At 70.8% G+C, this 56,852-nt stretch carries 46 protein-coding genes and 1 tRNA gene (2 of these 47 cut by a window edge); 20 read left to right on the top strand and 27 right to left on the bottom strand.

Translation table 11 applies throughout. The features are described from left to right. Together ALIDE2_RS14575 and ALIDE2_RS14570 are read right to left on the bottom strand one after the other, a co-directional pair. Positions 1–54: transfer RNA gene (locus ALIDE2_RS14575), tRNA-Asn, on the bottom strand (it extends 22 nt beyond the left edge of the window). A gap of 61 nt (positions 55–115) precedes the next feature. Beyond that, positions 116–535 (bottom strand): YbaN family protein, encoded by a 420-nt coding sequence (locus ALIDE2_RS14570; protein WP_013722426.1) that lies wholly within the window; start codon positions 533–535, stop codon positions 116–118. Positions 536–628: 93 nt separating this feature from the next. Between ALIDE2_RS14570 and def the strand changes: the two genes are divergently transcribed. Next, positions 629–1,168: a peptide deformylase gene (gene def, locus ALIDE2_RS14565; protein WP_013519437.1), complete on the top strand. Its 540-nt coding sequence runs from the start codon at positions 629–631 to the stop codon at positions 1,166–1,168. 231 nt (positions 1,169–1,399) lie between these two features. Continuing rightward, a complete protein-coding gene (locus ALIDE2_RS14560) occupies positions 1,400–2,878 on the top strand; it encodes a nucleobase:cation symporter-2 family protein (protein WP_013519436.1) in 1,479 nt (492 codons plus the stop codon). A gap of 9 nt (positions 2,879–2,887) precedes the next feature. Here the strand turns inward: ALIDE2_RS14560 and ALIDE2_RS14555 are convergent, their stop codons facing one another. Both ALIDE2_RS14555 and map read right to left on the bottom strand, forming a co-directional pair. Continuing rightward, the gene (locus ALIDE2_RS14555; protein ID WP_013722425.1) at positions 2,888–5,512 is read right to left on the bottom strand and encodes a [protein-PII] uridylyltransferase; all 2,625 of its coding nucleotides are present in this window, start codon (positions 5,510–5,512) and stop codon (positions 2,888–2,890) included. Positions 5,513–5,559: 47 nt separating this feature from the next. Then, the gene (gene map / locus ALIDE2_RS14550) at positions 5,560–6,378 is read right to left on the bottom strand and encodes a type I methionyl aminopeptidase (protein WP_013519434.1); all 819 of its coding nucleotides are present in this window, start codon (positions 6,376–6,378) and stop codon (positions 5,560–5,562) included. 180 nt (positions 6,379–6,558) lie between these two features. On the opposite strand from map, the gene purL reads away from it, so the two are divergent. The 5 genes from purL (at position 6,559) to egtB (ending at position 14,942) form a co-directional block, all read left to right on the top strand. After that, positions 6,559–10,578: a phosphoribosylformylglycinamidine synthase gene (gene purL, locus ALIDE2_RS14545; RefSeq protein WP_013722424.1), complete on the top strand. Its 4,020-nt coding sequence runs from the start codon at positions 6,559–6,561 to the stop codon at positions 10,576–10,578. A 103-nt stretch (positions 10,579–10,681) separates the two neighbouring features. Further along, the gene (locus ALIDE2_RS14540; RefSeq protein ID WP_013722423.1) at positions 10,682–11,674 is read left to right on the top strand and encodes a DUF808 domain-containing protein; all 993 of its coding nucleotides are present in this window, start codon (positions 10,682–10,684) and stop codon (positions 11,672–11,674) included. Between the two features lie 144 nt (positions 11,675–11,818). Continuing rightward, positions 11,819–12,409, top strand: coding sequence for an OmpW/AlkL family protein (locus ALIDE2_RS14535; protein WP_013519431.1), 591 nt, complete (start codon positions 11,819–11,821; stop codon positions 12,407–12,409). Between the two features lie 249 nt (positions 12,410–12,658). Next, a complete protein-coding gene (gene egtD, locus ALIDE2_RS14530; protein ID WP_013519430.1) occupies positions 12,659–13,633 on the top strand; it encodes an L-histidine N(alpha)-methyltransferase in 975 nt (324 codons plus the stop codon). Positions 13,634–13,646: 13 nt separating this feature from the next. Beyond that, the gene (gene egtB, locus ALIDE2_RS14525) at positions 13,647–14,942 is read left to right on the top strand and encodes an ergothioneine biosynthesis protein EgtB (protein WP_013722422.1); all 1,296 of its coding nucleotides are present in this window, start codon (positions 13,647–13,649) and stop codon (positions 14,940–14,942) included. A gap of 49 nt (positions 14,943–14,991) precedes the next feature. Here egtB and ALIDE2_RS14520 read toward each other — a convergent pair whose 3' ends face one another. Beyond that, positions 14,992–16,269 (bottom strand): O-acetylhomoserine aminocarboxypropyltransferase/cysteine synthase family protein, encoded by a 1,278-nt coding sequence (locus ALIDE2_RS14520; protein WP_013519428.1) that lies wholly within the window; start codon positions 16,267–16,269, stop codon positions 14,992–14,994. 85 nt (positions 16,270–16,354) lie between these two features. Next, the gene (locus tag ALIDE2_RS14515; protein ID WP_013722421.1) at positions 16,355–18,328 is read right to left on the bottom strand and encodes a peptidase U32 family protein; all 1,974 of its coding nucleotides are present in this window, start codon (positions 18,326–18,328) and stop codon (positions 16,355–16,357) included. A gap of 52 nt (positions 18,329–18,380) precedes the next feature. On the opposite strand from ALIDE2_RS14515, the gene ALIDE2_RS14510 reads away from it, so the two are divergent. The 4 genes from ALIDE2_RS14510 to ALIDE2_RS14495 all read left to right on the top strand — a co-directional run bounded on the left by ALIDE2_RS14510 (position 18,381) and on the right by ALIDE2_RS14495 (position 22,260). After that, positions 18,381–19,013 (top strand): FMN-binding negative transcriptional regulator, encoded by a 633-nt coding sequence (locus ALIDE2_RS14510; RefSeq protein WP_013722420.1) that lies wholly within the window; start codon positions 18,381–18,383, stop codon positions 19,011–19,013. Between the two features lie 47 nt (positions 19,014–19,060). Beyond that, positions 19,061–20,137 carry a tRNA adenosine(34) deaminase TadA gene (tadA, locus tag ALIDE2_RS14505; RefSeq protein ID WP_013722419.1) on the top strand — a complete coding sequence of 359 codons (1,077 nt, stop codon included), beginning with the start codon at positions 19,061–19,063 and terminating at the stop codon, positions 20,135–20,137. Next, positions 20,121–21,092 carry an LD-carboxypeptidase gene (locus ALIDE2_RS14500; protein WP_013519424.1) on the top strand — a complete coding sequence of 324 codons (972 nt, stop codon included), beginning with the start codon at positions 20,121–20,123 and terminating at the stop codon, positions 21,090–21,092. The genes tadA and ALIDE2_RS14500 overlap by 17 nt, the downstream gene beginning before the upstream one ends. Positions 21,093–21,297: 205 nt before the next feature. Next, positions 21,298–22,260, top strand: a complete 963-nt coding sequence (locus ALIDE2_RS14495; protein ID WP_013519423.1) for an adenylate/guanylate cyclase domain-containing protein — start codon at positions 21,298–21,300, stop codon at positions 22,258–22,260. Between the two features lie 19 nt (positions 22,261–22,279). Here ALIDE2_RS14495 and ALIDE2_RS14490 read toward each other — a convergent pair whose 3' ends face one another. The 4 genes from ALIDE2_RS14490 to ALIDE2_RS14475 form a co-directional block, all read right to left on the bottom strand. Next, positions 22,280–23,203 carry a DMT family transporter gene (locus ALIDE2_RS14490; RefSeq protein ID WP_013722418.1) on the bottom strand — a complete coding sequence of 308 codons (924 nt, stop codon included), beginning with the start codon at positions 23,201–23,203 and terminating at the stop codon, positions 22,280–22,282. Then, a complete protein-coding gene (locus ALIDE2_RS14485; RefSeq protein ID WP_013519421.1) occupies positions 23,200–23,727 on the bottom strand; it encodes a methylated-DNA--[protein]-cysteine S-methyltransferase in 528 nt (175 codons plus the stop codon). The genes ALIDE2_RS14490 and ALIDE2_RS14485 overlap by 4 nt, the downstream gene beginning before the upstream one ends. A 58-nt stretch (positions 23,728–23,785) precedes the next feature. Beyond that, entirely contained in the window at positions 23,786–25,285 is a 1,500-nt protein-coding gene (locus tag ALIDE2_RS14480) for an AlkA N-terminal domain-containing protein (RefSeq protein WP_013722417.1), read from the bottom strand. Between the two features lie 61 nt (positions 25,286–25,346). After that, the gene (locus ALIDE2_RS14475) at positions 25,347–26,219 is read right to left on the bottom strand and encodes a MurR/RpiR family transcriptional regulator (protein ID WP_013519419.1); all 873 of its coding nucleotides are present in this window, start codon (positions 26,217–26,219) and stop codon (positions 25,347–25,349) included. A gap of 94 nt (positions 26,220–26,313) precedes the next feature. Between ALIDE2_RS14475 and ALIDE2_RS14470 the strand changes: the two genes are divergently transcribed. The 7 genes from ALIDE2_RS14470 (at position 26,314) to ALIDE2_RS14440 (ending at position 36,698) form a co-directional block, all read left to right on the top strand. Next, positions 26,314–28,269, top strand: a complete 1,956-nt coding sequence (locus tag ALIDE2_RS14470; protein ID WP_013722416.1) for a bifunctional 5-dehydro-2-deoxygluconokinase/5-dehydro-2-deoxyphosphogluconate aldolase — start codon at positions 26,314–26,316, stop codon at positions 28,267–28,269. Next, on the top strand, positions 28,266–29,072 hold the full coding sequence (gene iolB, locus ALIDE2_RS14465; RefSeq protein ID WP_013519417.1) for a 5-deoxy-glucuronate isomerase: 807 nt from the start codon (positions 28,266–28,268) through the stop codon (positions 29,070–29,072). Before ALIDE2_RS14470 ends, iolB begins: the two co-directional genes overlap by 4 nt. A gap of 94 nt (positions 29,073–29,166) precedes the next feature. Then, positions 29,167–30,141: a Bug family tripartite tricarboxylate transporter substrate binding protein gene (locus tag ALIDE2_RS14460; protein WP_013519416.1), complete on the top strand. Its 975-nt coding sequence runs from the start codon at positions 29,167–29,169 to the stop codon at positions 30,139–30,141. Positions 30,142–30,153: 12 nt separating this feature from the next. Next, positions 30,154–31,125, top strand: coding sequence for a tripartite tricarboxylate transporter substrate binding protein (locus ALIDE2_RS14455; RefSeq protein ID WP_013722415.1), 972 nt, complete (start codon positions 30,154–30,156; stop codon positions 31,123–31,125). Between the two features lie 68 nt (positions 31,126–31,193). Further along, on the top strand, positions 31,194–32,582 hold the full coding sequence (locus ALIDE2_RS14450) for a phosphomannomutase/phosphoglucomutase (protein WP_013722414.1): 1,389 nt from the start codon (positions 31,194–31,196) through the stop codon (positions 32,580–32,582). Between the two features lie 20 nt (positions 32,583–32,602). Next, positions 32,603–33,946: a 3-deoxy-D-manno-octulosonic acid transferase gene (locus tag ALIDE2_RS14445; protein WP_013519413.1), complete on the top strand. Its 1,344-nt coding sequence runs from the start codon at positions 32,603–32,605 to the stop codon at positions 33,944–33,946. A gap of 46 nt (positions 33,947–33,992) precedes the next feature. Further along, a complete protein-coding gene (locus tag ALIDE2_RS14440) occupies positions 33,993–36,698 on the top strand; it encodes a bifunctional acetate--CoA ligase family protein/GNAT family N-acetyltransferase (RefSeq protein WP_013519412.1) in 2,706 nt (901 codons plus the stop codon). Here the strand turns inward: ALIDE2_RS14440 and ALIDE2_RS14435 are convergent. From ALIDE2_RS14435 to ALIDE2_RS14405, 7 genes are all read right to left on the bottom strand, one after another. Beyond that, on the bottom strand, positions 36,673–37,623 hold the full coding sequence (locus ALIDE2_RS14435) for a pseudouridine synthase (protein WP_013722413.1): 951 nt from the start codon (positions 37,621–37,623) through the stop codon (positions 36,673–36,675). The two genes, ALIDE2_RS14440 and ALIDE2_RS14435, sit on opposite strands and share 26 nt — an antisense overlap. Before the next feature lie 23 nt (positions 37,624–37,646). After that, positions 37,647–38,321: a GntR family transcriptional regulator gene (locus tag ALIDE2_RS14430; RefSeq protein ID WP_013519410.1), complete on the bottom strand. Its 675-nt coding sequence runs from the start codon at positions 38,319–38,321 to the stop codon at positions 37,647–37,649. Between the two features lie 74 nt (positions 38,322–38,395). Further along, positions 38,396–39,430 carry an Ldh family oxidoreductase gene (locus ALIDE2_RS14425; protein WP_013519409.1) on the bottom strand — a complete coding sequence of 345 codons (1,035 nt, stop codon included), beginning with the start codon at positions 39,428–39,430 and terminating at the stop codon, positions 38,396–38,398. A gap of 58 nt (positions 39,431–39,488) precedes the next feature. Further along, entirely contained in the window at positions 39,489–40,475 is a 987-nt protein-coding gene (locus tag ALIDE2_RS14420) for a TRAP transporter substrate-binding protein (RefSeq protein ID WP_013722412.1), read from the bottom strand. Between the two features lie 25 nt (positions 40,476–40,500). Then, positions 40,501–41,766 (bottom strand): TRAP transporter large permease, encoded by a 1,266-nt coding sequence (locus ALIDE2_RS14415; RefSeq protein ID WP_013722411.1) that lies wholly within the window; start codon positions 41,764–41,766, stop codon positions 40,501–40,503. A gap of 17 nt (positions 41,767–41,783) precedes the next feature. Beyond that, positions 41,784–42,419, bottom strand: coding sequence for a TRAP transporter small permease (locus ALIDE2_RS14410; protein ID WP_013722410.1), 636 nt, complete (start codon positions 42,417–42,419; stop codon positions 41,784–41,786). A gap of 20 nt (positions 42,420–42,439) precedes the next feature. Then, positions 42,440–43,354: a dihydrodipicolinate synthase family protein gene (locus ALIDE2_RS14405; RefSeq protein ID WP_013722409.1), complete on the bottom strand. Its 915-nt coding sequence runs from the start codon at positions 43,352–43,354 to the stop codon at positions 42,440–42,442. Positions 43,355–43,573: 219 nt separating this feature from the next. Between ALIDE2_RS14405 and alaS the strand changes: the two genes are divergently transcribed. Further along, on the top strand, positions 43,574–46,195 hold the full coding sequence (alaS, locus tag ALIDE2_RS14400) for an alanine--tRNA ligase (protein WP_013722408.1): 2,622 nt from the start codon (positions 43,574–43,576) through the stop codon (positions 46,193–46,195). Positions 46,196–46,245: 50 nt separating this feature from the next. Here the strand turns inward: alaS and ALIDE2_RS14395 are convergent, their stop codons facing one another. The 5 genes from ALIDE2_RS14395 to ALIDE2_RS14375 form a co-directional block, all read right to left on the bottom strand. After that, positions 46,246–47,250 (bottom strand): GGDEF domain-containing protein, encoded by a 1,005-nt coding sequence (locus ALIDE2_RS14395; protein WP_013722407.1) that lies wholly within the window; start codon positions 47,248–47,250, stop codon positions 46,246–46,248. Between the two features lie 28 nt (positions 47,251–47,278). Continuing rightward, positions 47,279–48,052, bottom strand: a complete 774-nt coding sequence (gene trmB / locus ALIDE2_RS14390) for a tRNA (guanosine(46)-N7)-methyltransferase TrmB (RefSeq protein ID WP_013722406.1) — start codon at positions 48,050–48,052, stop codon at positions 47,279–47,281. After that, on the bottom strand, positions 48,010–48,975 hold the full coding sequence (gluQRS, locus tag ALIDE2_RS14385) for a tRNA glutamyl-Q(34) synthetase GluQRS (protein ID WP_013722405.1): 966 nt from the start codon (positions 48,973–48,975) through the stop codon (positions 48,010–48,012). The genes trmB and gluQRS overlap by 43 nt, the downstream gene beginning before the upstream one ends. Beyond that, the gene (locus ALIDE2_RS14380; RefSeq protein WP_013519400.1) at positions 48,972–50,066 is read right to left on the bottom strand and encodes an NAD(P)/FAD-dependent oxidoreductase; all 1,095 of its coding nucleotides are present in this window, start codon (positions 50,064–50,066) and stop codon (positions 48,972–48,974) included. Before ALIDE2_RS14380 ends, gluQRS begins: the two co-directional genes overlap by 4 nt. Positions 50,067–50,140: 74 nt before the next feature. After that, positions 50,141–51,076 carry a LysR family transcriptional regulator gene (locus ALIDE2_RS14375; RefSeq protein ID WP_013519399.1) on the bottom strand — a complete coding sequence of 312 codons (936 nt, stop codon included), beginning with the start codon at positions 51,074–51,076 and terminating at the stop codon, positions 50,141–50,143. Between the two features lie 111 nt (positions 51,077–51,187). Here ALIDE2_RS14375 and ALIDE2_RS14370 point away from each other — a divergent pair, with 111 nt between their 5' ends. Continuing rightward, a complete protein-coding gene (locus tag ALIDE2_RS14370; RefSeq protein WP_013519398.1) occupies positions 51,188–51,889 on the top strand; it encodes a pirin family protein in 702 nt (233 codons plus the stop codon). Between the two features lie 72 nt (positions 51,890–51,961). On the opposite strand, the gene ALIDE2_RS14365 is transcribed toward ALIDE2_RS14370, so the two are convergent. The 5 genes from ALIDE2_RS14365 to ALIDE2_RS14345 all read right to left on the bottom strand — a co-directional run. Next, the gene (locus ALIDE2_RS14365; RefSeq protein ID WP_013519397.1) at positions 51,962–52,705 is read right to left on the bottom strand and encodes an arginyltransferase; all 744 of its coding nucleotides are present in this window, start codon (positions 52,703–52,705) and stop codon (positions 51,962–51,964) included. Then, a complete protein-coding gene (gene aat, locus ALIDE2_RS14360) occupies positions 52,702–53,454 on the bottom strand; it encodes a leucyl/phenylalanyl-tRNA--protein transferase (protein ID WP_013722404.1) in 753 nt (250 codons plus the stop codon). The genes ALIDE2_RS14365 and aat overlap by 4 nt, the downstream gene beginning before the upstream one ends. A gap of 69 nt (positions 53,455–53,523) precedes the next feature. Next, positions 53,524–54,972: an aldehyde dehydrogenase family protein gene (locus tag ALIDE2_RS14355; protein ID WP_013722403.1), complete on the bottom strand. Its 1,449-nt coding sequence runs from the start codon at positions 54,970–54,972 to the stop codon at positions 53,524–53,526. A gap of 71 nt (positions 54,973–55,043) precedes the next feature. After that, on the bottom strand, positions 55,044–56,381 hold the full coding sequence (locus ALIDE2_RS14350; RefSeq protein ID WP_013722402.1) for an enolase C-terminal domain-like protein: 1,338 nt from the start codon (positions 56,379–56,381) through the stop codon (positions 55,044–55,046). A 31-nt stretch (positions 56,382–56,412) separates the two neighbouring features. Further along, positions 56,413–56,852, bottom strand: the 3' portion of a protein-coding gene (locus ALIDE2_RS14345; protein WP_013722401.1) for a 2-hydroxyacid dehydrogenase. 553 nt of this gene lie beyond the right edge of the window; the window shows 440 of its 993 coding nt (coding positions 554–993); its start codon lies off the right edge, out of view; it ends in the stop codon at positions 56,413–56,415.

Genomic DNA, 56,852 nt, shown 5'->3' with positions numbered 1-56,852 from the left:
ACCAGGGACCTGCGGATTAACAGTCCGTCGCTCTACCGACTGAGCTATCGGGGAACAAGCCTTAAATTATATACACAAAACCAGCCCGGTCCGGACACATTCTGGCTGTCCCCGGTCAGCGCTGCGGCTCGGGGCGCAGCCACAGCCAGGTGAGCACGCAGGCCATGCTCACGCATCCGCTGGTGGCGGCCCAGAGCGGAATGTTGATCCAGAGCAGGATGAGGGCGCACAGCACCATCAGGCAGGTGGCGCTCCACTTGGCATGGCGGCTCACGCGCCCGCCGTTGTGCCAGTTGCGCAGCATGGAGCCGAAGAGCGGGTGGTGCCAGAGCCAGCGGTACAGGCGCGGCGAGCTGCGGGCCGCGGCCCAGGCGGCCATGAGGATGAACACCGTGCTGGGCAGGCCGGGCACGACGACGCCGATCACCCCCAGGGCCAGGCACAGGCCGGCGAACAGCAGCAGCAGCCAGCGCGCCACTGCCGGCAGGGGCACCTGCTCGGGTACGGGAGGCACTTCCTCGGAGGGCTGCGGCATGGCTTGTATTGTGCAGGCATTGCGCGGGGGTATGCTCCATGGCCCGGGCAGCATCATGCCCTTTGGCCGTTACCCCGCTTGCATACATCCCAGATGACCCAGCGCACCATTCTGAAGATGGGCGACCCGCGCCTGCTGCGCGTGGCCCGGCCCGTCACCCGCTTCGACACCGATGAACTGCATGGGCTGCTGGCCGACCTGCTCGACACCATGCATGCCGCCAACGGCGCCGGCCTGGCGGCGCCACAGATCGGCGTGGACCTGCAGGTGGTGGTGTTCGGCTCGGGTGCGCCCAATCCGCGCTACCCCGATGCGCCCGTCGTGCCGCGTACCGTGCTGATCAATCCGGTGGTCACGCCCATCGGCGACGAGGAGTCGCTCGATTGGGAGGGGTGTCTGTCGGTGCCCGGAATGCGCGGCATGGTGCCGCGTTGGCAGACGGTGCGCTACACCGGCTTCGACGTCCGCGGCGAGCCGATAGACCGCACGGTCAGCGGCTTTCATGCGCGCGTGGTGCAGCACGAATGCGACCACCTGTGGGGCAAGCTCTACCCCATGCGTATGCGCGACTTCAGCCAGTTCGGCTTCACCGAGGTGTTGTTCCCGGACATCGGCACGGTCGAGGACGAGTGAGGCGGCCGCGGCCCGTTCGCGGGCCGCGAATGGTGGGAAGAAGGGTCAAAGACTGTATACATAACAGTATGCAATTTTTCCCGTAGCTGCTCGTAAAGTGCCACGCATGCCGTGGTCGAAGAGGCTGGGTGCGATGGCGAAAACGACGCGTATCCCGCAAAAAAAGAGGACGGCGCAGCGAACCAAGAGGCCGCGAAGAGCCCTGTTCCAAGGACCCATCAGGAGACGACGATGAACACGCATTCCCTCAACTCCGCCCATGCGACCCCACGGCCGGAGGACGAAAACCTGGGCCTGGGTGCCAACCTAGCCTATGGGTTGCAGCATGTGCTGACCATGTACGGCGGCATCGTCGCCGTGCCGCTGATCGTGGCCGAGGCGGCCGGCATGCCGGCCTCTGACACCGGCCTGCTCATCACCGCCTGCCTGTTCATGGGCGGCGTGGCCACGCTGCTGCAGACCCTGGGCATCCCGTTCTTCGGCAGCCGTCTGCCGCTGGTGCAGGGCGTGTCGTTCGCCGGCGTGGCCACCATGGTCAGCATCCTGCAGACCGGCGGCGGCATGCAGGGCATCCTGGGTGCGGTGATGGCTTCGGCCGTTCTGGGCCTGCTGATCGCTCCGGTGTTCTCCAAGGTCACGCGCTTTTTCCCGCCGCTGGTCAATGGCTGCGTCATCACGGTGATCGGCCTGTCGCTGATCCCCGTGGCGGCGCACTGGGCCATGGGGGGCAACGCCCGCGCGGCCGACTACGGCAGCATGGGCAACATCGCGCTGGCGGGCATTGCGCTGGTGACCGTGCTGGTGCTCTCCAAGCTGGGCAATGCCGCGATTTCGCGCCTGTCGATCCTGCTGTCCATTGTCATCGGCACGCTGGTGGCGGCCCTGCTGGGTAAGGCGGATTTCTCGCAGGTGGCGCAGGGCGCGTGGTTCGCCATTCCCGCGCCGCTGCACTTCGGCTGGCCGGTGTTCAACGCCGCGGCCATCCTGTCGATGTTCATCGTCATCCTGGTCATCCTGGTCGAGACTTCCGCCGACGTGCTGGCGGTGGGCGACATCGTGGGCACGCGCGTCGATTCGCGCCGCCTGGGCGACGGCCTGCGCGCCGACATGCTGTCGAGCATCGTCGCGCCGCTGTTCGGCTCGTTCACGCAAAGTGCCTTTGCGCAGAATGTGGGCCTGGTGGCCGTCACGGGCGTCAAGAGCCGCTTCGTCGTGGCCTACAGCGGCCTGATCCTGATTGCGCTGGGCGTGCTGCCCGTCATGGGCCGCGTGGTGGCCTGCGTGCCGCCGTCGGTGCTGGGCGGCGCCGGGCTGGTGCTGTTCGGCACGGTGGCGGCCAGCGGCATACGCACCCTGTCCAAGGTGGACTACCAGAACAACATGAACCTGATCGTGGTCGCCACCTCGGTGGGCGCGGGCCTGATTCCCGTCGTCGCGCCCAAGTTCTACGCGCAGTTCCCCGACTGGTTCGCGACCATTTTCCACTCCGGCATCAGCGCCACGGCCCTGGTCGCCATCGTGCTCAACCTGCTGTTCAACCACTTCAAGCGGGGCAACTCGGACCAGCAGTCGGTGTTCGTCGCGGCCTCCGACCGCACGCTGAGCGCGCATGTGCTGGCCAGCCTGTACGACGGCGACGTGGTGGTCGACGGCAAGCTCTACGACAAGAACGGCAGGCTGGTGCCCGTGGCGGGCGCGCACGCGCACTGACGCGCCGATCTACTGATCCGCCAGCGCCTGCAGCAGTTCGGTCTCGATGCGGATCTGCTGTGCGTTGCTCTGCAGCTCCGGGCCCTGCACCAGGAAGGTGTCCTCTACGCGCTCGCCCAGAGTGCTGACCTTGGCCAGCTGCACGTTCAGGCCATGGCGCGAGAGTACGCGCGCCACCATGTACAGCAGGCCGGCGCGGTCGCTGGCGGAGATGCTGATGAGCCAGCGCTGGGCCTGCTCGTCGGGGCGCAGCGTCACGCGCGGCGCGATGGGGAAGCTCTTGACGCGGCGCGACACGCGCCTGCGCGCGGGCTCGGGCAGCGCGCCCTGGTCCTCGATGGCGCGCTGCAGGTCGCTCTCGACCATGTGGATGAGCTCGCGGTAGGCGCCGGGCTGGCTGGAGGCCACGACCTGGAACGTGTCCAGCGCGTGGCCGTTGCGCGCCGTGTGCACGCGCGCGTCCAGGATGGAGAAGCCCGCCCGGTCGAAGTAGCCGCAGATGCGGGCGAACAGGTCGGCCCGGTCGGGCGCGTAGACCAGCACCTCCAGCCCCTCGCCGGCCAGGGACAGGCGGGCGCGCACGATGGCCCGCGTGCTGCCCACGTGGCGCGAGAGGTGGCGCGTGTGCCAGGCGATGTCGGGCGCCTCGTGGCGCATGAAGTAGCTCACGTCCAGCGTCCCCCACAGGCGCTTGTGCGCCTCGTGGGGCAGGGCGCTCAGGGCCAGCAGGATCAGCGCCTCGCGTTTGCGCGCCTCGATCTCGGCGGCGGCGTCGGGCGCGCGCCCGCCCAGCATGCGCAGCGTGGCGCGGTACAGGTCTTCGAGCAGCTTGCCCTTCCAGGCGTTCCAGACCTTCGGGGACGTGCCGCGGATGTCGGCCACGGTGAGCAGGTACAGGGCGGTGAGGTAGCGCTCGTTGCCCACGCGCCGCGCGAACGCCGCGATCACGCCGGGGTCGGACAGGTCCTGCTTCTGCGCCACCTGGCTCATGGTGAGGTGCTCGGCCACGAGGAATTCGATGAGCCGCGCGTCCTCGCGCTCCACGCCGTGCTGGCGGCAAAAGTGCCGAGCCTCCTGCGCGCCGATCTGCGAATGGTCGCCGCCGCGGCCCTTGCCGATGTCGTGGAACAGCGCCGCGACGTACAGGATCCAGGGCTTGTCCCAGCCCGCAGCCAGCTGCGAGCAGAACGGGTACTCGTGCGCATGTTCGGCCATGAAGAAGCGCCGCATGTTGCGCAGCACCATGAGGATGTGCTGGTCCACCGTGTAGACGTGGAACAGGTCGTGCTGCATCTGGCCCACGATGCGGCGGAACGGCCACAGGTAGCGCCCCAGCACCGAGGTCTGGTTCATGAGCCGCATGGCGTGCGTGATGCCGCGCGGCTGGCGCAGTATCTGCATGAACAGCGCGCGGTTGGCCGGGTCGTGGCGAAAGCGCCTGTCCATCACGGCGCGCGCGTTGTAGAGCGCGCGCAGCGTGCGCGCAGACAGGTCCTTCAGGCCCAGCGTGCTCTCATAGAGCAGGAAGGTCTCCAGGATGGCGTGCGGGTGCTTCTCGTACAGGTCGTCGCTGGCCACCTCGATGAGCCCGGCCTTCTCGAAGAAGCGCGGGTTGATGGGGCGCAGCTCGTGCGTGGAGGGGTTGAGCCGCTCTTCTATGCCCAGCAGCAGGATCTGGCTGAGCTGCGACACGGCCTTGGCGGCCCAGTAGTAGCGGCGCATCAGCGTTTCGCTGGCGCGCATGGCCAGCCCCCGGCCGTCCGGCGCGGTGGAGCGGTAGCCGAAGGCCTCGGCCACGGCGGTCTGCAGGTCGAACACCAGGCGGTCCTCGCGCCGCTCCGCGAGCACGTGCAGGCGCGCGCGGATGAGGAACAGCAGCGCCTCGTTGCGCTCGATCTGGCGCACCTCGAAGGGCGTGGCCAGGCCGCTGGCCTCCAGCTCGCGCCAGGTGCGGCCCAGCCCCGCCGCGCGGGCCGCCCACAGGATGATCTGCAGGTCGCGCAGGCCGCCGGGCGATTCCTTGCAGTTGGGCTCCAGCGCGTAGGGCGTGTCCTCGTACTTGGTGTGGCGCTGGCGCATCTCCAGCGTCTTGGCGACCAGGAAGGCGCGCGGGTCCATCTGCGCGTCGTAGCGCCGGCGGAAGTCCTCGAACAGCGCCGCGCTGCCGCACACCAGGCGCGATTCCAGCAGCGCGGTCTGCACCGTCACGTCGGCGGCGGACTCCGCCAGGCACTCGGCCGTGGTGCGCACGCTGGAGCCGATCTCCAGGCCCGCGTCCCAGCAGCTGCCGATGAAGGCCTCGATGGGCTTGCGCGCCTCGTCGGCGCACGCCTGCGTGCCGTCGGGCAGCAGCAGCAGCACGTCCACGTCGGAATGCGGGAACAGCTGGGCACGCCCGTAGCCGCCCACTGCCACCAGGGCCCAGCTCTGCGGCAGCTGCGCGTGCGTCCACAGCCGGCACAGCACCGTGTCGGCCAGCGCGGAAAGCCTGCGCAGCAGGCTGCGGATGCCGCGCGTGGAGGCGTCGGGCACGTGCAGCCTGGCCAGCAGGGCGGCCTTGTCCTGGCGGTAGCCGTCGCGCAGCGCGTGCAGAGAGGCGGAGTCGGAAGGGGGCAGAGGATGGCGTGATGACATGAGATGGACTTAGCAAGAACCGTGCGCGCCGGCTCCGTGCCAGGCCCTCAGGTGGTGGTGGCCTTCACGAACGGGGGCAGAGGGGGCGAGCCCGCCGACAGCGTGAGCACGTCGTAGCCCGTGGGCGTGACCAGCACCGTGTGCTCCCACTGGGCCGACAGGCTGCGGTCCTTGGTGATGATGGTCCAGCCGTCCTGGCCCAGTTCCTTGATGTCGCGCTTGCCCTGGTTGAGCATGGGCTCGATGGTGAAAGTCATGCCGGGCACCAGTTCCTGGCCGGTGCCGGGGCGGCCGTAGTGCAGCACCTGGGGGTCTTCGTGGAATTTCTGGCCTATGCCGTGGCCGCAGAACTCGCGCACCACCGACAGGCCGTGGCCCTCGGCGAACTTCTGGATGGCGTGGCCGATGTCGCCCAGGCGCGCGCCGGGCCTGACCTGCTGTATGCCCAGCCACATGGCCTCGTAGGTCAGGGCCGAGAGGCGCTTGGCGGCGATCGAGCATTCGCCGATCATGTACATACGGCTGTTGTCGCCGTACCAGCCGTCCTTGGTGATCACGGTGACGTCCACGTTGACGATGTCGCCCTTCTTGAGCGGCTTGTCGTTCGGTATGCCGTGGCACACCACGTGGTTGACCGAGGTGCACAGGTGGCCCGGGTAGGGCGGATAGCCCGGCGGCTGGTAGCCGATGGTGGCGGACACCGTTCCCTGGCTGACCATGCACTCGGCGCCCAGGCGGTCGATTTCGGCGGTGGTGATGCCGGGCTTGATGTGGGGGGTGATGTAGTCCAGCACTTCGGAGGCCAGGCGGCAGGCCTCGCGCATGCCGGCAATGCCTTGGGCGTCTTTGATGGTGATGCTGCTCATGGCGGAAATTATCCCATTCGCATTCATCCCCTGCAGGCGCCCGGCCGGGGCGCAGGTGGCCGCCGTTAAAATGCCGGGTTGCCACGAATACGCGCCACGGGGCGCGGCGGCCCCATTCAGCGGCCGCCGGCGCCCGGCGGCGGCAAGCCTTTTCCTCCCATCACTCCAGGCCGCTACACCGTGACCTTGCACATCACCACGCTGGAGGGCGGCAATGCCCTCAGTACCTTCCGCGCCCAGCAACTGCTGCCCCAGCTGCAGGCCATCCATCCCAAGATCGAAGGCATTGCCGCGCGCCACGTGCACCTGGTCGCGCAGGACGCCGCCCCCACGCCGGCCGGGCAGGAGCGCCTGGCAGCGCTGCTGTGCTATGGCGATCCCTACGGCGGCCCGGCCGACGGCGTGGCGCTTCTCGTCACGCCGCGCCTGGGCACGGTCTCGCCCTGGGCGTCCAAGGCCACCGACATCGCCCGCAACTGCGGCCTGGCCGTGCGCCGCGTCGAGCGCATCACCGAATACCGCATCAGCCTCAAGGGCGGGCTGCTCGGCGGCAGGCCCGAGCTGAGCGACGGACAGCTGCAGCAGGTCGCCGCGCTGCTGCACGACCGCATGACTGAATCGGTGGTGGCCAGCCGCGCCGAGGCCGGGCGCCTGTTCACCGAGCTGCAGGCCGAGCCCATGGCCTTCGTCGACGTGCTGCAGGGAGGCCGCGTCGCCCTGGAGGCCGCCAACAAGGCCTGGGGCCTGGCGCTGGCCGACGACGAGATCGACTACCTCGTGAACGCCTTCACGGGCCTGGCGCGCAACCCCACGGACGTGGAGCTGATGATGTTCGCCCAGGCCAACAGCGAGCATTGCCGCCACAAGATCTTCAACGCCCAGTTCACCATCGACGGCGTGGCGCAGGACAAGAGCCTGTTCGGCATGATCCGCAACACCGAGGCCGTCTCGCCCCGGCACACCATCGTGGCCTATGCCGACAACGCCTCCATCATGGAGGGCAGCGAGATCGAGCAATTCTTTGCCAGATTCGACTCCGGCGCAGATAGGGTAAGCGCTCCTAGCTATCAAAAGAGAAGCGGAACGCACCACGTGCTGATGAAGGTGGAAACGCACAACCACCCCACGGCCATCTCGCCCTTCCCCGGCGCCGCGACCGGCGCGGGCGGCGAGATCCGCGACGAGGGCGCCACGGGCCGCGGCTCCGAGCCCAAGGCCGGCCTGACAGGCTTCACCGTCTCCAAACTGTGGGGCAGCGAGGTGGGCCGGCCCGGGCACATCGCCAGCCCGCTGCAGATCATGACCGAGGGCCCGCTGGGCGGCGCGGCCTTCAACAACGAATTCGGCCGTCCCAACCTGTGCGGCTACTTCCGCGAGTACGAGCAGCAGGTGGGAGACGTCACGCGCGGCTACCACAAGCCCATCATGATCGCGGGCGGCCTGGGCACCATCGACGCGCGGCATACCAAGAAGATCGAATTCCCCGCCGGCACGCTGCTGATCCAGCTGGGCGGGCCCGGCATGCGCATCGGCATGGGCGGCGGCGCCGCCAGCTCCATGGCCACGGGCACGAACGCGGCCGAGCTGGACTTCGATTCCGTGCAGCGCGGCAACCCCGAGATCGAGCGCCGCGCGCAGGAGGTCATCAACCACTGCTGGGCTCAAGGAGAGCAGAACCCCATCCTCGCCATCCACGACGTGGGCGCGGGCGGCCTCTCGAACGCCTTCCCCGAGCTGACGAACGACGCCGGCCGCGGCGCGCGCTTCGACCTGCGCGCCGTGCCGCTGGAGGAGTCGGGCCTGGCGCCCAAGGAGATCTGGTCCAACGAGAGCCAGGAGCGCTACGTGCTCGCCATCGCGCCCGAGTCGCTGGCCCGGTTCACGGCCTTCTGCGAGCGCGAGCGCTGCCCGTTCGCCGTGATCGGCGTGGCGACCGAGGAGCGCCGGCTGGTGCTGGAGGACACGGCCGTGGCCGAAGGCGCGCAGAAGTACCCCGTGGACATGCCCATGGACGTGCTGCTGGGCAAGCCCCCCCGCATGCACCGCGACGTCGCGAGCGTGCGGCGCAGCTTCGCCCCGCTGAACGTGGACGGCCTGCCGCTGGAGAAGGCCGTGATCGAGGTGCTGGCCCACCCCACGGTGGCCTCCAAGCGCTTCCTCATCAACATCGGCGACCGGGCCGTGGGCGGCCTCACGCACCGCGACCAGATGGTCGGCCCCTGGCAGGTGCCCGTGGCCGACGCGGCCGTGACCCTGGCCGACTACCGGGGCTTCGCCGGCGAGGCCATGGCCATGGGCGAGCGCACGCCGCTGGCCGCCATCGACGCGCCGGCATCCGGCCGCATGGCCGTGGCCGAGGCCATCACCAACCTGCTGGCCGCGCCCATCGAGCTGCCGCGCGTGAAGCTGTCGGCCAACTGGATGGCCGCCTGCGGCGAGCCCGGCGAGGACGCCGCCCTGTACGAGACCGTGAAGGCCGTGGGCATGGAGCTGTGCCCGCGGCTGGGCATCTCCATCCCCGTGGGCAAGGACAGCCTGTCCATGCGCACGCAGTGGACCGAGGGCGGCGAGGTGAAGAAGGTCACCTCGCCCGTGAGCCTGATCGTCACCGCCTTCGCCACGCTGGCCGACGTGCGCGGCACGCTCACGCCGCAACTCGATGCCAGGGAGGAAGACAGCACCTTGGTGCTCATCGACCTGGGCCGCGGCAGGAATCGCATGGGCGGCTCCATCCTGGGCCAAGTGCTGGGCCAGAGCGGCCACGAGACGCCCGACCTGGACGATCCCAAGGACCTCGTCGCGCTCGTCGATGCCGTGAACGCGCTGCGTGCCAAGGGGCAGATCCTGGCCTACCACGACAGGAGCGACGGCGGCCTGCTGGCCACCGTGGCCGAGATGGCCTTCGCGGGCCAGGTGGGCGTGGCGCTGAACGTGGACATGCTGATCACCGAGGGCGACGGCATCAGCGACAGCCGCATGGACAGCGGCGAGGGCAAGAACTGGGGCGCGCAGGTCAGCGGCCGGCGCGAGGCCCAGACCCTGGCCGCGCTGTTCAACGAAGAGCCCGGCGTGGTGCTGCAGATCCGCACGGCCGACCGCGCCGCCGTCATGCAGACCCTGCGCGAACACGGCCTGATCCAGTGCAGCCACGCCATCGGCAAGACGCGCCCCATGGCGTCGCCGGTGGACGCCGGCAAGGGCGAGCTGCAGGTCTGGCGCGACGCGAAGAAGGTGTTCGGCGCCAGCCTGTCCGACCTGCACCAGGTCTGGGACGCCGTGAGCTGGAAGATCTGCCAGCAGCGCGACAACCCCGCATGCGCCGACAGCGAGCATGCCGCCGCCGGCGATCCGGCCGACCCTGGCCTGTACGTGCGCCTCACGTTCGACCCGCTGGATGACGTGGCCGCGCCCTATCTTCAGCTTGCCCGGCCCAGGGTGGCCGTGCTGCGCGAGCAGGGCGTGAACTCGCACGTGGAGATGGCCTACGCCTTCACCGAGGCCGGCTTCGAGGCTTTCGACGTGCACATGACCGACCTGCAGGCCGGCCGCGCCCGCCTGGAGGACTTCGCCGGCGTGGTCGCCTGCGGGGGCTTCAGCTACGGCGACACGCTGGGCGCGGGCATAGGCTGGGCGCGCTCCATCACCTTCAACGAGCGCCTGTCCGAGCAGTTCCAGCGCTTCTTCGGCCGCGGCGACACCTTCGCCCTGGGCGTGTGCAACGGCTGCCAGATGTTCGCTGAGCTGGCCGACATCATCCCCGGTGCCGAGGACTGGCCGCGCTTCACCACCAACCAGAGCCACCGCTTCGAGGCGCGCCTGTCCATGGTCGAGGTGCTCGACTCGCCCAGCCTGTTCCTGCAGGGCATGGCCGGCAGCCGCCTGCCCATCGTGGTCTCGCACGGCGAGGGCTATGCCAACTTCGAGCGCCGCGGCAACGCCGGTCGGGCAGTGGCGGCCATGCGCTTCGTGGACAACCACGGCCAGCCCACCGAGCGCTACCCGTTCAACCCCAATGGCTCGCCCGGGGGCCTGACGGCCGTGACCACCCGGGACGGCCGCTTCACGGCCATGATGCCGCACCCCGAGCGGGCGTTCCGCAACATCCAGATGAGCTGGACCGACCTGGCCGCCACCGGAGGCCCGGAGGCCCTGAGCCCCTGGATGCGCATCTGGCGCAACGCGCGTAAATGGGTCGGCTGACACACCCCTTGGCACTACCAAAACGATAGCCCCTGGCGCTTGGCACACAAGCGCCAGGGGCTTTTCTGTTCATAATGCCGGCTCCCTTTTCCTGGAGTGATTCATGGCCGGTGCCAGCCTTCTGACCCTGCTCGACGACATTGCCACCATCCTGGACGACGTGGCGCTCATGTCCAAGCTCGCTGCCAAGAAGAGCGCCGCCATGGCTGACGACGTGTCGGCCATGACCAAGGTCGCGGCGCAGAAGACGGCCGGCGTGCTGGGCGACGACCTGGCGCTCAACGCGCAGCAGGTCACGGGCGTGCGAGCCGAGCGTGAGGTGCCCGTGGTCCTGGCCGTGGCCAAGGGCTCGCTGGGCAACAAGGCGATCCTGGTGCCGGCGGCGCTGCTCATCAGTGCCTTCGCGCCATGGGCCGTGACGCCGCTGCTCATGCTGGGCGGGGCCTTCCTGTGCTTCGAGGGCTGCGAGAAGCTGGCGCACAGGTTCCTGCATACGCCCCAGGAGGATGCGGCCGCCCATGCGCGCCACGCCCAGGCCAACGCCGACCCGGCCGTGGACCTGGCGGCGCTGGAGAAGGACAAGATCAAGGCCGCGGTGCGCACCGACTTCATCCTCTCGGCCGAGATCATCGCCATCACCCTGGGCGCGGTGGCCGCCGCGCCGCTGGTGCAGCAGGTCGCCGTGCTGGCCGGCATTGCCGCCCTGATGACCGTGGGCGTCTACGGCCTGGTGGCGGGCATCGTGAAGCTCGACGACCTGGGCCTGTGGCTCAGCCGCCGGCCCGGCGCCGCCGCGCAGGCGCTGGGGCGAGGCATCCTGGCGGCGGCGCCGTGGCTCATGAAGGCGCTGTCGGTGCTGGGCACGGCGGCCATGTTCCTCGTGGGGGGCGGCATTCTGGTGCACGGCGTGCCGGCGCTGCACCATGCCGTGGCAGCCGCGGGCGCGGCGGCGGGCGGCTGGCCCCTGGGCGGCCTGTGGGCCCTGCTGGCCAGCAGCCTGCTCAACGCCCTGGTGGGGGTCGTGGCCGGCGCCATCGTCCTGGCCGGATGGACGCTGCTCGGGCGCCTGCGCGGCACGGCTGCGTCGCACGGATAGGCTGTCACTTTTTTGTGACACGCTGGCAAATGCCTATGGACAAAGACATTTGGAAATTGATCTATAGCAAAGTTGACCATTTTGCTGGTAGGCCTAATGGGTGTACGGGGGCCGTCCCCGTTCAACCGTATAGAGATGCCTGAAATGAAAAAGAACCTGCTGGCCTTGGCTGTCCTGTGTGCGATGACTTCCGGTGCTGCGTACGCACAGCAGCAGGACGGACAATGGATGGTGCGCGCCCGTGCCGTGCACCTTGACAGCTCCAACGGCGGCGCCGCGGGTGCGGCTGGCGTGAGCATCAACGACAAGTGGATCCCGGAAGTGGATGTGTCGTACTTCTTCACGCCCAACTTCGCGGCCGAACTGATCCTGACCTACCCGCAAAAGCACGACGTGCGCCTGAACGGCGGCAAGATCGGCACGCTCAAGCACCTGCCGCCCACGCTGCTGGGCCAGTACCACTTCACCGGCATGGGCGCGTTCAAGCCCTATGTGGGCGCGGGCGTTAACTACACGCGCTTCTCCAGCGTGGACATCGCTGGCGGCGCGCTGACCGTGAAGAAGAACAGCTGGGGCCCGGCGCTGCAGGTGGGCTTCGACTACGCGCTGGACAAGAACTGGTCGCTCAACTTCGACGTGAAGAAGGTCTACATCGACACCACGGTCAGCGGCGGCATCGGCAAGTTCAAGGTCGATCCCGTGCTGGTGGGCCTGGGCGTGGGCTACCGCTTCTGATTCCGGGGTTTTCGTCCTCTGCTGGGGAAGGGCTGGTGCATGTGGGGCGCCAGCCCTTTTTACTTTTGATAGCTGGTGGCGCTTGCCGGGCGTGCCTTCCAGCGCTTTTTCTTGGATAAACGGCAGGGCGGCCTGCCACGCGCGGCGCGCCGGCGCAAGGGGGCGCGCGCAATTTGCGCGGCCGTCCTACCCGCAATGCATGCCTTGGCCTGCGCCGCGCCGGGGACTTGCGCCCTACGCTGCGGCGTTATGCCCGCCATCGCCCCCTCCCTTGCGTTGTCGCGCCAGGCGCAGCCCGTGGGGCAGGCGTATGCGGCGTGCCGGCGCGAGATCACGGACGCCCTGCTGGCGCCGCGGGCGAGCATCTCGCCCAAGTATTTCTACGACCGGCGCGGCTCCGAGCTGTTCGAGGCCATCACGCGCCTGCCCGAGTACTACCTCACGCGCACCGAGCGCGCCCTCATGCGCCGCCACGGCCGCGCCATTGCCGAGGCGGTGGGCGCGGGCCGCGTGGTGATAGAACCCGGCGCGGGCAGCTGCGACAAGGCACGCGACCTGTGCCGCCGGCTGGCGGCCACGCATTTCGTGGGCGTGGACATCTCGGCGGACTACCTGCAGGGCGCCGTCGCGCGCCTGCGCGCGGCGCTGCCAGGGCTGGACGCGCGCGCGGTGGGCGGCGACATCACGGCCGGCCTGCGGCTGCCGCCGGACATTCCGGGGCAGCGGCGCCTGGTGTTCTACCCGGGCTCGTCCATCGGCAACTTCGACCCGCCGCAGGCCGTGGCGCTGCTGGCGCAGATGCGCGCGCTGGCGCAGGGCGGCGGGGCTTTGCTGATCGGCGTCGACCTGCCCAAGCCCAGGGCCGTGCTGGAGGCGGCCTACGACGACGCCGCGGGCGTGACCGCCGCCTTCAACCGCAACGTCCTGGCGCACGTCAACAGTCTGATCGGCAGCGACTTCGACCCGCGCCAATGGCGGCACCGGGCGTTCTTCAACCCGGTCGCCTCGCGTATCGAGATGCACCTGGAGGCCCTGGGCCCGCAACGCGTGCGCTGGCCCGGCGGCGGGCGCGACTTCGCGGCGGGCGAGCGCATCCATACCGAGAACAGCTACAAGCACCCCCTGCCGGCATTCACCGCGCTGCTGCGCCAGGCGGGTTTTGCCGGCACCCAGAGCTGGACGGACGCGCGCGGCTGGTATGCCGTGGTGCATGCGCGCGCATGAAAGGACCCGTGCCATGAACGCTCCAGGCCCTCCACCCGCGTCCCTCGTCGGGGACGTCGATGCCGCGCACCGCTATGCGGCCGTGCGCGTCGCCACCGAGGCGCTGGCGCAGCCGCTGTCGGCCGAGGACTGCTGCGTGCAATCCATGCCCGACGCCAGCCCCGCCAAGTGGCACCTGGCGCACACCACCTGGTTCTTCGAGACCTTCATCCTGGAGGCGCACGAGCAGGGCTTCCGCCCCTTCGACCCCGCCTACCGCGTGCTGTTCAACTCCTACTACCAGGGCGTGGGGCGCCAGCATCCGCGCCCGCAGCGTGGCCTGCTGACCCGCCCGCCGCTGGCCACGGTGCTGGCCTATCGCGCCGACGTGGACGCGCGCATGCGGCGCCTGCTGGAGCGGGGCGCCCCGCCGGCCGGGCTGGGTGCGTTGCTGGAGCTGGGCCTGCAGCACGAGCAGCAGCACCAGGAACTACTCGTCACCGACATCAAGCACCTGCTGTGGTGCAACCCCCTGTGGCCCGCGTACCGCGATGCGCCGGCGCCGCCGCCGCCCGGGCGCGCTGGCGCGGCGCAGGCCGGCTGGCGGCGGTTCGATGGCGGGCTGGTCGAGATCGGCCACGCGGGCGAGGGCTTCGCGTTCGACAACGAGCTGCCGCGCCACGCCGTCTACCTGCGGCCCTACGAGCTGGCGACGCGCCTGGTCACGAACGCGGACTACCTGGCCTTCATGGCCGATGGCGGCTACCGCGACCCCGCGCACTGGCTGGCCGAGGGCTGGGACTGGTGCTGCGCCCAGCAGATCGCCCATCCCCTGTACTGGCGCAGGGACGAGAGCGGCTGGAGCGAATTCACGCTGGCCGGCGGTCGGCCGCTGGCGCCGCTGCAGCCCGTGGCGCATCTGTCGTACTACGAGGCCGACGCCTACGCCCGCTGGGCCGGCGCGCGCCTTCCCACCGAGGCCGAGTGGGAGGCCGCCGCGGCCCGGGCCGCCGGCGTGGACCAGGGCCACTTCGCCGACAGCGGCGCGCTGCACCCGCGCCCCGCGCAGCCGGCGCAGGGCGGGGCGCTGCGGCAGATGTTCGGCGACGTGTGGGAGTGGACCCGGTCCAGCTACGCGCCGTACCCCGGCTTCAGCCCCGCGCCGGGGGCCGTGGGCGAATACAACGGCAAGTTCATGGTGAACCAGTACGTGCTGCGCGGCGGCTCCTGCGCCACGCCGGCGGGCCATGCGCGCGCGAGCTACCGCAACTTCTTCCCGACCGGCGCTCGCTGGCAGTTCACGGGGCTGCGGCTGGCGCGGGACTCCTGAAACGATAGCTGCCAGCGCTTGTCCATCAAGTGCTGGAGGCTAAAAACGCTCAAACCGCGTCCAGTGCCTGGTGCAGGTCTTCAAGCAGGTCGTCGATGTGCTCGATGCCGATGGACAGGCGCACCATGCCCTCGGTCACGCCGGCCTTGGCCAGTTCGTCGGCGTTGAGCTGGCGGTGCGTGGTCGATGCCGGGTGCGTGGCGAGCGACTTGGCGTCGCCGATGTTCACCAGGCGCGTGAACAGCCCGAGCGCGTCGAGGAAGCGGGCGCCCGCCGCGCGCGCGTCGTCGGCCTTCAGGCTGAACGACAGGATGCCCGACGCCCGGCCGCCGAGCTGGCGCTGCACCAGCGCGTGGTCGGGGTGCTCCGGCAGGCCCGCGTAGCGCACCCATTCCACCTTTGGATGGCGTTGCAGCGCCTCGGCGATTTTTTGCGAGTTCTCGCAGATGCGGTCCATGCGCAGCGCCAGCGTCTCTATGCCCTGCAGGATCAGGAAGGCGTTGTGCGGCGAGATGGCCGCGCCCGTGTTGCGCAGCGGCACCACGCGCACGCGGCCGATGTAGGCGGCCGGGCCCAGGGCCTCGGTGTAGACCACGCCGTGGTAGCTCACGTCGGGCTCGTTCAGGCGCTTGAAGCGCGCCTTGTGCTCTGCCCAGGGGAACTTGCCGCTGTCGACGATGGCGCCGCCCATGCTGTTGCCGTGGCCGGCCAGGTATTTGGTGAGCGCGTGCACCACGATGTCGGCGCCATGCTCGATGGGGCGCAGCAGGTAGGGGCTGGGCACGGTGTTGTCCACGATCAGCGGCACGCCGTGGGCATGGGCCACGTCGGCCAGCGCGCGGATGTCGGTCACGTTGCCCAGCGGGTTGCCGATGGATTCGCAGAACACCGCTTTCGTGCGCTCGTCGATCAGCTTGCCGAAGCTGGCCGGGTCGCGCGGGTCGGCGAAGCGCACCTCCAGGCCCTGCTGCGGGAAGGTGTGGGCGAACAGGTTGTAGGTGCCGCCGTAGAGCGTGCTGGCGCTCACGATGTTGTCGCCTGCCTCGGCAATCGCCTGGATGGCATAGGTGATGGCCGACATGCCCGAGGCCACGGCCACGGCGGCGATGCCGCCCTCCAGCGCTGCGACCCGCTTTTCCAGCACGTCGGTCGTGGGGTTCATGATGCGCGTGTAGATGTTGCCCGGCACCTTCAGGTCGAACAGGTCGGCGCCGTGCTGCGCGCTGTCGAAGGCGTACGCCACCGTCTGGTAGATGGGCACGGCCACGGACTTGGTGGTCGGATCGGGCGAGTAGCCGGCATGGACGGCCAGGGTTTCGATGCGCATCGGTGTCTTCCTTGGGTTGGGTTGTTGACAGCCGGACATTGTCGGCCAAGCCGCGGCGCGCCCGAACGATGGCCTGGCTATGTGCTTATGCGGCGGGCCGCGTGCGGTAGAAGCGCAGGGGCTTTTCCTGCATGTCCCTGAGGTGCTGGTTCATGACCGACTTCTTCATGCGTCCCACCACGTGCATCTCGCAGGGCTTGCAGTCGAAGCGCAGCGTGAGCTTTTCCTTGCCGTTGATCAGCTGCAGCGGCTCGGCGCGGATGGTGCCCTTCACGCCGATCACGCCCTTGGCCTGCTTGGGGCACAGGCTCATGCTGTAGCGCACGCAGTGCTTGGTGATCATGAGGCTCACCTCGCCTTCCTCCTCCTTGCTTTCGTAGGCGGCGGCGATCACCTTCACGCCGTGGCGCGCGTAGAAGTCGCGCGCCTTGTGGTTGTAAACGTTGGCGAGGTAGGTCAGCGTGTCCTCGGGGAAGGGCACGGGCGGCTCCACAGGCTTGGCGCGTGGCAGGCGCACGAGGCCCTCGGCGCGCGCGTGCTCCAGCGCCGCCACGGCGTCGCGGCGCAGCTGGTTGAGCGCGGATGCGGGCACGAACCAGGGCTGCGAGAGCTGCAGCGCGATGTCATGCACCTGGAAGATGGTCGCGCCGAAGCGGCCGAGCTGCTCGCGCAGCGTGCTTTCCGCCTTGGCGGCGTCGGTCGCGGGCTGATGTTCCTGGACGGCATGGGCGCTGCCGGTGAAACCGTCCTCGTCGGTGAGCGTGAGCGCGAAGCCGTCAGGTGTTTCCGACAGCTGCGCCCACACGCCGATGCGCCGCTCGCTGGACTTCTTCTCCAGCGCGCGCACCCAGTCCATGTCGCGGTTGCGGTTGATCTCCAGGCCCTTGCGCAGGTCCTTGAAGCCCGCGATGGCATCCTTGGGGAACACGCGCCACACGCCGCTTCTCACGCTCTCGGCGCGGTTGACGTGCACGCCCACCAGGTCCTTTTGCAGGTCGTAGTAGCACAGGCCGTCGCCGTTGTGCAGCTGGGTGGCATGGTCGCTCGTCTCCAGCTCGAACCACTTGTCGCCGACTTGCGTGACCCAGCCGATGGCGCGGCCCGGCGTCTTGGGCGTGTCGAACGCGCCGATGTCCTGCTGGCGGCCGTTGACGAAGTAGTCGGTGAACTCGCGGTTGAAGTTCTGGTCGGGGTCGGGCGTGAAACTGAACGCGGTGCGCCCGCTGGACGAGCGCGCGAAGCCCCCTTCCTCGACGATTTCGTCGAGCAGCCGGCGGTAGTGCGCCGTGATGTTCTTCACGTAGCCCATGTCCTTGTAGCGGCCCTCGATCTTGAAGCTGCGCACGCCCGCGTCGATCAGGGTGCGCAGGTTGTCCGACTGGTTGTTGTCCTTCATCGAGAGCACGTGCTTCTCGTGCGCGATGATGCGGCCCTGGCCGTCCAGCACCTCGTAGGGCAGGCGGCAGGCCTGGTTGCAGTCGCCCCGGTTGGCGCTGCGGCCCGTGTGGGCGTGGCTGATGAAGCACTGGCCCGAATAGGCCACGCACAGCGCGCCGTGCACGAAGAACTCGATGGTGGTTCTGGCCGGATCGGTGGCGGCGCGGATGGCGGCGATCTGGGCCAGGTCCAGCTCACGCGCCAGCACGATCTGCGACAGGCCCGCGTCCTGCAGGAAGCGAGCCTTCTCGGGCGTGCGGATGTCGGTCTGCGTGCTCGCGTGCAGCTGGATGGGCGGCAGGTCGATCTCCAGCAGGCCCATGTCCTGGATGATGAGCGCGTCGGCCCCGGCCTCGTACACCTGCCAGGCCATGCGGCGCGCGTCCTCCAGCTCGTCGTCGCGCAGGATGGTGTTGAGCGTGACGAAGATGCGGCTGTGGAAGCGGTGCGCGTGGCGGATCAGCCGCTCCAGGTCGCGCAGCCCGTTGCCCGCCGTGGCGCGCGCGCCGAACGCGGGGCCGCCGATGTAGACGGCGTCGGCGCCGTGGTTCACGGCCTCGATGCCGATGTCGGCGTCGCGCGCGGGGGAGAGCAGTTCGAGCTGGTGGGGAGCAAGGGACATAGGGCCGCGATTATCCCAGCGCGGCTACATTCCTGCCTCTGGAGCACACGCCATGTACCTGCCGCCGCAATTCCGGTCCAAGGACCCCGCCCACGCCGCCGCGCTGATGCGCGCGCACCCGTTCGCCAGCCTGGTCAGCAACGACGACGAGGGCTTCCCCTTCGTCACCCACCTGCCGCTGCACCTCGAAGAGCGCGCGGGCGGCGAATGGGTGCTGCTGGGCCATTGCGCGCGCCCCAACCCGCACTGGCGCTACCTGCGCTCGCGGCCCGAGGCGCTCGCGGTCTTCCAGGGGCCGCATGCGTACATGTCGCCCTCGGTCTACCCCGACTCCGCGCGCGTTCCCACGTGGAACTACCTCGCGGTGCACTGCCGCGTGCGCGCCACGCCGGTCGAGGGCGACGCGGCCACGGACGCGCTGCTCAAAACCCTGATCGCCGACCACGAACCCGCCTACGCCGCGCAGTGGCGCGCGCTGGGCGGGGAGTTCGCCCACAGGATGATGGCGGGCATCGCCGCGTTCGAGCTGCAGGTGCTGGACGTGCAGTGCAAGATCAAGCTCAACCAGCACCGCAAGGAAGCGCACGCCGCCATGCACGCGCGGTACGCCGCGGGCACGCCCGACGAGCGCGCGCTGGCCGAATGGATGCGCAAGCTGGGCATGGCAGGTGAAGAATTACAGTAAAAAATGGCTGTAGGGCTTACCTATAAAGCACTAATAGCTATGGAAACATGAGTGAACCCGAAGACGACGCCACCTGGATGCGCGCGGCCCTGGCCCAGGCGCGTGCCGCCCTGCAGGACGGCGAGGTGCCCGTGGGCGCCGTGCTGGTGCGCGGCGGCGAGGTGATCGCCACCGGCCGCAACGCGCCCATCGCCGGCCACGACCCGACGGCGCACGCCGAGATCGCGGCGCTGCGCGCGGCGGCCGCGCGGCTGGGCAACTACCGGCTCGACGGCTGCACGCTCTACGTGACGCTGGAGCCCTGCGCCATGTGCGCCGGCGCCATGCTGCACGCGCGCCTGCCGCGCGTGGTCTACGGTGCGGCCGATCCCAAGACGGGCGCGGCCGGCTCGGTGGTGGACCTGTTCGCCGAGCCGCGCCTGAACCACCAGACGCGCGTGGCGGGCGGCGTGCTGGCCGAGGAGTGCGGCGCGCTGCTCAGCGGTTTCTTCCGCGAGCGGCGCCGGGCGCAGCGTGCGGCCCACCCGCTGCGCGACGACGCGCTGCGCACGCCCGACGCGGCCTTCGCCGGCCTGCCCGACTGGCCCTGGCAGCCGCGCTACGTGAGCGACCTGCCTTCGCTCGCCGGGCTGCGCCTGCATTACGTGGACGAGGGCCCGCGGGACGCTCCGCTCACCTGGCTGTGCCTGCACGCCAGCCCCGCGTGGAGCCATGCCTGGCGGCACATGCTGCCCGTGCTGCTGCAGGCGGGCCACCGCGTGGTCGCACCCGACCTCATCGGCTTCGGCCGCAGCGACAAGCCCAAGAAGGAAGCCGCGCACCGCCTGGACTGGCACCGGCAGGTGCTGGCCGATCTGGCGCAGCGGCTGGCCCTGCGCAACGTGGTGCTGCTGGCCCAGCCGGGCGCGGTGCTGCCGTGGCCGGATGCGCCGCTGGTGCTGGTGCAGGAAGGCGCGGCGGACGATGGCCTGCCATTTCCCGACGCGGGCCACCGCGCCGGGCCGCGCGCCTTCGCCCGGTTCGGCGCGGAGCCGGGCGTCCCGGCATGCACCGTGCCCGATGCCAGTGCCGCCTCGGCCCGGGCTGCTATGGAATACTCCGCCCGCTATGCACGACCATCATGAAGACTGCGGCCACGACCACGGCCCCAAGCACATCTACGTCTACTCCCCCGCCAGCGCCGTGCGCGACAAGGCCGCGTTCAAGCGCGGCATCGCGCGCCTGAGGGCCCTGGGCCACGAGGTGGAGGTGGACGCCGATGCGCTCGCCACCCACACGCGCTTCGCGGGCGACGACGCCACGCGGCTGGCCGCCATCCACCGCGCCGCGGCCAGCGGGGCCGACGTGGCGCTGATCTCGCGCGCCGCCTACGGCTTCACGCGCATCCTGCCGGGCATCCAGTACAAGAAAATCGCCAAGGCCATCGAGCGCGGCACGCGCTTCGTCGGCATGAGCGACTTCACCGCCTTCCAGAATGCGGTGCTCGCCCGCACCGGCGCCACCACCTGGGCCGGCCCTTCGCTGGAAATCGACTGGGGCGTGGAGGGCGAGCCCGACGACATCATGGCCGCCTGCTTCGACGACCTGCTCACCGGCCACGGCGAGGGCGCAGGCTGGCGCATGGGCAAGGAGCCGCCCCGCGCCGACGGCAGGCCCGCCGTGCCCGACGTGTACGTGAAATCCGCGCAGCTCTGGGGCGGCAACCTCGCCGTGCTCACCTCGCTGGCCGGCACGCCGTACTTCCCCGAGGTGAAGGGCGGCATCCTGTTCGTGGAAGACATCAGCGAACACCCGTACCGCGTGGAGCGCATGCTGACCCAGCTGCTGCACGCCGGTGTGCTCGCCCGGCAGAAGGCCGTGGTGCTGGGCCAGTTCACCAACTACAAGCTGGCCCCGCACGACAAGGGCTTCAGGCTGCAGAGCGTGGTGGACTGGCTGCGCACGCAGATCAAGGCTCCCGTGCTCACCAACCTGCCGTTCGGCCACGTGCCCACCAAGGTGCTGCTGCCTGTGGGCGCGCAGGTTTCGCTGTCCGTGGAGGGGCGCGATGCGCTCATCTACTGGGGACATGCGCATTGAGTAACGAGTTGTAGAAATCTGCGGTGTTTCCCGTGCCCGCGTCTCGGCGCCGGCCGCCGGGGCATTCCTGTGTGAAACTTTGTTAACGCTGCGGATTGCAATGGCGCAATAAAGCGGACGCACCGCCGGCCGACATAAGATGCATACTTTCAATTCGTAACGATTCGCGCCACGACAGCCTTTGCGCCGTGGAGGCGCGGCCGCAATGACAGGAATGGGCGAAGGACCAGGCGTGAACTCCCACAAGACCGTGGTGTTTGCAGACATGACCGGCAGCACGGCGCTGTACGAGGCCCTGGGCAACGAGGGCGCGGCGGCCGTGGTGGCTCCGCTCACGCAGGCCATGGGCGCATGTATCCAGCGGTATGGCGGGCGCGTGGTGAAGAACCTGGGCGATGGCGTGCTGGGCCTGTTTGCCGAGCCCGGCGACGCCGTGCTGGCGGCGGCGGAACTGATGCGCGAGCATCGCCAGTGGATCGGCCCCCAGGCGCGGGAATCGCATGTCGGGATCCATGTCGGGCTCGCCAGCGGCGAGGTCGTCGAGGTGGACGGCGACTGCTACGGCGATGCGGTCAACGTCGCCGCGCGCCTGTGCGAGCGCGCCGACGACGCCGAGATCTGGGCCGCCGAGTCCGTCGTCGCCGGCCTGCGCGCGCCGCGCGGCATGTGCTTCGTCCGCCTGGGGCACCTGGAGATGCGCGGCAAGGCCGAGCCCCTGGTCACGTACCAGATCGAGTGGCGTGCCGAGAACCGGGCCGACCTCACCGTCCATTCCGAGCTGCGCAGCGACCTGGCCGCGCTGGTGGCGGACACGGGCCCTGCGCAGATCCAGCTGTCCTGGCCCGGAGCCTACCGGCTGTTCTCGTCGATGGACATCCCCGTCAACGTGGGGCGCGCACCCGATTCGCACCTGTGCATCGCCGACCCCCGGGTCTCGCGCGTGCATGCGCGCCTGGACTGGCGCCACGGCGCCTTCGTGCTCACCGACCTGAGCAGCTTCGGCACCTGGGTGCGCTTCGAGGGCAGCGAGGCGCCGCTGCAGCTGCGCCGCGACAGCTGCCGCCTGATCGGCTCGGGCGAGATCGCTCTGGGCGTGCCCTTCGCGGACGCGAGCGCGTCCATCATCGGCTTCCAGGTCTCCGGCACCGGCGCGCGCCAGCAGGACTGATGCGTCCCGGGGCGGCGGGTCAGCGCGCCTGGGCGCCGCGCGGCCCCACGAGCCCGGTGGAGAGCATGGTGCCGCAGACGATCACCGCGCCGCAGCCCAGCATCCAGGGTGTGACCGCCTCGCCCAGGAACGCCGCGCCATAGGCGACCGCGAAGGCCGGCGCCAGGAAGGTCACGGCCAGCGCGCGGCTCGGCCCCGCGTGGGCGATGAGCCGGAAATACAGGATGTAGGCGATGCCCGTGCACAGCACGGCGATGGCCACGATGGCCGCCCAGGCGCGTGGCCCTGGCATCTGCGCGGGCCAGAACAGCAGCGTGGGCAGGGCCAGGCCCAGCGCTGCGCCCAGCAGGCTGCCCGTGGCCGAGGCCAGCGGCGGTATGCCCGCGAGGTGGCGCCGCGCATAGCTGGCGGCCACCGCGTAGCAGGTGGAGGCCAGCAGGCACGCGGCGATGGCCCAGCCGGTGTGGCCGCTCTGGACGCCGGCGCTTGCCGGCGCGCGCCAGGCCAGCAGCGCGACGCCCAGGAAGCCCAGCCCCAGGCCCAGCCAGCGCAGGCGGCCGATGCGGTCGCCCAGCCACGCCCAGGCCACCAGCGCGCCGAACAGCGGCACCGTGGCGTTGAGGATGGAGGTGAGCCCCGTGGCGATGCGCATCACCGCCCAGGCGAACAGCACGAACGGGATGGCGGAGTTGACCAGCCCCGCCAGCAGCACCGGCCGCCAGTGGCGCCGCAGCGCCGGCCACTCGCCGCGCTGCACCAGGATGGGCCAGAGGAACAGCGTGGCCAGCGCCACGCGCAGCCCGGCCGTGGGCAGCGGCCCGAACTCCGCCGCCCCCAGGCGCATGAAGAGGAACGAGGCGCCCCACAGCGCCGAGAGCAGGAGGAATTCGCCGGCCCAGGAGGGCTGGCTGGCGGTGGCGGCTGGCGTGGCAGGAAGGGTCATGCGGGCAGGGAATGGGAAGGTGAAGAGGCTTCGAGCCGCAGCAGCGCCGTCTTGCGCGGCAGGCCGCCGGCGTAGCCGGTGAGGGCGCCGCCGCTGCCGAGCACGCGGTGGCAGGGCACGGCCACGCTGATGGGGTTGCGCCCCACGGCCGCGCCCACGGCGCGCACGGCGGCCGGGCGGCCGAGCTGGCGCGCCAGCGCGCCGTAGGTCGTGGTGCCGCCGCGCGGGATGGCCAGCAGCGCCCGCCACACGGCTTGCTGGAAGGGCGTGCCGCCCGAGAGGTCCAGCGGCAGGTCGAAGCGCGTGCGCGTGCCGTCAAGGTACTCGCGCACCTGGGCCGCGGCGGCGCGCAGCACGGGGTGCGCATCGTCCGTGGGCCAGGCGCCGGGGCCGTCGAGCTGCGCCGGCAGGTGGCGCTGGCCGTCGAACCACAGGCCGACGAGGCCGCGCGCGCTGGCGGCCAGGCGGACGTCGCCCAGGGCGGTGGGGGTGCGGGCTTGCACCGTGTCGGGGGGGTATTGCATGGAAGCCTCCATTAAACGTCAAATCGGCTCGCAGCGCAGGCGGGGCGGGCGGTATCAGCTATAGGTTCGGGAGCGGTGCCGCCAGGCCCGCCCAGGCCCGGATCACGCCGTAGCTGCGCCAGGGCCGCCAGGCCTGCGCCGCCGCGAGGGCCGCGCGCGCGGGCTGCGGCGCGCCTTGCACGGCCAGGGCCTTGTGCAGCGCCACGTCGCCGGCGGGGAAGGCGTCGGGCCAGCGCAGCGCGCGCATGGCGATGTACTGGGCCGTCCAGTCGCCGATGCCGGGCAGCTGGCGCAGCGCGGCCAGGGTGGCGTCCACGTCGCTGCCCGCGTGCAGGGCGATCCGGCCTCCGTCCACGGCCTGCGCCAGCGCCACGATGGCCGCCTGCCGCTGGCGCACGATGCCGAGCTGCCCGAGCGCGTCGCCCTGCGCCGCCGCGAGCACGGCGGGCGCGGGGAACAGCCGATCCAGTCCCGGCCAGGGCGTCTGGACGGGCTCGCCGAAGCGCTCCACCAGCCGCTGCGCGAGCGTGCGCGCGGCCGCCACCGTGATCTGCTGGCCCAGCACGGCGCGCACGGCCAGTTCGAAGCCGTCCCACGCGCCCGGCACGCGCAGGCCGTCGCCCCCGGGGAATGCGGCGTGCAGCGCGGCGTTGATGGGCCCGGGATCGGCGTCCAGGTCGAGCAGCGCGCGCACGCGGGCGATCACCTGGGGCAGAGCGGGCAGCAGGCCGGGGCTGGCCTCCAGCAGCACCAGGGGCCGGCCGGGGTCGAAGCGCGCGCCGATCCAGCCCGTGTACGCCGCGCCGCCGGCCCGCAGCCGCACGGTGCGGCGCAGTGCCAGGCCCTCGACTTCCTCCATGCCGTGGATGCGCCGCGCCGCGAGGAAGCCCAGCAGCGCCGCCGCGTCGTAGGGCGGCCGGTAGCCCAGCCGCACCGGACGGCCGGTGCCGCCCGCCGGCGCGCCCTGGCGGCGCAGCTGCGTGGGGTTGAGCCCGTAGTGCGCGCCGAAGGCCGCGTTGAAGCGCCGCACGCTTGCGAAGCCGCTGGCCAGCGCCACCTGGGTGACGGGCAGGGCCGTGTCGGTCAGCAGCTGCTTGGCGGCCAGCAGGCGGCGAGTCTGCAGGTATTGCAGGGGCGAGACGCCCAGCGCCTCGCCGAAGATGCGGCGCAGATGCCGGTCGCTCACGCCCAGGCGCGCGGCCAGCTGCGCCACCAGGGCGCCGCCGCCTTCCGCGCCCCAGGCTTCGGGCGCGTCCAGCAGCCGCAGCGCCTGCCGCACGAGGATGCCCGAGGCGTCCTGCACCGACCACGCGAGCGCCTGCGGCGCGAGCTCCGGCCGGCAGCGCAGGCAGGGCCGGAAGCCCGCGCTCTCGGCCTGCGCGGCCAGCGCGAAGAAGCGGCAGTTCTCGCGCCGCGGCGTGCGCACGGCGCAGACGGGGCGGCAGTAGATGCCGGTGGACGTGACGCCCGTGAAGAAGCGCCCGTCGAAGCGCGCGTCGCGCGCCTTCAGGGCCAGGTAGCGGGCGTCGTCATCGTCGGCGCGAAAATCGGAGGGCATGGGCGCATGATAGGCCGCCGCCGCCAGCGGACTCGCCGTTTTCGGACATGTGCCTGCCGTGTCAGGCCGAGACGAGCTCCATGCGGTAGGCCAGCGCGATGAACAGCGACTGAGCCAGGCACAGCGTGCCCGTGAGCGAGCGGAAGCCGAAGGTGGCGCTGTCCTGCGCCGCCAGGGTGACGCTGGCGCGCGCGGCCAGCGGCGAGAGCGGGCTGTCGGTGAGCGCCAGCAGGCGCGCGCCGCGCTCCAGCGCCGCGTCCACCAGTTCCAGCGTCTCGCGCGCGTAGGGCTCGAACGACACGGCCACGATCACGTCGCCCGGGGCCATGGCGCGCAGCTCGCCCATCTGCATCGCGCCCAGGCCGTGCAGCCAGTGCACGGGCTTGGCCGTGTGCTGCAGCGCATAGGCCAGGTATGCGCCCACGGGGAACGCGCGACGCGCGGCCGCGAGCCATAGCGCGGGCGCGTCCGCCAGCAGGTCCACGGCCGCGTCGATCGGCGCGTCGGCCAGCCCGGCCTGCAGCGCCCGCAGGCTGGCAAGCCCGCCTTCCACCACCTCGTGCGCGATCTGCGTGCCCGACAGCGGCCCCGTGCCCGCGTCGATCAGGCTGCGGATGCGGTCCTGGTAGTCGCGCTGCGGCGCGAGCTGGCGCGCCGCGCCCGCGCGAAACAGCGTCTGCAGCTGCGTGTAGCCGTGAAAGCCGAAGTGCTTGGCGAAGCGCACCACGGCCGATGGTTGCACGCCGCAGTGCTGCGCGACCTCCTGGATGCCCTGCAGCGCGATGTGCGCGCCGCTGTGCTCCACGTGGCGCGCGATGGCCTGCAGCTGGCGGCTGAGCTGCGGGTAGCGCGTGCGCAGGTCGTCGAGGAAGGCGTCCGCGTTCGCATAGGAGGGCAGGGCGTCCGTGTTTGGTTTGTTTTTTCTGTTTTCCATTTATTTGGAAAAAAATTTCTATTCCGGGCTATGATACGGGCCATTATCCGGGGGCGCATCCCCCGGACCCACCGCTTGAGAGCGCAGGAGACACATGCCCACCACGCTGAATTTCCCCCCGGGCCGCACGCATGACGTGGCCTGCCTCGGCCGCCTGGCCGTGGATCTCTACGCGCAGCAGATCGGCTGCAGCCTGGAGGACGCGGCGAGCTTTTCCAAGTACCTGGGCGGCTCGTCGGCCAACATCGCCTTCGGCACGGCGCGCCTGGGCTTGCGCTCGGCCATGGTCTCGCGCGTGGGCGACGAGCAGAACGGCCGCTTCCTGCTGAACACGCTGAGGAACGAAGGCTGCGACGTGGGCCAGGTGCAGATCGACCCGCAGCGCCTCACGGGCATGGTGCTGCTGGGCATCAAGGACCAGGACACCTTCCCGCTGCTCTTCGCGCGCGAGAACTGCGCCGACATGGCGCTCGACGCCGCCGCCATTGGCGAAGACTTCATCGCCGGCTGCCGCAGCCTGCTCGTCACCGGCACGCACCTGAGCACACCCACGGTGCTGGCCGCCAGCCGCCGCGCGCTGGAGTTGGCAGGGCGCCACGGCGCGGTGCGCGTGCTCGACATCGACTACCGCCCCGTGCTCTGGGGCCTGGCGGCCAAAGGCGACGGCGAGACGCGCTACGTCGGCAGCGACGCGGTGAGCCGCCACCTGCAGGCGCAGCTGCCGCTGTTCGAGCTCATCATCGGCACCGAGGAGGAATGGCTGATCGCCGGCGGCGAGGCCGAGTTGATGGCCGCGCTGCGCAGCGCGCGCCGGCACACGCGGGCCGTGTTCGTGGTCAAGCGCGGCGCGCTGGGCTGCAGCATCGTCGAGGGCGAGGTGCCCCCACGCATCGACGACGCGCTCACCGTGCTGGGCGAGCGCATCGAGGTGCTCAACGTGCTCGGCGCGGGCGATGCCTTCGCCTCGGGCCTGCTCCACGGCCTGCTCACCGGCAAGGGCTGGGAGGAATCGGCGCGCATCGCCAACGCCTGCGGCGCCATTGTGGTCTCGCGCCACGGCTGCGCGCCGGCCATGCCCACGCGGGCCGAGCTGGCGCACTGGTTCGCGAGCGAGCGCCACGTGCGGCCCGACCAGGACGCGCAGCTCGCCCACCTGCACCGCGTGAGCGTGCCGCGCCGCCAGTGGCCCGAGCTCTACGTGCTGGCCTACGACCACCGCGCGCAGTTCGAGGACATGGCGCGCGAGGCGGGCGCCGACGCGGCGCGCATCCCCGCGCTCAAGAAGCTCATCAACCGCGTGGTGGCGGACATCGAAGCCCAGGACGCCGGCGTGCGCGGCAAGCTCGGCGTGCTCATCGACGGCCGCCTGGGCGAGGCTGCGCTGCACGACGCCACGGGCCGCGGCTGGTGGCTGGGCCGGCCCATCGAGCGGCCGGGCTCGCGCCCGCTGCGCTTCGACGGCACGCATTCGCTGGGCTCGCAGCTCGTGCACTGGCCGCGCGAGCAGGTGGTCAAGTGCCTGGTCTTCTACCACCCCGACGACCCCGAGCCGTTGCGCGCCGAGCAGGAGGAGTGGCTCCGGCAGGCTTGGGAGGCCACGCGCGAGAGCGGCCACGAGCTGCTGCTCGAAGTGATCCCGCCGCGCGGGATGCCGGGCGATGCCGGCGAGGCCACGGTGCGCGCGATCCGCCGCCTCTACGACCTGGGGTTTCGCCCCGAATGGTGGAAGGTGGGCGCGATGGCCGCGCGCCACTGGCAGGCGCTCGACGCCCTGGTGCAAGAGCGCGACCCGTACTGCCGTGGCGCGGTGATCCTGGGCCTGTCGCAGCCGCTCGACCAGCTCGTGGCGGGCTTCGCCGAGGCGCGGGTCAGCCGCATCGTGCGCGGTTTCATGATCGGCCGCAGCGTCTGGGCCGAGGCGAGCCGGGAATGGCTCGCGGGCCGGATCGGCGACGCCGAGTTCCAGTCCCGCGTGGCGGCCAACTTCCGCCAGCTCATCGAAGGCTGGCGCGCCGCTCGGCAGACACCGCAACAAAAGGAGGCCGCATGACGATCAGTCCGCTCCTGATCAAGGCCGCGCGCAGCGGGCGCGTGGTGGCCGACATCACGCCCGCATCCGCCGGCTGGCGCCACGTGGGCTTTCGCGCGCTGCGCCTCGGGGCAGGGGAGGAAGAAGCGTTCGACCTGCCCGCGGGCCGCGAGCTGTGCATCACTATCCTCACCGGCCAGGCCGACGTGCAGGTGGATGACGCCCTGTACACCGCCCTGGGCGGCCGCGCCTCGGTGTTCGACGACGCCGCGCCCGCCGCCGTCTACGTGCCGCCGGGGCGGCGCGTGCGCATCGCGGCGCGCGGCGACGCGGAGGTGGCGCTGTCCACCGCGCCCGCCCAAGGGCGGCTGCCCGCGCGCGTGATCGAGCCCGGCCACATGAAGCGCAGCGTGCGCGGGCAGGGCAGCAACACGCGCTACGTGTGCGACATCCTGCCCGAGGGCGAGCCGGCCGAGGGCCTGCTCGTCGTCGAGGTGGTCACGCCCGCGGGCCATTCGTCGAGCTACCCGCCGCACAAGCACGACACGGCGCGCGAGGGCGAGACCTCGCTCGAAGAGACCTACTACCACATGCTGCGGCCCGAACAGGGCTTTGCCTTCCAGCGCGTGTACACCGACGACCGCAGCCTGGACGAGGCCATGGCCGTGGAGCACCGCGACACCGTGCTCGTGCCGCGCGGCTACCACCCCTGCGTGGCGCCGCACGCCTACGACCTGTACTACCTCAACACCATGGCGGGCCCGCAGCGCCGCTGGGCCTTCTGGAACGACCCGCAGCACGCCTGGATGCTCGAACCCCGCTAGGGCAGGTGCTATGTATTAAATAGCTTACAGCGCTTGATGGTAAAGCGCTGGAGGCCAAAAACACCCTCAAGACCACCCGAAGGAGACACACGCCATGAAACGCAAGACCTTTTGCCTGCTCGCCGCCGCCGCGCTGCTGGCCGGCGGCATGAACGCGCACGCCCAGGGCGCCTATCCGGCCCAGCCCGTGAAGTGGATCGTGCCCTACGCGCCCGGCGGCACCACCGATGTGATCGCGCGCAACCTTGCCACCCGGATGGGACAGGACCTGGGCCAGCCCGTGGTGGTGGACAACAAGCCGGGTGCGGCCAGCATCATCGGTGCCACTTTCATCGCGCGCTCGCAGCCCGACGGCTACACCGTGGGCACGGCCGACTCGGGCACGCTCGCCTTCAACCCCGCGATGTATGCTTCGCTGAGCTACGACGCGGGCAAGGACTTCACCTTCATCGGCGGCCTGGGCAAGATGCCGCTGGTGCTGGCCGTGGCGCCCAACTTTCCGGCCAAGAATGTGCAGGAGCTGCTCGCGCTGGTGAAGAAGTCGCCCGGCAGCGTCTCCAGCGCCTCGTCGGGGCCCGGCTCGCCGCTGCACGTGGCGCTGGAGCTGTTCAAGCAGCGCACGGGCACGGACCTGATGCACGTGCCCTACAAGGGCTCGGCCCCCGCGCTGCAGGACCTGATGGCGGGGCAGGTGCAGACCATGTTCGTGGACCTGCCGCCCAGCCTCTCGATGATCAAGGGCGGCAAGATCCGCGTGCTGGCCGTGGCCACGCCGCAGCGCCTGTCCATCCTGCCCGACGTGCCCACCATGGCCGAGGCCGGCGTGCCCGGCTTCGAGGCCTATGCGTGGCAGGGCTTCGTGGGGCCCGCCAAGCTGCCCGACGCGGTGGTGCAGCGGCTCAACAAGGACCTCGTGGCCGCGCTCAAGCACCCCGAGATGCGTGCACGGCTCGAAGAGCTGGGCATCCAGCCCATGCCCATGGCGCCTGCACAGTTCGGAGAGTTCGTGCGCTCCGAGCAGAAGCTCTGGAGCGGCGTGATCAAGGCCGCCAATATCCACCTCGACTGATTGCTGTCTGCCATGGCCCTCTCCATCGACCGCCGCCACGCCCTCCAGTCCCTCGCCGCTCTGGCCGCCGCTGCCGCGGTGCCTGCCCGTGCACAGGCCTACCCGAACAAGCCCATCGAGCTCATCGTGCCGTTCGCCGCTGGCGGCGGCACCGACGTGCTCGCCCGCGCCCTGGCCGAGCAGGCGCGCGCGCACCTGCCGCAGAACCTCATCGTCATCAACCGTGCCGGCGCGAGCGGCGGCATTGGCTGGGGTGAACTCGTCAATGCCAAGCCCGACGGCTACAAGCTCGCGATCATCACGGTGGAGATCACGATGATCCCGCACATGGGTCTCGTGAAGCTCACCGCCGACGATGTTCTGCCCATCGCGCGGCTCAACGCCGACCCGGCCACCATCGCCGTGCGCGCGGATTCGCCCTACCGCACCCTCGAGGACCTGCTCGCCGCCGCGCGCAAGAACCCCGGCGCGGTGCGCGTGGGCAACGCCGGGCCGGGCTCGCTCGGCCACCTGGCGGCGGCCGCGCTGGAGGACAAGGCCCAGGCCCAGTTCAACCACGCGCCGTACCGGGGCGCCAACCCCGCCGTGCTCGACCTGCTGGGCGGCCACATCGAGGCCGTGGCCGTCACTCCCGTGGAGGTGGCCACCTATGTGGCCGCCGGCAAGGTGCGCCCGCTGGCCGTGATGGCCGACAAGCGCATCGGCGCGGGCTGGGAGCAGGTGCCCACGCTCAAGGAGCGGCAGATCGACCTGTCCATCGGCGGCTGGCGCGGCCTGGCCGCGCCCAGGGGCACGCCGCCCGAAGTGGTGGCGACCCTGCGCACGGCCATGGCCAGGACGCTGCAGGAGCCCGCGCTGCGCGAGACCATGGCCAAGCAGAACATGGGCGAGGGCTACCTCGACGCGCCCGATTTCAAGGCGCTGATCGCGCGCGACAACGCGTTCTTCAAGCAGCTCATAGGGCGCCTGGACATCAGGGCCTGAGGCGGCGAGCGCAGCAGGGGGGCGCCTACAATGCGCGGCTTCCCCTCTCTCCCAAGGCAGGTCCCACAGTGCAGCTCTCTCCCGCCATCTTCAAGGCCTACGACATCCGCGGCATCGTGCCCGCCACGCTCGACGAAGACGTGGCCCGCGCCCTGGGGCGGGCCTTCGGCACGGCGGCGCGGGCGCAGGGCGAGCGCGCGGTGGCCGTGGGGCGCGACGGGCGCCTGTCCGGCCCGCAGCTCTCGGCCGCGCTGATCCAGGGCCTGGTGGACGCGGGCGTCGAGGTCATCGACGTCGGCATGTGCACCACGCCCATGCTGTACTTCGCGGCCAGCACGCTGTGCGCGAGCGGCATCCAGGTCACGGGCAGCCACAACCCCCGCGACTACAACGGCTTCAAGATGGTGCTGGCCGGCCGCGCCATCCATGGCGATGAGATCCAGCAGCTTCGCCGAACCATGGAGTCTGGCAGCTGGCAGCCCGCCCCCGGCGGCAGCGTGCGCCGGGCCGACGTGCTGCCCGCCTACGTGCAGCGCATCGTGGGCGACGTGAAGCTCGCGCGGCCCATGAAGATCGTGGTCGATTGCGGCAACGGCGTGGCCGGCGCATCGGCGCCGGGCATCTTCCGCGCGCTGGGCTGCGAGGTGGCCGAACTCTTTTCCGAGGTGGACGGCAACTTCCCCAACCACCACCCCGACCCGAGCAAGCCCGAGAACCTGCGCGACGTGATCGAGGCGCTGCGCACCACCGACGCCGAGCTGGGCCTGGCCTTCGACGGCGACGGCGACCGTCTCGGCATCGTGACCAAGGACGGCCAGAACATCTTCCCAGACCGCCAGATGATGCTGTTCGCGCAGGACGTGCTCTCTCGCGTGCCGGGCGCGCCCATCCTGTTCGACGTGAAGTGCACCCAGCGCCTGGCGCCCGCTATTCGCGCCGCGGGCGGCGAGCCGGTGATGTACAAGACCGGCCATTCGCTCATCAAGGCGCGCATGAAGGAGCTGCAGGCGCCGCTGGGCGGCGAGATGAGCGGCCACATCTTCTTCAAGGAGCGCTGGTACGGCTTCGACGACGGCACCTACGCGGGCTGCCGCCTGCTGGAGATCCTGAGCCGCTCGGCCGACCCGGGTGCCGTGCTCAATGCGCTGCCCGCCAGCCACAGCACGCCCGAGCTCAACGTGCCGTGCGAGGAGGGCGAGCCCCACCGCCTGACGGCCGAACTGCAGGCGCTGGCGGCAGGCAGCTTCGCCGCGCCCGCCAGCATCAGCACCATAGACGGCCTGCGCGTGGACTGGCCCGACGGCTTCGGCCTGATCCGCGCGAGCAACACCACGCCCGTGCTGGTGCTGCGCTTCGAGGGCCACACGCCCGAGGCGCTGCGCCGCATCGAGGCCGACATGCTGGCGCTGCTCGCGCGCGTCAAGCCCGGCGCGCAGATCGGCGGCGCGGCGCACTGACGAGCGCTTTGCAGCGCGCCATGCAGCGGCTCGCCCTCGCGCTCTACAGCCTGGCCCTGTGGCTGGCCCAGCCGCTACTGCTGCGAAAGCTGCGCCGCCGCGCGCGCACCGAGCCCGGCTACGCCGTGGCCGTGCCCGAGCGCTTCGGCCGCTATCGAGGGTTGCCGCCCATGGACGGGCAGGGCGGGCCGCTCGTGTGGATACACGCCGTGTCCCTGGGCGAGACGCGCGCCGCCGCCATTCTGCTCAAGGAACTGCGCGCGCAGCTGCCGGGCATGCGCCTGCTGCTCACCCATGGCACGGCCACGGGCCGCGCCGAGGGGGAAAAGCTCCTGCAGCCCGGCGACGTGCAGGTCTGGCAGCCCTGGGACACGCCCGGCGCCGTGCGGCGCTTCCTGCGGCGCTTCCGGCCGGCCATGGGCATCCTGATGGAGACCGAGATCTGGCCCAACCTCGTGGCCGGCTGCCGCGCCGCCCGGGTGCCGCTGGTGCTGGCCAATGCGCGGCTGAACGAGAAATCCCGCGCCGGCGCGCGCCGCCTCGCCTGGCTGTCGCGCCCCGCGTACGCGGGCCTGGCGGCGGCATGGGCCCAGACCGGGCAGGATGCCGAGCGCCTGCGCGACGTGGGCGCGCGCGTGGCCGGCGTGTTCGGCAACCTCAAGTTCGACGCCCTGCCCTCGGCCGCGCAGCAGGCCCAGGGCCGCGCCTGGCGCGAGGCCGGCGACCGCCCCGTGGTGCTGCTGGCCAGCACGCGCGAGGGCGAGGAGGCGATGTGGCTGGAGGTATTGAGGCAAAAATGGCCTCTAGCGCCCGCCGGACAATCGCAGGTAGCTATCGAAACGGAAGCGAGAATGCCCGTGCAATGGCTGCTCGTGCCGCGCCACCCGCAGCGCTTCGACGAGGTGCTGCGCCTGTGTGAGGCCGCCGGCCTGCGCGTGTCGCGGCGCAGCCAGTGGGGCCCCGCGCCGCAGCAGGCGGACGTATGGCTGGGCGACTCGCTGGGCGAGATGGCCCTGTACTACGGCATGGCCCATGCGGCGCTGCTGGGCGGCAGCTTCGCGCCGCTCGGAGGGCAGAACCTCATTGAGGCCGCGGCCTGCGGCTGCCCCGTGGTCATGGGGCAGCACACCTTCAACTTCGCCGAGGCCGCGCGTCTGGCCATAGACGCCGGCGCCGCCGAGCGCGTGGCCGGCATGGCCGAGGGCGTGGCCGCCGCCACCGCCCTGGCGCAGGACCCGCAGCGCCGCGCCGCGCAGGCCGCGCGCTGTCTGGCCTTCACCCAGGCCCACCGCGGCGCCGCCCGGGCCACGGCCCGGGCCGTGCTGGAACTGTTGCGCGCAGCCGAGGGGCATCCGCCCAATTGACGCAACGCAAGATTATGCTAGGTGGATACCCGAGAATCGACCCACCATGATGGACAAGCACTATCTCACGCCCCTGTTCAACCCCGGCTCCGTCATCGTGCTGGCAGGCGACACGGAAGCCCTCGAGAGCCAGACGCCCCAGGCGCGGGCCCTGCGCGAGGCGCTGACCGCGCAGCGCTTCACGGGCCAGCTGCAGTTCTTCGACATCCACACCACCGGCACGCTGGCCGACCTGGCCCAGATCCGCGCGGACCTGGCCATCATCGCCCAGCCGCCGCAGGACCTGCCCGCCGCGCTGGACGTGGCCGGGCGCATGAACTGCAAGTCGGCCCTGGTGCTGTCCAGCGGCGTGGACGCGCAGCTGGCCGAGCAGCTGCGCAAGATCGCGCGGCGCGAGGGCATGCACCTGCTGGGGCCGAACTCGCTGGGCCTGCAGCGGCCGTCGCTGCAGCTCAACGCCAGCGCCGCGGGGCCGCTGGCGCGCGAGGGCTCCCTGGCCCTGGTGTGCCAGTCGGGCGCGCTCACCGCGTCCATCCTGGACTGGGCGGCCAACAACGCCGTGGGCTTCTCCAGCGTGATCTCGCTCGGGCCGCACACCGACGTGGGCCTGAGCGAGGCGCTCGATTTCCTGGCCAACGACGGGCGCACGCAGAGCATCGTGGTCTACATGGAGGGGATCCAGGACGCGCGTCGCTTCATGAGCGCGCTGCGCTCGGCCGCCTACGCCAAGCCCGTGGTGGTGCTCAAGGCCGGGCGCAAGCCCGCGGGCAACCAGGCGGCGCAGACGCACAGCGGCGCCATCGTGGGCAGCGACGACGTGTTCGACGCCGTGCTGCGCCGCGCGGGCGCCGTGCGCGTGCGCTCGTTCGTGGAGCTGTTCTCGGCCGCCAAGTGCCTGGCATCGCGCTACCGGCCCGTGGGCAGGCGCCTGGCCATCATCACCAACGGCGGCGGCCCCGGCGTGCTGGCGGCCGACTGGGAGAACGAGATCGGCCTGGACCTGGGCCGGCTCTCGGCCGAGACGCGCGAGGCCCTCGCGCCCAGGCTGCCGCCGCTGGCCACGCTGACGGACCTGATGGACCTGTCCGAAGAGGCCGGGCCCGAGCATTACCGCGAGGCGCTGGAGGCCGCGTTCCGCGACCGCCAGATCGATGGCGTGCTGGCCATCTTCTCGCCCAAGGCCGGCATCGACGCCGAGGGCGTCGCCAGCGTGCTGGCCGACGCCAAGCGCCTGGCCTCCAAGCCGCTGCTGTCGTGCTGGATGGGCGACGCCGCGGTCGTGCCGGCGCGCAAGATCCTGCGTGCCGCGCAGATACCGACCTTCCGCACGCCCGAGGCGGCCGTGGGCGCCTTCGGCAACATCGCCTCGTTCTACCAGAACCAGCAGCTCCTGCAGCAGACGCCGCCGCCGCTGACCACGCTGGCCAAGCCCGACATCGAGGGCGCGCGCCTGGTGATCGAGAGCGTGCTGGCCGAGCGCCGCAACGTGCTCACCGAGATGGAGTCCAAGACGCTGCTGGCGGCCTTCCACATCCCCGTCACCAAGACGCTGCTGGCGCGCAGCAGCAACGAGGCCATGATGATCGCCACGCAGCTCGGGTTTCCCGTGGCGCTCAAGATCGACTCGCCCGACATCGCCCACAAGTCCGACGTGGGCGGCGTGGCGCTCAGCGTGCCCAATGGCGCCGCCGCGCGTGACGCCTACACCGACATGGTGCAGCGCGTGGCGCGCCTGCGGCCCGAGGCGCGCATCAACGGCGTGACGGTGCAGAAGATGGCGCGCGCGCGGCGCGGGCGCGAGATCTGCATCGGCCTAGTGTGCGACGACCCCTTCGGCCCCGTCATCACCTTCGGCGCCGGCGGCACCATGATCGAGCTCATCGACGACCGCGCCATGGAGCTGCCGCCGCTCAACCAGTTCCTCGCGCGCAGGCTCATGGAGCGCGCGCGCGTGGCCGAGACCCTGGGCGAATGGCGCGGCGCGAGCGCCGTGGACATGCAGGCGCTGGAGCAGGTGCTGCTGCGCGTGTCCGAGATGGTCTGCGCACTGCCCCAGCTGCGCGAGATGGACATCAACCCCCTGATCGTGGACGAGCAGGGCGCCGTGGCCGTGGACGCGCGCATCGCCATCCACGAGACGGCCCGGGGCGGCGGGCGCACCGAAGGCGCCGGCCACGGGCACTACGGCCACCTGTCCATCCTGCCGTACCCGGCGCGCTACGAGCAGGTGTGGCCGCTGCGCGGCGGCGGCGAATACCTGGTGCGCCCGATCCGCCCGGACGACGCGCAGATGGTGCAGCGCCTGGTCAAGGAGCTCTCGCCCGAGAGCCGCTACTTCCGCTTCGTCTCGCAGATCGCCGAGCTGCCGCCCTCCATGCTGGCGCGCTTCACCCTCATCGACTACGACCGCGAGATGGCCCTGGTGGCTGTGCACCGCGAGCGCGTGGCGGACGAGGAGGGCGAGGTCAGCCACAAGGAGCGCATCGTGGGCGTGTCGCGCTACGTGACCAACCCCGATCACACCAGCTGCGAGTTCGCCCTGCTGGTGGCCGACGACTTCGCGGGCAAGGGCCTGGGCTCGCGCCTCATGCTCAGCATCATGGAAGTCGCCCGCGACCGGGGCCTGGCCGAGATCCAGGGCCTGGTGCTGGCCAACAACCCTACCATGCTCAAGCTGATGCGCAGGCTGGGTTTCGAGGTGCGCGCGTTCGACGAGGACCCGGAGTTCAAGCTCGTGGTGCACCAGCTGTAGCTGGTCCGGCGAAATCCGCCAGCGGGCGCAGCCGCAGCCGGCTGTCGAAGCGCCGCTCCTGCCCCGTCACTGGGTCGGTGAACGACAGGGTGCGCGCCAGCAGCTGCAGCGGGTTGGAATAGTCGCCCTCGGGCGGGTCGTTCACCTCGGGGTAGAAGCCGTCGCCGCACAGGGGCAGGCCCAGCGCCGCCATGTGCACGCGCAGCTGGTGGCGCTTGCCCGTAACCGGTTCGAGCCGGTAGCGCGCCCAGCCGCCCGCCTGCTCCGCGACGTCCATGGCGGTGACCGCGTTGGGCTCGCCCGGCACCTCGTGCATGCGGAAGAAATGCCCGCTCTCCTGCAGCCGGCTGGCATGGGTGCGCGGAAAGCGCAGGTCGGCTCGCCAGGGGGCCACGGCCTCGTAGACCTTGCGCACCTGGCGGTCCCGGAACAGCGCCTGGTAGCGCCCGCGCGTGGCGCGCTGCACGGAGAACAGCACCAGGCCGGCCGTGTCGCGGTCGATGCGGTGCACGGGCGAGAGCTCGCGCAGCCCCAGCCGGCGCTTGAGGCGCACGAGCAGCGTGTGCTGCAGGTAGCGCCCCGCGGGCACCACGGGCAGGAAATGCGGCTTGTCGGCTACGAGGATGTGCTCGTCCTGGTAGAGCACGGTCTCTTGGAACGGAATCTCTGCCTCGTGCGCGAGCTCGCGGTAGTAGTAGTAGCGCACGCCGGGCGTGAAGGGGCTGTGCGCCGTGGCGGCGCGGCCCCATTCGTCCACCACCTCGCCGGCATGAAGGCGCCGCAGCCAGTCCTCCCGCGACACGGCGGGCAGGCGCCGCGCCAGGAAGTCCAGCAGCAGGCCCTGCCCCTGAGACGGCAGCACCACGCAGCAGGGGTTGACGCCGTCCCGCATGGGCAGGACGCGAGGGTCGTGGCTGTTGTGCATGGGGCGCGTAGGATGCAGCGTGTCTACTGGTCGATGATGCGCCGCGCGAACCGTTCGAGGTAGTCCATGAGCTGGTGGGCCCCCGCGGTGGCGGCGGCTTCGTCGCCCGTGGCGATGCCTTCGGCCAGCGCCATGTGGGCGCGCGCGCCTTCGGTGAGCTCGCCCTCGTGCTGGTAGGCGTACCAGAAGCGCCGGCATTGCACGATCAGCGGAACCACGCATTTGACGGCCGAGTGGTTCCGGCTGGCCTGGTGGTTGACCACGTCCAGCTCGTGGTCGGCGCGCATGTATTCGTCCAGGAGCCCTCGTTCGGCGGCCAGGCGCATCTTCTGGGCGCAGCGCAGGATCTCCTGGCGCTGCGCTGCCGTGGCGCGCCGCGCCGAGCAGGTGGCGATCAGGCATTCAAGCACGCGCCGGGTCTGGATGACGTCCAGATGGTCGGCCAGGTCGATGTTCGACACCAGCAGCCCGCGGCGCGGCTGCTGCTCGATCAGCCCGATGGACACCATGCGCAGCAGCGCCTCGCGCACCGGCGTGCGGCCCAGGCCGGTGCGTTCGGCGATCTCGGCCTCCACCACGGGGCTGCCGGGCTGCATCTCCAGCGTGGAGATGAGGACCTCGATGGCGTCGTAGGCCACGTCGGCGGCCCGCCGCTTGGGGGCGGAGATGGTGGAGGGCTTGTCGGTGTGGAAGCTCATGGGTTCAGTGAGGATGGAGGCGGCGTGCGCCGTCCTGCCTCGTGGTCATGTTATGCATTGCGGGGCACATGCCGTCAATCCGCCAGGGCAAGGATCTCGGCATGGAGCGCGCGGGGCACCGCCACGCCCCGTTCCAGGCTGCGCGCGCGGGCCTCGAAGCGGCGCTGCGACGGCAGGCGCGCGCCCTGACCGGTGATCGCGTCGAACAGCCGCTCGGCCCGCTGCTGCTGGTCGGCCAGGTCGCCGCCGCCGAGGCGGGCAGGATCGAAGGCCAGGATGAGTTCGCCGTGGCAGGGCGTGGCCCCGTCGCCGGCGTCGAAGGCCAGCGATTCCGCGCTCGTCCAGTCGCCGATCAGCGCCCCCGCCATGAGCTCCACCATCGCGGACAGCGCGGAGCCCTTGTGGCCGCCGAAGGCCAGCATGGCGCCCTGCGCCACGGCCACCGGATCGGTGCTGGGCCTGCCCTGGGCATCCACGCCGCAGCCCGGTGGCAGGGGGGTGCCCGCGCGGCGGTGCAGTTCGAGGTCGCCGCGCGCGATGGCGCTGGTGGCGAAGTCGAAGACGAACGGGTGCTGCCCCGGGCGGGGCCAGCCGAAGGCGATGGGGTTGGTTCCGAACACGGGTTGGCGCCCGCCCGCGGGCGCCACCCAGGCGTGGCTGGGCGTGAGCGCAAGCGCTGCGAGCCCGTGGGCGGTGATGGCCTCGATCTCGGGCCACAGCGCGGAAAAATGAAAGCAGTGCTGGATGGCCAGCGCCCCGATGCCGTGCTGCCGGGCGGCTGCCACGAGGGCCGGCAGCCCCCGCTCGAAGGCCAGCGGCGAGAAGCCGTAGCGCGCATCCACCCGCACCACCGCGCCGCTGGCGGGCGTCAGCACGGGCTCCGCCTGCAGCGCGACCTTGCCTGCGCGCACCGTGTGGGCGCAGGAGAGGATGCGGTACACCCCGTGCGAATGGCACTCGTCCCGCTGCCCGGCCACCACGGTGCGGGCCATGGCCTCGGCATGGGGGAGGGACAGGCCCAGGCGCAGGAATACGCGGCCGGCCAGGGCCAGCAGCTCCTCGACGGGCAGGAACAGGGGTGGGGCTTCGGAGGTGTGGGGCGTGCTCATGGGGCGATCATAGGAATGCCGCGCCGCGTCCCGCCGGGGGGGCGCTGCGCGGACACGGCTACAGCGTGGCGCCGACCTTGCGCAGCTCGGCGATCTGGGGTGCCTTGGGCAGCCAGATTTTGTCGAACTCGCGCGCGAGGGTGGCGACGTCGAGCTGGGGTTCGGTCCTGATGGGGAAGGGCGCGGCCTTGAACTTGTCGATCAGCCCCAGCTCGGTGGTGACGATGTCCTTGATCTGCGCGTCGAGCGACTGGCGCACCAGGCCGCGGATCAGCTCCTTGTCCTTGGCGTCGAGCTTCTGCCACACGCGGCCCGACACCAGCGGCGCGAAGGGCATGAAGAGGGCATTCATCTGCAGCATGGCCTTGGACACCTTGTCGAAGCGCTGATTCCAGGAGAACTCGATGTCGGCCTCCAGCCCGTCCACCTGGCCGTTGGCCATGGCGTCGAACACCTGCGGCGTCGGAATGGGCGTCGGCGCGGCACCCAATTGCTGGTAGAAGTCGCGGTACACCGGCGTGGGGTTGATGCGCAGCTTCATGCCCTTGATGTCCTTCACGCCCGCGATGTCCTTGGTCGAGAACACCACGCGCATGCCGGTGATGCCCCAGCCCAGGCCGATGGTGCCGGTCTCCTTGGGCAGCACCTCCAGCAGCTTCAGCGCCGCGTCGTGGCGCACGAGCTTGGCCACGTCGGTGGTCGAGCGCACGAGGTAGGGCGCGTTGATGGCGGCGATGCTGGACACGCGTGAGCCGAGTTCGGCCGCCTGGATCCAGCCCATGTCGAGCGCGCCGGTCTGCAGCTGCTGCATCATCGCGGCCTCGTTGCCGAGCTGGCCCGAGTGGAACACGGTGGCCGAGAGCCGGCCGTTGGTCTCCTTCTTGAGCGCCTCGCCGAAGGCCAGCGCGGCGCGATTCCACGAGTGGCCGCCGGGCGTGATCAGGCCGAGGCGGAATTCTTTGGCCTGGGCGCGGGCCTGGCCGATGAAGGCGGGGGCGGCGAGCGCAGCGCTGGCCTGGACGAAGTGGCGGCGGGTCAGGGTCATGGTGGATGCCTTTCGGTGGGTTGGGTTACTTCAGGAGACCAAGGGAGAGGCCGGGAAACAGCGACAGCAGCACCAGTGCGGCGCAGCAGATGAGGAAGAAGGGCATGGTGACCATGAACATCTTCCCCGGCTTGGCGCCCGTGACGGCGGCGGCCACGAAGAAGGACAGGCCCACGGGCGGGGACATGAGTCCCAGCACCAGGTTCACCACGACCACCACGCCGAAGTGGCGCGGGTCGATGTGGTAGACGTCGGTGGCGATGGGCAGCAGGATCGGCACGGTCATGATGAGGCCCGGTATGCCGTCGATCACGGTGCCGATCACCAGCAGGATCACGTTGGTGATCAGCAGGAAGCTCACCGGGTCCTTGGCGACGGTCTGGATCCAGCTGGCCGCGGCCTGCGGCACCTTGCCGTAGATCAGCAGCCACGAGAACACGGCGGCGGCCGCCACCAGGAACAGCACGATGGCCGAATACACGGCCGAGCGCAGCAGGATCTGCGGCAGCATGGCGTAGCGGAACTCGCGCGTCACGTAGCGGCCCACCAGCGCCGAGACCACGGCGCCTACGGCGGCCGACTCGGTGGGGTTGGCCATGCCCGCGAGGATAGAGCCGACGATGACGATGGGGATGAGCAGCGTGGGCGACGCCTGCACGATGGTGCGCGCGCGCTCGGCCAGCGTCTTCTTCTCGCTGCGCGGGTAGTCGTAGATGAGGCCCATGCAGGCGATCACCACGAAGAACAGCAGCGTGAGCAGGATGCCCGGCAGGATGCCGGCCATCAGCATGTCGCCCACGGCCACCTGCGCGAGCACGCTGTAGACCACGAACATCACCGACGGCGGGATGATGGGGCCGAGCATGCCGCCATAGACGGTGACGCCGGCCGCGAAGGTCTTGTCGTAGCCCTGCTTCTCCATCTCGGGCACCATGATCTTGCTCATGATGGCCACCTGGGCCGTGGCCGAGCCGATGATCGAGGCCAGCATCATGTTGGCCAGGACGTTGACGTAGGCCAGGCCGCCGCGCACCGCGCCGACGAAGCCCATGGCCAGCTCCACGAGCCGGCGCGTGATGCCGCCGCTGCCCATGATCTCGCCGATCAGGATGAACAGCGGGATGGCGATGAGGCCGTAGCTGTCCACGCCGCCGAACATCTGCGGCGGGAAGGACTGCAGCAGCACCATGGCATCGGTGTCGAAGATGTAGACGATGCCGGCCAGGCACAGGCACACGCCGATGGGCACGCCGAGGAACATCACGGCGAGGAAGAACAGGCTGGTGATCATGGTCGGGCGCAGGCGGCTCAGTTGACGGTTTCTTCGGCGTTGCCGAGGTCGAAGCCCGCGATCGCGGCGCGCGGGGCGAAGCCCATGTCCTCGATCAGGTTGGCGAGGGCGTGGACGGTGAAGCTCAGGCTGAACAGCGGGATGACGAGCTGCACCACCCAGGTGGGCCAGTTCAGCGTTTGCGTGTGCTCGGTGTAGAGGAAGTTGAAGCTCTCGGCCGCGTAGGCCTTGGCGTCGAAGCCATGGCTGGCGATGCCGACCGGGTCGAGCCACAGCCAGCACATGGCGACCATGGCGCAGCCGAAGGCGAACACGCAGGCCGTGGCCACGGCCTTCACGCGCCGCGCGGCGCGCTCGCCCAGGGAGTCCGTGAGCAGCGTGACCGCGAAGTCCAGGCGCAGCCGGGTCATGGCCGACGCGCCGATGAAGCTCAGCCACACCACCAGGTAGACCGCCGCCTCGTCCACCCAGTAGATCGGCACGCCCGTGTAGCGCGTGGCGACGTTGAGCAGGATCAGCAGCGTGATCGAACCCATCAGCATCATCAGCGCGACGCGCTCGATGCGCAGGATGGCGGATGAGGCCAGCTGTATCCAGCGGGCCCAGCCATGGCGGCTTGTCTCTTTGCCTGTTGCATTTCTGGAGGAGGGCATGGCCGGGCTCCGCGGTGGGATCAGTCGATGGAGCGGTACTCTGCGGGGCGGGTGGCAAGGGCCTTGTTGACCACGCCGATGATGAATTCGCGCTCCTCGCCGATCACCGGCATGCGCGGCAGGCGCATGTGCTCGGTGCCCACGCCCGCCAGCACGTCGATCAGCTTGAGGTTCTGCACGAGCTTGTTCGACACGTCCAGGTGCAGCATCGGCGTCATCCACTGGTAGAGCCTGAGCGCCTCGTCGAACCGCTTGGCCTTCATGAGATCGTAGAGCGCCACGGTCTCGCGCGGGAAGGCGCAGCCCACGCCGGCCAGCAGGCCGTCGGCGCCCAGGGCCAGGGCCTCGTAGGCCAGGTCGTCCACGCCGCAGAACAGCTGGTAGCGGTCGCCCACGGTGTTGCGCAGGTCGGTGATGCGGCGGATGTCGCCGCAGCTCTCCTTGATGGCCGTGATCCATTCGCAGTCGGCCAGCGCCAGCATGTGCTCGGGCTTGAGGTCCACGCGGTAGGCGACGGGGTTGTTGTAGACCATCACCGGCTTCTGCGCCGCGTTGGCCATGGCGCGCACGTTGGCCATGGCCTCGCGCGCGTCGGCCACGTAGATCACCGAGGGCATGACCATGAAGCCGGCCACGCCGAGCTTGTTGGCACCCTCGATATAGCGCAGCGCCTCGCGCGTGCTGGTCTCCGACACGTTGGCCAGCACCGGGACGCGGCTGGCGGCGGCGTCCAGTGCGATCCTGGCGACCTCCAGCTTCTCCTCCAGCGTCAGCGTGCTGGCCTCGCCCAGCGAGCCGCAGGTGACCAGGCCGTGGATGCCGTTGCGGATCTGGAAGTCGATGTGGCGGGCCGTGCCCTCGGCATCGATGCGCTCGTTGGGGTGGAACTTGGTGGTGATGGCAGGGAAGACGCCCTGCCAGCGGGGGTTGCTCATCGTGGACTCCTGATGCAGCGGTTGAAGATGCGGTGAAGCGCCGGTCGCCTCTCAATAAATATATTAGTGAGATATTTAAGATATTTTGTTGGGGTTTGTGCTAGTGGCTCCCGGCGGGTGCCCGTGTGCGGGGCGCCGGCAGGGCCCTGGAGGAAAGTCCGTAAAATGAAGGGTTCGCCTGTCGGCCGGCCGCAGGCCTTCCTATCCTTGAGAAAACCCATGACCACCCGCTTTTCCGTTGCCGACATCCGCAAGACCTTCCTGGACTTCTTCGCCGCCAAGGGCCACACCGTGGTGGCCTCCAGCCCGCTGGTGCCGGGCAACGACCCGACGCTGATGTTCACCAACTCGGGCATGGTGCAGTTCAAGGACGTGTTCCTGGGCACGGACAAGCGCCCCTACGTGCGCGCGGCCTCGGTGCAGACCTGCCTGCGCGCCGGCGGCAAGCACAACGATCTGGAGAACGTGGGCTACACCGCGCGCCACCACACGTTCTTCGAGATGCTGGGCAACTGGAGCTTCGGCGACTACTTCAAGCGCGAATCCATCCGCTGGGGCTGGGAATTGCTCACCCAGGTCTACAAGCTGCCGCCCGAGCGCCTGCTGGCCACCGTGTACGCCGAGGACGACGAGGCCTACGACATCTGGACCAAGGAGATCGGCCTGCCGCCCGAGCGCGTGATCCGCATCGGCGACAACAAGGGCGGGCGCTACAAGAGCGACAACTTCTGGATGATGGCCGACACCGGCCCCTGCGGCCCGTGCTCGGAGATCTTCTACGACCACGGCCCCGAGATCCCCGGCGGCCCCCCGGGCAGCCCCGACGAGGACGGCGACCGCTTCATCGAGATCTGGAACCACGTGTTCATGCAGTTCGACATGAAGGAAGACGGCTCGGTCACGCCGCTGCCCGCGCCCTGCGTGGACACCGGCATGGGCCTGGAGCGCCTGGCCGCCATCCTGCAGCACGTGCACAGCAACTACGAGATCGACCTGTTCGACGCGCTCATCAAGGCCGCCGCGCGCGAGACGCACACGGCCGACCTGGCCAACCCATCGCTCAAGGTGATCGCCGACCACATCCGCGCCACCGCCTTCCTGGTGGCCGATGGCGTCATCCCCGGCAACGAGGGGCGCGGCTACGTGCAGCGGCGCATCGTGCGCCGGGCGATCCGCCACGGCTACAAGCTCGGCTGCAAGACGCCGTTCTTCCACAAGCTGGTCAAGGATCTCGTGCAGCAGATGGGCGGCGCCTACCCCAAGCTGCGCGAGCAGCAGGAGCGCATCACCGAGGTGCTGCGCGTGGAGGAGGAGCGCTTCTTCGAGACCCTGGCCCACGGCATGGAGATCCTGGACGGCGCCCTGGCCGGCGGCGCCAGGCAGCTTCCCGGCGACGTGGCCTTCAAGCTGCACGACACCTACGGCTTCCCGCTGGACCTGACCTGCGACGTGTGCCGCGAGCGCGGCGTGGGCGTGGACGAGGCGGGCTTCGCCGCCGCCATGGAGCACCAGAAGAGCACGGCCCGCGCGGCGGGCAAGTTCAAGATGGACAGGGCGCTGGAGTACGGCGGCGCGGCCAACCGCTTCACCGGCTACGAACATCTCTCGGGTACTGCGAAAATCGTAGCGCTCTACGCAGATGGGACGAGCGTTGCGGCCCTCAAGGCCGGCCAGAGTGGCGTGGTCGTGCTCGACAGCACGCCGTTCTACGCCGAGAGCGGCGGCCAGGTCGGCGACCAGGGCCTCATCACGGCGGGCAGCGCGCGCTTTGCGGTGCAGGACACGCAGAAGATCAAGGCCGACGTGTACGGCCACCATGGCGTGCTCGGCGAGGGCACGCTCAACGTGGGCGACACGGTGCAGGCCCAGGTCGACGGCGCCGAGCGCGCCGCCACCATGCGCAACCACTCGGTCACGCACCTCATGCACAAGGCGCTGCGCGAGGTGCTGGGCGCGCACGTGCAGCAAAAGGGCAGCCTGGTGAATGCCGAGCGCACGCGCTTCGACTTCGCGCACAACGCGCCGGTCACGGCCGGGCAGATCCGCGAGATCGAGCGCCGCGTGAACGCCGAGATCCTGGCCAACACGGCCACCGACGCCCGCGTCATGGACATCGAATCGGCCCAGAAGACCGGCGCCGTGATGCTCTTCGGCGAGAAGTACGGCGAGACCGTGCGCGTGCTCGACATCGGCACCAGCCGCGAGCTGTGCGGCGGCACGCACGTGCAGCGCACGGGCGACATCGGTCTGTTCAAGGTCGTGGCCGAGGGCGGCGTGGCCGCGGGCGTGCGCCGCATCGAGGCCGTGACGGGCGAGAACGCGCTGGCCTACCTGCAGGGCCTGGAAGCCACCGTGGACCAGGCCGCCGCCGCGCTGAAGGCGCCGGCCGCCGAGCTGGCCACGCGCATAGCCGGCGCGCTCGACCAGATCAAGGCGCTGGAGAAGGAGCTTGCCCAGCTCAAGGGTAAGCTGGCCTCGGCCCAGGGCGACGAGCTGGCGAGCCAGGCCGTGGAGGTTAAGGGCATCAAGGTGCTGGCGGCGAAGCTCGACGGCGCCGACGCCAAGCAGCTTCGCGAGACCATGGACAAGCTCAAGGACAAGCTCAAGACGGCCGCCATCGTGCTGGCCGCCGTCGATGGCGACAAGGTGCAGCTGGCCGCCGGCGTGACGGCCGACAGCACGGCGCGCGTCAAGGCCGGCGAGCTGGTCAACTTCGTGGCCGGCCAGGTGGGCGGCAAGGGCGGCGGCAAGCCCGACATGGCCATGGCCGGCGGCACCGACGCGGAGGCGCTGCCGCAGGCGCTGGCCTCGGTGGCGGCCTGGGTGGGCGAACGCGCGTAGCGCGGCCTTGATCACGCACGAAACACCCGCCGCCGTGGCGGATGTTTCGTTTAGAACAGATCCACCTCGTCGTGGGCGATCTTCGCCTGCAGCACGCCGCTTAGCACCAGGTCGTCGTAGAAGCAGACCCGGTTGCGCCCGCTCTCCTTGGCATGGTAGAGCGCCTGGTCGGCGCGGCCCAGGACTTCCACGGGCGAGCCTCGCTGCGAGGCGGCGAAGCCGATGCTCGCGGTGATGTGTCCGATCTGCGGGAATGCGTGCGCCTGCATGGCCGCGCGCAGGCGCTCGAACACCTGGCGTGCCTGGGCCAGCGTGACGGAGCGCAGCAGCACCACGAACTCCTCGCCGCCGAAGCGGAAGATGCGGTCCTGGCTCTTGCAGTGCGCGCGCAGCACGTTGGCCACCAGGATCAGCACCTCGTCGCCGTACAGGTGGCCGAAGCGGTCGTTGACCGACTTGAAATGGTCGATGTCGATCACCGCCAGCCACGGGCGCGGCAGGTCGGCGCCGCCGTCCGCGGCTGGGGTGCTGCCGGCATCGCGGGCGAACTGTTCCTCGAAGGTCTTGCGGTTGAGCAGGCCCGTGAGCGCGTCGCGCTCGCTGTAGTCCAGCAGGTTCTGGTAGTTCTGGTAGACGAGGAACACGCCCTTGACCACGTCGCGCTGGTGCCGCGTGAAGGCGCGCGGCTGGGTGACCTCCAGGCAGGCGGTGGCGCGCCCCGCCTGCCACACGGGCAGCCACAGCGTGTGGCGGCCGGGCGAGGAGCGCTGGGCGCTTTCGCCGCCGGCCGCGATGCATTGGGCTAGCTCGGGTGCGTCGGCCAGCGGCAGGCGCTGCGGGTCGCCGGCCGCGTCGTGCTCGCTGGAGACGATCTGCCCGTCCTGGCTCCAGCTGCGCGGGCGCAGCATGGTGGCCTGGTCCTGCTCGAAGAGCTCCAGTGCCCGCACCTGCACGCGGTGGCACAGCCTGAGCAGGGTGGACAGCACCGACACCTCCAGCCGCAGGTGATCGCGGTGGGCGGTCATCTCGGCCAGGTTGCGCAGCAGGGGCTTCATCGGTCGGTCCTCCGGGAGGGCGGGAACGTCAGCGGCGCGTGAACACCAGGTCCCACACGCCATGGCCCAGGCGCATGCCGCGGTTCTCGAACTTGGTCAGGGGCCGGTACCAGGGCTGCGTGGCGTAGCCCTGGGCGGTGTTGGCCAGCAACGGCTCGGCCGACAGCACTTGCAGCATCTGCTCGGCGTAGGGCTGCCAGTCGGTCGCGCAGTGGATGTAGCCGCCGGGCTTGAGCCGGCCGGCCAGCCTGGCCACCAGCGGCGGCTGGATCAGGCGGCGCTTGTTGTGGCGCTTCTTGTGCCAGGGGTCGGGAAAGAAGATGTGCACGCCGTCGAGCGAGGCCGGCGCGAGCATGTGCTCCAGCACCTCCACGGCGTCGTGCTGCAGGATGCGGATGTTGGACAGGCCCTGCTCGCCGATGCGCTTGAGCAGCGCGCCCACGCCGGGCTCGTGCACCTCGCAGCACAGGAAGTCGTCGCCGGGGCGCACGCCCGCGATGTGGGCCGTGGCCTCGCCCATGCCGAAGCCGATCTCCAGCACCAGCGGCGCGCTGCGGCCGAAGGCGGCGGCGGCGTCCAGCGGGGCGGGCGCGTAGTCCAGCACATAGCGCGGCCCCAGGTCTTCGAGGGCCTTGGCCTGGCCGCTGGTGGTGCGGCCGGCGCGGCGCACGTAGCTCTTGATGCCCTTGGGATGGGCGATGCTGGCCGGCGCAGCGCCGGGCGCCGCGGGGCGGGATTCTTGGATGGATGGGGTTTGCGTCACAGCGGCGGATTGTAGATTCGCGCCCAGGCCCCGGCCCATAGCGCGAGCGCCTGGTCGGCGTCGCGCGCGCCTGATGCCGGCGGCAGGCCCAGCACCCGGGCGGCATCGGCCAGCGCCTGCAGCGGCCGGCCGTCGTCGATGGGCGGCGCGCCATGCTGCTTGGAGAGCTTCTCGCCGTCGGCCGCGCGCACCAGCGGCGTGTGCAGGTAGCGCGGCGTGGGCAGCCCCAGGGCCGACTGCAGCAGGATCTGGCGCGGGGTGTTGTCCGCCAGGTCTTCGCCGCGCACGATGTGGGTCACGCCCTGGTCGGCGTCGTCCACCACCACCGCCAGCTGGTAGGCCCACAGGCCGTCGGCGCGCAGCAGCACGAAGTCGCCCACCTGGCGGGCTACGTCCTGGAACTGCGGGCCCAGGCGCCTGTCGGTCCAGCGGATGCCGTCGCTTGCTATCGATAGGGGAGCTGTCGGCGATTGACTGCCGGTCGCTGGAGGCATTTTTGCCTGGTATTCGGTGGCGTTGAAGCGCCAGGCGCGCGGCGCGCGGCCGCGCAGGCCCTGGCGGCAGGTGCCGGGGTAGGGGCGCTCCACGTGGCGTTCATGCGCCAGGCCCTGGGCGGCCAGGGCCGCCTCGATGTCGCGCCGGGTGCAGGCGCAGGGGTAGGCCAGCCGCCGCGCCGCCAGTTCGTCCAGCGCCTGCCGGTAGCGCGCGCCGCGGCCCGACTGGCGCAGCGGCGGCGCGTCGGGCCGCAGGCCGCAGGCGGCCAGCTGGGCCAGGATGCGTTCGGCCGCGCCGGGGGGGCAGCGCGGCCGGTCCACGTCCTCGATGCGCACCAGCCAGCGCCCGCCGGCCGCGCGCGCGTCCAGCCAGCTGGCGAGGGCGGCCACGAGCGAGCCCGCATGCAGCGGCCCGGTGGGCGAGGGGGCAAAACGACCGATGTAGGGGCCGGCGTAGCCCGCGCTCATGCGGCGGCGAGGGCCAGCTCCAGACCGGAGACGAAGGCGTCCTCCAGCCGGTGGCCCAGGCACCAGTCGCCGCAGGCGCCCAGGCCCGCGGCGGCGTCCCACAGGAAGCTCCGGCCCAGGGGCGTCTGCGTCTGGGCGTAGCGCCAGCGGCGCATCTCGGCATGGGTGGGCGTGGCGTGTATGCCGGTGACCTCGGCGAAGGCCTTGATGAGCTTGGCCTGCACGCGCGCCGTGTCGTCGTTCAGGTGCTCCAGCGACCAGGCGGGGCTGGCCTGCACCGTCCAGCGCTCGATCTGCTTGCGGCCGGGCTTGCTCGACTCGCGCGCCAGCCAGGCGATGCGGTGGTGCGTGCTGCGCGCGGCGTTCCACTGCGGCCCCAGCGTGGTCAGGCCCGGGCGCACGGCGTGGGCGAAGGCCAGCATTAGCGTCCAGCAGGGGGCGATGTCCACGGCGTCGAGCGCCTGGCCCCAGGGCGCCGCCACGCCCGACTGCTGCAGCAGCGCCCGCGCGAGCGGCGCCGGCTGGGCCAGCACCACGGCGTCGAAGCCGCCGTGCAGGTGGGTGTCGCCGCCCAGGGTCTCGCAGTGCAGCTGCCAGGCGGTGGGGCGCATGGGGTCGCGCTCGATGCGCGTGACGGCCGTGTGCGTGTGCAGCCGGCCCTCGTCCGCCAGCGGCTCGGCCCAGGCCTGGACCAGCGCGTCCATGGTGGGGGCGGCCACCCAGTGCGCCTCGCCCGGCATGCGCGTGGCCGTGGCCACGCGGCCCGCGGCATCCAGCACGCGGATGGTGGTGGCGCTCCAGGCGCGGCACAGGCCGGGCACGGTGTCCAGGGCGCGCTGGAAGCGCGCGTCGCGCACGGTGAAGTACTGTGCGCCGGTGTCGAAGCTGCCGAAGGGCGAGGCCAGCGCCGCCGTGCGCCCGCCGCTGTGGGGCGCCCTCTCGAACACGGTCACGGCGTGGCCCGCCTGGGCCAGCGTGCGCGCGCAGGCGATACCCGCCATGCCGGCGCCGACGATGGCGAAGCGCCGCACCGAGGCGGCGGGCATGCCGTGTTTCAAGCGATTGCTGGAGCGGGGGCGGGGTGCTGTCATGGCGGGCTTTCGTAAACACGTTCTCGGATAGCGACGACTCTACACGCGCCGCCCCTCGCCGCGTACACGGCTTCTCAGAAATGATGGTGATTTTCGAGCAGGGCCCGGCGCGTGGCCGGGCTTTGCAGCTGCGACAGCCACCATTGCAGGGCCCGCCCCGGGGCGGTGGCGCCGGGCCCGCCCCATTGGTAGCTCATGGGCACGGTGCGCGCCGGGCGCACCACCTCGCGCACCACCAGGTGGCCGGCCTCGACGTAGGGGCGCACCATGGGCTCGGGCAGGAAGCCGCCGCCCAGGCCGCGCAGCTGGGCCTGGATCTTGGCGCGCATGTTGTCCACGGTGAATACGTCCTGCCCCGCCAGGATGCCCATGGTGACGTTGCCGCGCCGCGCCGAATCGGCCACGGCGACCAGGCGGTGCGCGCGCAGCGTGGCGTCGCTGATCGGCTCGGGCGCCCGCGCCAGCGGGTGGTGCGGGGCCACGACGAAGATGAAGCGCAGCTCGCCCAGCGGCGCGGATTGCAGGCCCGCCACATTGGCGGAGCCGGTCACGCCGATGGCCAGGTCCGCGTGGCCCGAGGCCAGCGCCTCGGCCGTGCCGCTCAGGATGCCGTCGCGCCATTTCAGGCGCGTGGGCGGCCCGAGGGCATAGAACGCCTCCACCAGCTCCAGCATGGTGGTGGGGGAGATCACTCCGTCCACCGACAGGGTCAGCTGCGGCTCCCAGCCCGTGGCCACGCGGCGCACGCGGTTGGCGATGGCGTCCACGTCCTCCAGCACGCGCCGGCCCTCGCGCAGCAGCTCCAGGCCAGCATCGGTGGGGCGGGCCTGGCGCGCGCTGCGGTCGAACAGCAGCACGTCGAGCGCGTCCTCGATCTGGCGCACGCGGTAGGTCAGCGCGCTGGGCACCAGGCCCAATGCGCGCGCGGCCGCGGCGAAGCTGCCGGCCTCGGCGATGGCCTGCAGCATGGCAAGGTTGTCCGGGGTCAGCGCATCGCGGGTGTTTTGCATGGTCCAGCTATTTCTTGTTCAATTGGTTTGAATGATGCCTTCAAGCCCGCAGCTCCCGCAAGCGCCGGTGCGGGCCTACATTGGCGCGAACGACATTCGAAGGAGCGCCTCATGCTGACCATCCGCAAATCGCAGGACCGCGGCCACGCCGACCATGGCTGGCTCAACTCGTACCACAGCTTCTCGTTCGCGGGCTACTACGACCCGCGCCACATGGGCTGGGGCAACCTGCGCGTCATCAACGAGGACCGCATCGCCCCCGGCACGGGCTTCGGCACGCACGGCCACCGCGACATGGAGATCATCAGCTACGTGCTCTCGGGCGAGCTGGCGCACCAGGACAGCATGGGCAACGTGAAGGGCATACCGCCGGGCGACGTGCAGCGCATGAGCGCGGGCACGGGCGTGATGCACAGCGAGTTCAACCACGCCCAGGGCCAGGCCACGCATTTCCTGCAGATCTGGATCGAGCCCGACGTGCGCGGCATCGCGCCGAGCTACGAGCAGGTGAGCGTGCCCGAGGCGGACAAGCGCGGCCGGCTGCGGCTCGTGGCCTCGCCCACGGGCGGGCCGGGCGTGGTGCGCATCCATGCCGATGCGTCGCTGCACGCGGGGCTGTTCGACGGGGCCGAGTGCGCCACGCTGGCGCTGGAACCGCGGCGCAAGGCCTACGTGCACCTGGTGCGCGGCGCGCTGCAGGTCAACGGCATGCCGCTGCAGGGCGGCGACGCGGCGCTGCTGGAGGGCGAGGCGCAGCTCCGGCTGGACGGCGGCCGCGACGCCGAGGTGCTGGTGTTCGACCTGGCGCCGTGAGCGGGCTGCTATCCAATAGAGAGCTGATGTCGCTTGCTGGACGGGCGTTGGAGGCCGATTCGGCTTGAAACTTCAGCGCCCGGCAGGCGGCTGCCACTTCTCGCCGATGAGCAGCTCGTGCGGCAGGAAGCGCGCCTTGTAGTTCATCTTGGGGCTTTGCTCTATCCAGTAGCCCAGGTAGACGTGGGGCAGGCCCAGCGCGCGGGCCTGCTGCAGCTGCCACAGCACGTTGTAGGTGCCGTAGCTCGTGCCTTCCTCGGGCTCGTAGAAGGTGTAGACGGCGGAGATGCCGTCCTCCAGCACGTCGAGGATGGACACCATCTTGAGCGCGCCGGGCCGGCCGTCAGCGTCGGGCTCGCGGAATTCGACAAGCCGCGAGTTGACGCGGCTTTGCAGCAGGAACTGCGTGTACTGGTCGATGCTGTCGTGGTCCATGCCGCCGCCCGCGTGGCGCGCGGTCTGGTAGCGCAGGTAGAGCTGGTAATGCTCGGGCATGTAGCACAGGCGCAGCACGCGCGCCTGCAGGCCGGCGTGGCGCCTCCAGGCGCGGCGCTGGCTGCGGTCGGGGCGGAACGAATCGGCCAGCACGCGCAGCGGGATGCAGGCCTGGCAGCCCTCGCAGTGCGGGCGGTAGGTGAACATGCCGCTGCGCCTGAAGCCCCGTGCCACAAGGTCGGAGTACACGGCGTTCTGGATCAGGTGGCTGGGCGTAGCCACCTGCGAGCGCGCCTGCCGCTGTGGCAGGTAGCTGCACGGATAGGGCGCCGTGGCATAGAACTGCAGGCTTTGCAGCGGAAGGTCGTTGAGCTGGGTCACGCCGCGGAGGTCGGTGGCAAAAGCTCGTTCCAGTATACGGGCTCGAATCGCCAGTCGCAGGGGGGCTCTGCCCGGGCCTGGGCCACGTGGCGCAGGAACTGCGCGCGGCCGATCTCGCGCGCGCCCAGCGATGCCAGGTGGCCGGTGTTCTGCTGGCAGTCGATCAGCGCCACGCCCTCGCGCCGGCACAGGCAGACGAGCGCGGCCAGCGCGATCTTGGAGGCGTCGGTCGCGTGCGCGAACATCGACTCGCCGAACACCGCGCGCCCCAGCGCCACGCAGTACAGCCCGCCCGCCAGCCGGCCGTCCACCCAGGTCTCCACGCTGTGCGCATGGCCCGCGGCGTGCAGCGCCTCGTAGGCCGCCACCATGCGCGGCACGATCCAGGTGCCGTCCTGGCCGGCGCGCGGCGTCTGCGCGCAGGCGCGGATCACGGCGGGGAAGTCGCTGTCGATGCGCACCTCGCAGCCCGGCGTGGCGCGAAAGCGCTGCAGCACGCGGCGCAGCGAGCGGTGCAGGCGGAACTCCTGCACGTGCAGCACCATGCGCGGGTCGGGGCTCCACCACAGGATGGGCTGGCCCGCGCCGAACCACGGGAAGATGCCCTGCCGGTACGCAGCGAGCAGGTAGGGCACGTCCAGCTCGCCGCCGGCCGCCAGCAGCCCGGGGGCGGGGGATGCTGCGTCCCAGCTGCGGCTGGGGTGCGGGAAGCCGTCGGGCGATTGGATCCAGGGCAGGGAAGAGGACACGCGAGGAGAGGAAAGCCGGCCAAGGCGGGCATTCTCTCCTGACAACGCCCTCAGATCGTAAACACGCCCTCAGGCCAACGTGTAGGCCGTTTTCACCGTGGTGTAGAACTCCTGCGCGTAGCGCCCCTGCTCGCGCGGGCCGTAGCTGCTGCCCTTGCGGCCGCCGAAGGGCACGTGGTAGTCCACGCCCGCCGTGGGCAGGTTGACCATCACCATGCCGGCCTGGCTGTGGCGCTTGAAGTGCGTGGCGTGCTTGAGGCTCGTCGTGGCGATGCCGGCCGACAGGCCGAACGGCGTGTCGTTGGCCACGGCCAGCGCCTCCTCGTAGTCCTGCACGCGGATCACGCTGGCCACGGGGCCGAAGACCTCCTCGCGGTTGATGCGCATGCCGGGGGCGGTGTCCACGAACAGCGTGGGCGCCATGAAGAAACCCTGCCTGCCGCTGCCCGTGTGGCAGGCCACGCGCTCGCCGCCAGCGGCCAGCCGGGCGCCCTCGGTCTTGGCGATCTCCACGTAGGCCAGGTCCTGCTCCAGTTGCGCCTGGCTGACCACGGGGCCCATGTCGGTGCCGGCGGCGCGCGCGTCGCCCACCTTGATCCTGGCCATGCGCGCCTGCAGCGCCTCGACGAAGGCGGGGTAGATCGCGTCGGTCACGATCAGGCGGCTGGACGCCGTGCAGCGCTGGCCGGTGGAGTAGAAGCCGCTTTGCGCCGACAGTTCCACGGCCTGGGCGAGGTCGGCATCGTCGAGCACGATTTGCGGGTTCTTGCCGCCCATCTCCAGCTGCACCTTCTTGCCGGACTTCGCGCAGGCCGCGGCGATGCCGCGGCCCACGCCCACCGAGCCGGTGAAGCTGATGGCCGCCACGCCGGGGTGGTTCACCAGCGCCTCGCCGATCACGCGCCCGCGCCCCATGACGAGGTTGAACACGCCGGCCGGGATGCCGCTCTTGTGGATGATCTCGGCCAGCGCCCAGGCGCAGCCCGGCACCAGGTCGGCGGGCTTCAGGACCACGCAATTGCCGTAGGCCAGGGCCGGGGCGATCTTCCAGGCGGGAATGGCGATGGGGAAGTTCCACGGCGTGATGAGGCCCACCACGCCGACGGGCTCGCGCGTGATCTCCACGCCGATGTTGGGGCGCACCGAGGGCAGCACCTCGCCCGCCAGGCGCAGGCATTCGCCGGCGAAGAACTTGAAGATCTGGCCCGCGCGCGCCACCTCGCCGATGGCCTCGGGGCGGGTCTTGCCCTCCTCGCGCGCGAGCAGGTCGCCGAGTTCCTCCTTGCGCGCCAGGATCTCGTTGCCGATCTTGTCCAGCGCATCGTGGCGCGCCTGGATGCCCGAGGTGCTCCAGGCCGGGAACGCGGCCGTGGCCGCGGCAACGGCGGCCTGCACGTCATCGGCCCCGCCCTGGGCGTATTCGCCGATCACGTCCGACAGGTCGCTGGGGTTGGTGTTGGGGGCACAGGACGCGCCGGGCGTCCACCGGCCGCCGATCAGGTTGTGGTGCTGGGTCATGGTGTCTTGAAGGTTTTTGGCCTCCAGCGCCCACTGGGCAAGCGCTGGCAGCTATCGAAATGGGAGTTTGGTTAGCGCACCATGCAGGGGCGCTTGTTGTCGAAGGTCCAGCCCGGGATCAGGGACTGCATGGCCATGGCGTCGTCGCGCGCGCCCAGGCCATGCTCCTGGTACAGGGCGTTGGCGCGCTTGAGCGCTGCGCGGTCCACGGTCACGCCCAGGCCCGGCGCCTGCGGCACCTCGACGAAGCCGCCCTTGATTTGCAGCGGGTTCTGGGTGAGGAACTGGCCGTCCTGCCAGATCCAGTGCGTGTCGATGGCCGTGACCTTGCCGGGCACGGCGGCGGCCACGTGGGTGAACATGGCCAACGAGATGTCGAAGTGGTTGTTGGAGTGCGAGCCCCAGGTGAGCCCCCAGTCGCGGCAGGTCTGGCCCACGCGCACCGAGCCGGCCATGGTCCAGAAATGCGGGTCGGCCAGCGGGATGTCCACCGACTGCAGCGCGAGCGCATGCACCATCTGGCGCCAGTCGGTGGCGATCATGTTGGTGGCCGTGGGCAGGCCGGTGGCGCGGCGGAATTCGGCCATGACCTCGCGGCCCGAGAAGCCGCCCTCGGCGCCGCAGGGGTCCTCGGCATAGGCGAGCACGCCGCGCATGTCGCGCATCAGGCGGATCGCGTCCTTGAGCAGCCAGCCGCCGTTGGGGTCCAGCGTGACGCGCGCCTGGGGGAAGCGCCGGGCCAGGGCGGCGGCGGCCTCGACCTCCTGCTCGCCCGCGAGCACGCCGCCCTTGAGCTTGAAATCGTTGAAGCCGTAGCGCGCGTGCGCGGCCTCGGCCTGGCGCACGATGGACTCGGGCGTCATGGCCTCCATGTGGCGCACCTGGATCCAGTCGTCGCTGCCGCTCTTGTCCTCGCCGGGCTTCACGTAGGGCAGGCCGGTCCTGTCGCTGGGGCCGACGAAGAACAGGTAGCCCAGCATCTCCACGCGCTCGCGCTGCTGGCCCTCGCCGAGCAGCGCGGCCACGGGCACGCCCAGGTGCTGGCCCAGCAGGTCCAGCAGCGCCGATTCCGCGGCCGTGACGGCGTGCACGCCGATGCGCAGGTCGAAGGTCTGCAGGCCGCGCCCGCCCGCGTCGCGCCCTTCCAGGTTCTTCTGCACCTGCTGCAGCAACTGCAGGCGCCGGCCGATGGACTGGCCGACGAGCACGCGCCTGCTGTCCTCCAGCGCCTGGCGTATGCCTTCGCCGCCAGGCACCTCGCCCACGCCGGTGCGGCCGGCGCTGTCGTGGATGAGCACGACGTTGCGCGTGAAGAAGGGCGCGTGCGCGCCGCTCAGGTTCATCAGCATGCCGTCGCGGCCGGCGACGGGGATGACTTCGATGTCGGTGATGGTGGGTGTCTGGGTCATGGCGGATGCGAACGGAAGTGGGGGGTGAAAGTCAGGCGGCCTGCGCCTGCCGGCCAGCGGCGGCCTCGGCGGACCAGGGCACCTCGGCCACGGGGCGGCCGGTGGCGAGGCAGTGCGCGAGGTTCGCCAGCACCAGGTCGGCCATGGCGCGCCGGGTCTCGTGCGTGCCACTGGCGATGTGCGGCGCCAGCACCACGTTGTCCAGCGCCAGCAGCGCGGGCAGGGGGCGGGGCTCGTCCTCGAACACGTCCAGGCCCGCGCCGGCGATGCGTCCGCCCTGCAGCGCGGCCGCCAGCGCGGCTTCATGAACCACGCTGCCGCGCGCCACGTTGACCAGGAAGCCCTGCGGGCCCAGCGCGTCGAGCACCTCGGCATTCACCAGGTGGCGCGTGCCCTCGCCGCCGGCGGTGGTGACGACCAGGAAGTCCGCCCAGCGCGCCAGCTCCAGCAGCGAGGGCAGGTACCGGTGGG

Origin of the sequence: Alicycliphilus denitrificans K601 (assembly GCF_000204645.1) — a bacterium.
GTDB classification, from domain to species: Bacteria; Pseudomonadota; Gammaproteobacteria; order Burkholderiales; family Burkholderiaceae_C; genus Alicycliphilus; species Alicycliphilus denitrificans.
The sequence above is the reverse complement of the archived record's forward strand: the minus strand, read 5'-3'. Positions and strand labels throughout refer to the sequence as shown.

Coding starts and splice junctions, on each gene's coding strand:
- ALIDE2_RS14445 (WP_013519413.1), top strand. CDS start 32,603: ATGCAGCGGCTCGCCCTCGCGCTCTACAGCCTGGCCCTGTGGCTGGCC.
- egtD (WP_013519430.1), top strand. CDS start 12,659: ATGCCCGCCATCGCCCCCTCCCTTGCGTTGTCGCGCCAGGCGCAGCCC.
- trmB (WP_013722406.1), bottom strand. CDS start 48,052: ATGGGCCGGGGCCTGGGCGCGAATCTACAATCCGCCGCTGTGACGCAA.
- ALIDE2_RS14405 (WP_013722409.1), bottom strand. CDS start 43,354: ATGAGCAACCCCCGCTGGCAGGGCGTCTTCCCTGCCATCACCACCAAG.
- ALIDE2_RS14475 (WP_013519419.1), bottom strand. CDS start 26,219: ATGGAAAACAGAAAAAACAAACCAAACACGGACGCCCTGCCCTCCTAT.
- ALIDE2_RS14415 (WP_013722411.1), bottom strand. CDS start 41,766: ATGATCACCAGCCTGTTCTTCCTCGCCGTGATGTTCCTCGGCGTGCCC.
- alaS (WP_013722408.1), top strand. CDS start 43,574: ATGACCACCCGCTTTTCCGTTGCCGACATCCGCAAGACCTTCCTGGAC.
- ALIDE2_RS14440 (WP_013519412.1), top strand. CDS start 33,993: ATGATGGACAAGCACTATCTCACGCCCCTGTTCAACCCCGGCTCCGTC.
- ALIDE2_RS14355 (WP_013722403.1), bottom strand. CDS start 54,972: ATGACCCAGCACCACAACCTGATCGGCGGCCGGTGGACGCCCGGCGCG.
- map (WP_013519434.1), bottom strand. CDS start 6,378: ATGAGCAGCATCACCATCAAAGACGCCCAAGGCATTGCCGGCATGCGC.
- ALIDE2_RS14455 (WP_013722415.1), top strand. CDS start 30,154: ATGGCCCTCTCCATCGACCGCCGCCACGCCCTCCAGTCCCTCGCCGCT.
- ALIDE2_RS14535 (WP_013519431.1), top strand. CDS start 11,819: ATGAAAAAGAACCTGCTGGCCTTGGCTGTCCTGTGTGCGATGACTTCC.
- tadA (WP_013722419.1), top strand. CDS start 19,061: ATGAGTGAACCCGAAGACGACGCCACCTGGATGCGCGCGGCCCTGGCC.
- ALIDE2_RS14495 (WP_013519423.1), top strand. CDS start 21,298: ATGACAGGAATGGGCGAAGGACCAGGCGTGAACTCCCACAAGACCGTG.
- ALIDE2_RS14420 (WP_013722412.1), bottom strand. CDS start 40,475: ATGACCCTGACCCGCCGCCACTTCGTCCAGGCCAGCGCTGCGCTCGCC.
- ALIDE2_RS14490 (WP_013722418.1), bottom strand. CDS start 23,203: ATGACCCTTCCTGCCACGCCAGCCGCCACCGCCAGCCAGCCCTCCTGG.
- ALIDE2_RS14370 (WP_013519398.1), top strand. CDS start 51,188: ATGCTGACCATCCGCAAATCGCAGGACCGCGGCCACGCCGACCATGGC.
- iolB (WP_013519417.1), top strand. CDS start 28,266: ATGACGATCAGTCCGCTCCTGATCAAGGCCGCGCGCAGCGGGCGCGTG.
- ALIDE2_RS14470 (WP_013722416.1), top strand. CDS start 26,314: ATGCCCACCACGCTGAATTTCCCCCCGGGCCGCACGCATGACGTGGCC.
- ALIDE2_RS14515 (WP_013722421.1), bottom strand. CDS start 18,328: ATGTCCCTTGCTCCCCACCAGCTCGAACTGCTCTCCCCCGCGCGCGAC.
- ALIDE2_RS14435 (WP_013722413.1), bottom strand. CDS start 37,623: ATGCACAACAGCCACGACCCTCGCGTCCTGCCCATGCGGGACGGCGTC.
- ALIDE2_RS14425 (WP_013519409.1), bottom strand. CDS start 39,430: ATGAGCACGCCCCACACCTCCGAAGCCCCACCCCTGTTCCTGCCCGTC.
- gluQRS (WP_013722405.1), bottom strand. CDS start 48,975: ATGAGCGCGGGCTACGCCGGCCCCTACATCGGTCGTTTTGCCCCCTCG.
- ALIDE2_RS14570 (WP_013722426.1), bottom strand. CDS start 535: ATGCCGCAGCCCTCCGAGGAAGTGCCTCCCGTACCCGAGCAGGTGCCC.
- ALIDE2_RS14430 (WP_013519410.1), bottom strand. CDS start 38,321: ATGAGCTTCCACACCGACAAGCCCTCCACCATCTCCGCCCCCAAGCGG.
- ALIDE2_RS14375 (WP_013519399.1), bottom strand. CDS start 51,076: ATGCAAAACACCCGCGATGCGCTGACCCCGGACAACCTTGCCATGCTG.
- ALIDE2_RS14485 (WP_013519421.1), bottom strand. CDS start 23,727: ATGCAATACCCCCCCGACACGGTGCAAGCCCGCACCCCCACCGCCCTG.
- ALIDE2_RS14500 (WP_013519424.1), top strand. CDS start 20,121: ATGCACGACCATCATGAAGACTGCGGCCACGACCACGGCCCCAAGCAC.
- ALIDE2_RS14510 (WP_013722420.1), top strand. CDS start 18,381: ATGTACCTGCCGCCGCAATTCCGGTCCAAGGACCCCGCCCACGCCGCC.
- ALIDE2_RS14395 (WP_013722407.1), bottom strand. CDS start 47,250: ATGAAGCCCCTGCTGCGCAACCTGGCCGAGATGACCGCCCACCGCGAT.
- ALIDE2_RS14540 (WP_013722423.1), top strand. CDS start 10,682: ATGGCCGGTGCCAGCCTTCTGACCCTGCTCGACGACATTGCCACCATC.
- def (WP_013519437.1), top strand. CDS start 629: ATGACCCAGCGCACCATTCTGAAGATGGGCGACCCGCGCCTGCTGCGC.
- ALIDE2_RS14520 (WP_013519428.1), bottom strand. CDS start 16,269: ATGCGCATCGAAACCCTGGCCGTCCATGCCGGCTACTCGCCCGATCCG.
- ALIDE2_RS14555 (WP_013722425.1), bottom strand. CDS start 5,512: ATGTCATCACGCCATCCTCTGCCCCCTTCCGACTCCGCCTCTCTGCAC.
- ALIDE2_RS14410 (WP_013722410.1), bottom strand. CDS start 42,419: ATGCCCTCCTCCAGAAATGCAACAGGCAAAGAGACAAGCCGCCATGGC.
- ALIDE2_RS14560 (WP_013519436.1), top strand. CDS start 1,400: ATGAACACGCATTCCCTCAACTCCGCCCATGCGACCCCACGGCCGGAG.
- ALIDE2_RS14480 (WP_013722417.1), bottom strand. CDS start 25,285: ATGCCCTCCGATTTTCGCGCCGACGATGACGACGCCCGCTACCTGGCC.
- ALIDE2_RS14350 (WP_013722402.1), bottom strand. CDS start 56,381: ATGACCCAGACACCCACCATCACCGACATCGAAGTCATCCCCGTCGCC.
- egtB (WP_013722422.1), top strand. CDS start 13,647: ATGAACGCTCCAGGCCCTCCACCCGCGTCCCTCGTCGGGGACGTCGAT.
- ALIDE2_RS14460 (WP_013519416.1), top strand. CDS start 29,167: ATGAAACGCAAGACCTTTTGCCTGCTCGCCGCCGCCGCGCTGCTGGCC.
- ALIDE2_RS14380 (WP_013519400.1), bottom strand. CDS start 50,066: ATGACAGCACCCCGCCCCCGCTCCAGCAATCGCTTGAAACACGGCATG.